Genomic DNA, 42,825 nt, shown 5'->3' with positions numbered 1-42,825 from the left:
GTGGGCTGGGGGTTGTCCGGGGGTGGGGGGCTCCGGGGGGGCCCCCCCCCCACCCGCGCCCGCCGCCGCCCGCCGCCCCCCGGGCCGCGGGGGGGGGGGGGGCCCCCCCCCCCCCGCCCCCGGCGGCCGTCGTCACGGGGCTGTAAGACCCTGGCCGGAGCGGGGAACCGGCTGAGGAAAGGCGAACGCCCGCCGGGCGGGCCGGCGGGCGTTCGGTGGAGCGGGTGGGTCAGCTCTGGATCTCGCTCATGGTCAGCTTCTTGATGACGACCTCCTTCTTCGGGTGGCCCCCACCGGCCTGCTGGCCGAAGGCGTTGTCGTGCCCAGCCGCGCCGACCTGCTTGACGATGTCCATGCCTGCGGTGATCGTGCCGAGCACGGTGTAGTCCGGGCTCAGCTGCGAGTCGCCGTACACGATGAAGAACTGGCTGCCCGTGCTTCCCGGCTCGGCGGACTTGGCCATCGCGATGACGCCCTCCGGGTACGGCGGACGCTCGTCGGTGGGCAGGTTCTCCTCGGCGAACCGGTAGTGCGGGCCGCCGGTGCCGTCGGTCTCCCGCCAGCCCTTGCCGGTGGCGCTCGGGTCACCGCACTGCAACACCTTGAGCCCCTCGGTCACCAGCCGGTGGCACTTGCTGTTGTCGAAGAAGTTCTTGCTGGCCAGGTGGGTGAAGCTGGCTGCCGTGCAGGGCGTCTCGGCAAGGTTGACCTTGGCGGTGATCGGCCCCAGGTTGGTGTCGATCGTCATGGTCTGGGTGCCGACGTTCGGCTGCTGCGTGCCGGGCAGGCCGACGTCCTTGGTCTGCGGCGACCGCTGCTCGGGCGGCGCCTCGTTCCAGACGCAGAGCGCGGTGCCGGAGGGCGTGGCGGTCGTGTCGGTCTCGTCGTCACCCAGGCTCGCCACGAGCCACACCGTGCCGGCGACCACGAGCAGCAGGGCCGCCCCCGCCCCGACGATCGCCTGCATCTGCCGGCGCTTACGGGCCTTGGCCGCGCGTTCGGCCATCTCCCGCTCGAGTCGGGCCCGCGCCGCCGCGCGCTGCCGCTCTCTGGTGGACGTCACGGTCACTCCTCGTCGTGTCTCGGCGGTCAGTTGCCGCAGATGTGGTGTGGGCCGGCGGTCAGCCGGCGCTCGGAGTCGCCGACGGCGCAGCGGCCGGGCTGCTCGGAGCGGGGGCCGGCGTCACCGCCGGCGTCGTTGCCGGCTCACCGACGGTCAGGCTCTGGATCACCACGTCGGTCTTCGGCTTGACCTTCGCCCCTGAACCATTGTCCACGGTCTCCAGGGCGCCGACCTTCTCCACCACGTCGAGCCCACCGGTGACCTTCCCGATGACCGAGTACGCCGGCTCCGCCGGGTCGAAGTCCTTGAAGAAGATCAGGAACTGGCTGCTGTTGGCGCCGGGCGGGCTGGCGAGCATCGCCACGGTGCCCTTCGGGTACGCCGGGGGCTGGTCCGCGGCCGGGCTCGGCGACGGTGCGGCGGGGACGTTCTCGTCGTAGAACGAGTAGGTCGGACCGCCGAGGCCGCTGCCACTCGGGTCGCCGCAGCGCAGCGCCCCCTCGGTGGTGATCTCGTGGCACGTGGTGTTGTCGTAGAACGAGCGGCCCGCCAGGTGGGCGATGCTCGCGGCGGCGCACGGCGCGCCGGCCAGGTCCAGCTCGACGGTGATCGGCGCACCCTGGTTGGTGGTGACCGTCATCGGGCGGACACCGGAGGTGGGCAGGCCCTTGGTGGGCGGGGTGCCGACGTCCTTGAGGTCGGCGTTGCCCTCGGCGTTCTGCGGCGTCCAGGCACAGACGTCCGGCTCGGCCCGGTTCTCCTCCGGATCCCGGTCGAAGCCGCCGAGCGCCCAGACCGAACCGACCACGACGAGGGCGAGCACCACCCCGGCGCCGACACCCGCCTGGATCTGACGGCGGCGCTTGACGCGGGCGGCTCGACGGGCCATCTGCCGGTCGAGCTTCTCCCGTGCGAGTTTGCGCTGCCGGTCCCTGCTGGAAGCCACCCGTGCTCCCCTTCCTCTACCCTGGTCGTCATGGCGGACGGGCATCGGGCACCGCCGGGCGCAAGTGCGCCACGCCACACGCCCGCCAGAGTGTACGGGTAGCGACTGGGAATGTGGTGTACCAGGTCGGGTAAGGGTTCTATCGTCAGCTTTCACTGGCCGTACGGCCATGCCCACCCGGGGTGGCCGCGGCGGCCCGTCCGGTTAGGCTGCTGACCGGGTACGCATCGACGCGAAAGGGGAGCGGACGTGCTCGTGGCCGGCTTTCCCGCGGACGCCTTCGGCACCAACTGCTACGTGGTCGCCACCGCTCCGGGGGAGCAGTGCGTGGTGGTCGACCCGGGCATCGGTGTGCTCGACCGCCTCGACGCGCTGCTCGCCGAGCACCGCCTGCACCCGGCCGCCGTGCTGCTGACCCATGGTCATCTCGATCACACCTTCTCGGTCGCCCCGGTCTGCGGTGCGCGCGGCATCACCGCGTACGTCCACCCCGACGACCGGGAACTGCTCGCCGATCCTGCCAAGGGCCTCTCGATGGACCTGCGCCAGCTCTTCGGCGGTCGCCTGCCGTACACCGAGCCGGAGGACGTCGCCGAGCTGACCGACGGCGCGACCCTCGCCCTCGCCGGGTTGGAGATCACCGTCGACCACGCCCCGGGCCATACCGGCGGGTCGGTGCTGTTCCGGATGCCCGGCGCCGGCTCGCCCTGGGAGGCCGAGCAGATCTGCCTCTCCGGTGACGTGCTCTTCGCCGGCTCGATCGGCCGCACCGACCTGCCGGGCGGCAGCATGCCCGCGATGGTGACCAGCCTCCGGGAGAAGATCCTCCCGCTGGCCGACGACACCGTCGTCCTGCCCGGCCACGGTCCCGCGACCACCATCGGTCGCGAGCGCACGAGCAACCCGTACCTCGTCGAGGCCGGCGGCGCGAGCCCGGCCGCCCCCACCCGGGGCTGGTAGTTCCCGCACCCGCGCGGCGCGCGGGCGATCCACGTCATCCCGCCCGACGCGCGGGAGTTCAAGGAGCATCCATGAGCAAGCCCACGCCCATCTCCGGCTTCCCGGAGTGGACGCCGTCGCAGCGCATGATCGAGCAGTACGTCCTCGACCGGCTCCGCGACACCTTCGAGCTGTACGGCTTCGCCCCGCTGGAGACCCGCGCGGTCGAGCCGCTGGACCAGTTGCTGCGCAAGGGGGAGACCTCCAAGGAGGTCTACGTGATCCGGCGGCTGCACGAGGACGAGGGTGCCGCCCCCGCCGCCGAGGACACCCTCGGCCTGCACTTCGACCTGACCGTGCCGTTCGCCCGCTACGTGCTGGAGAACGCCGGCAAGCTCCAGTTCCCCTTCCGCCGTTACCAGATCCAGAAGGTGTGGCGGGGCGAGCGCCCGCAGGAGGGGCGTTACCGGGAGTTCCTCCAGGCCGACATCGACATCGTCGACCGGGACACTCTCGCCGCGCACCACGAGGCGGAGATGCCGCTGGTGATCGGGGACGCGCTGCGCGGCCTGCCGATCCCGCCGGTGCGGATCCAGGTCAACAACCGTAAGGTCTGCGAGGGCTTCTACCGGGGGCTCGGCCTGACCGACCCGGAGGCGGCGTTGCGGGCGGTGGACAAGCTCGACAAGATCGGGCCGGACCGGGTGGCCGAACTGCTGGTCGCCAGCGCCGGGGCGAACGAGGCGCAGGCCAAGGCGTGCCTGGCCCTGGCGCAGATCTCCGCTCCGGACGCCGCGTTCGCGGCCGAGGTCCGCGCCCTCGGGGTGTCCCACCCGCTGCTCGACGAGGGAATCGAGGAGCTCACCCGGGTGGTGGAGACCGCAGCGGCGCACGCGCCCGGTCTCTGCGTGGCCGACCTGCGGATCGCCCGGGGGCTGGACTACTACACCGGCACCGTCTACGAGACCCAGTTGGAGGGCTTCGAGCGGTTCGGCTCGATCTGCTCCGGCGGCCGGTACGACAACCTGGCCGCCTCCGGCACGACCCGGTTCCCCGGGGTGGGCATCTCGATCGGGGTGAGCCGGCTGCTCGGCCTGCTCTTCGGCGCGGACCGGCTCACCGTCTCGCGGAGCGTGCCGACCTGCGTGCTGGTGGCCGTGCCGACCGAGGAACGGCGGACGGAGACCGACCGGATCGCCCAGGCGCTGCGCGGTCGCGGCATCCCGTGCGAGGTGTCGCCGACCGCCGCCAAGTTCGGCAAGCAGATCCGGTACGCCGAGCGGCGCGGCATCCCGTACGTCTGGTTCCCGGGGGTCGACGGGGCCCCGGACGAGGTCAAGGACATCCGCTCGGGCGAGCAGGCGACCGCCGACGCGGGGGAGTGGACCCCGCCACGGACCGACCTGAAGCCGCTGGTCAGCTAGGACGTTACTGGCGCGTACGCGATAAAGTCCCTACGGTGGCGTAGGTTACGCCATCGTAGGGAGAACTTGTGACTGCCAGCGCTGCTCTCAGCCAGACCGCCCTGCTCATGGAACTCGAGCCCGTCGTCGAGAAGAACCTGAACCGCCACCTCACCGTGGCGAAGGAGTGGTTCCCGCACGAGTACGTGCCGTGGAGCGAGGGGCGTACCTTCGACGGGCCGCTGGGTGGCGACGCCTGGTCGGAGACGGACTCGAAGCTGCCCGAGGTGGCGCGGACCGCGCTGATCGTCAACCTGCTCACCGAGGACAACCTCCCCTCGTACCACCACCAGATCGCCACCCTGTTCGGCCCGGACGGGGCCTGGGGCACCTGGGTGGGTCGCTGGACCGCCGAGGAGGGCCGGCACGGCACCGCCATCCGGGACTACCTGACGGTGACCCGGGCGGTCGACCCGGTGGCCCTGGAACGGGCCCGGATGACGCACATGACGGAGGGCTACTCCAACAACCACGACGACGAGGTGCTGCACACCCTGGCGTACGTGTCGTTCCAGGAGCTGGCGACCCGGATCTCGCACCGCAACACGGGGAAGGTGACCGGCGACCCGAGGTGCGAGGCGCTGCTGGCCAAGGTCGCCGCCGACGAGAACCTGCACATGGTCTTCTACCGCAACCTGCTCGCCGCGTCCTTCGAGCTGGCCCCGGGGCAGGCGATGCGCGCGGTGGCCGACGTGCTGGCCGACTTCCAGATGCCCGGCGCCGGCATCGACGGCTTCGCCCGCAAGTCGGTGGCGATCGCCCTGGCCGGCATCTACGACCTGCGTCAGCACCGCGACGACGTGGTGGTCCCGGTGCTGCGGCAGTGGGACGTGTTCAACCTCTCCGGGCTCGACGCCGACGGCGAGGTCGCCCGCGAGGAGATCGCCGCCCAACTGGACACGCTGGAGCGGCAGGCGTCCCGGTTCGAGGAGCGCCGCGCGGCCCGCGCCGCCCGGATCGCCGCCACCTCCTGACCCGCCGTCTCCCGCCCCGCCGCGTGCCGTTGCTCGCCACCGGTCGTCCCGGCGCCTCGGGTGGCCGGGAACGGGCAACGGCGCGGCGGTGGCCGGTCAGGCCGGCGGCGGGACGGCCGGCGCGCCGGGCAGGTCGAACAGGAGGCAGGTGGAGGTGGCGTGGGCGACCAGGCGTCCCCGCCTGTCGGTCAGGCGGGCCTCGGCCAGGGCGGTGCGGCGGCCGCGTTGCAGCACGGTGCCCTCACAGCGCAGCAGGCCGGAGTCGACCGTGGCCGGGCGGAGGAACCTCGCGTTCAGGTCGAGTGAGGTGTAGCCGACCCCGGCCGGCAGGGTGGTGTGCACGGCGCACGCGGCGGCGGTGTCGAGCAGCGTCGAGATGACCCCGCCGTGTACGGTGCCGAGCGGATTGTAGTGGAACTCCTGGGGGACCAGCTCGACGGCCACCCACCCCTCCTCGGCCTCCATCCGGGCCATGTCCATCAGCTGCATCACCGGCGGCGGGGCCAGCTCACCGCCGATCATCGCCCGGATCAGTTCCAGCCCGCCGCGTCGTCCGAGGTGGTCGACGCCGACGGTCGGGTCCGACCAGGAGAAGGTGCGGCTGCGTGTCGAGTCCTGGGTCTGTGTCACGGACCCAGCCTCGCAGCGCGTTGCTGCGTCTGTCAACGAGACCTAGCCTGGTCGGCATGAAACCCGAGGCACTGGACTGGTCGGTGGAGAACTGCACCATCGGCCGGGCGATGGCGATCCTGGGCGAACGGTGGACCCTGGTGGTCCTGCGCGAGGTGTTCAACGGCGTGCGCCGCTTCGACGACATGCGGGTGCGCACCGGCATCCCCCGGCAGGTGCTCACCAACCGGCTGGCGGTCCTGGTGGAGCGAGGGGTGCTGCGCCGTGAGCCGTACCGGGAGCCCGGCGCCCGGGTGCGGCACGAGTACCGCCTGACCCGGATGGGCCTCGACCTGTGGCCGGTGCTGGTGGCGGTGCTCGCCTGGGGGGACCGCTACCTGGCCGACCCGGAGGGCTCCCCGTTGAGCGTCCGGCACCGTGACTGCGACGAGCCCGTGCGGGTGGCGCTTCGGTGCGCGGCCGGCCACGAGGTGAGCGAGCCGCGCGATGTGGTGCCGAGGCCCGGCCCGGGAGCGCGCCGCCGTGCCGACTGAGGGCCAGGCCGGCGGCTGCGACCAGAGTGTATAGATCTTCTTCTCTGTCGACAATGTTGCCGTGTTATGACCCAGTCGATCGGTGGCAAGCGCTTGCAGATGAACTTAGATATGTGAATACTTCAGCTCATCCGATCGGCTCCCCCCAGGTCGGTCCGGTGCTCCCGGGCAGCGCCGAACGGCGTGCCCCCGCCTCTCTTTGGAGGATGTTCATGCGACCCACGAGGTCAACGCTCCGCCGCGCCGCCACCGTCGCCGTGGCCGGCACCATGGTCGCCGGCTCGCTCCTCGGCGCGCCCGCCCAGGCCGCCCCCGTCTCGCCTGCCTCCCCCGAGGCCGCCACCAGCCTGGCCGAGCGCCTCGGTGACCGTTCCGCCGGTGCCTACCTCGACGCTGCCGGCAAGATGGTCGTCACCGTCACCGACGCCTCGGCCGCCCGCCAGGTCACCGCCGCCGGTGCCACCCCGAAGATCGTCAAGCGCGGTGCCGCCGAACTCCGGCAGGCCACCGCCGTACTGGACCGCTCCATCAGCATCCCGGGCACCGCCTGGTGGACCGACCCGGTCAGCAACCAGGTCGTCGTCTCCGTCGACAGCACCGTCACCGGCGCGAAGCTGGCGAAGGTCGAGGCCGTCACCGCCAAGCTCGGCGGCACGGTGCGGGTCGAGGCCGAGGCCGGCGTCTACAGCACCCGGATCTCCGGCGGCCAGGCCATCTACGCCGGTGGCGGCGGTCGCTGCTCGCTGGGCTTCAACGTCCGCAGCGGCACCACCTACTACTTCCTGACCGCCGGTCACTGCACCAACATCTCGGCGAGCTGGTACAGCAACTCCGCGCAGACCAGCCTGCTCGGCTCGCGTACCGGCACCAGCTTCCCGGGCAACGACTACGGCATCGTCCGGCACAGCAACAGCGGCAACGCGGCCGGCGACGTCTCGCTCTACAACGGCACCTTCCGCGACATCACCGGCGCCGCCAACGCGACCGTCGGCCAGTCGGCGCAGCGTTCCGGCAGCACCACCGGTCTGCGCAGCGGCTCGGTGACCGCGCTCAACGCCACGGTCAACTACGCCGAGGGCCGGGTCACCGGCCTGATCCGTACCAACATCTGCGCCGAGCCGGGCGACAGTGGTGGCTCGCTGTTCAGCGGCGGCACCGCCCTGGGCCTGACCTCCGGCGGCAGCGGCAACTGCCGCCTCGGTGGCACCACCTTCTTCCAGCCGGTCACCGAGGCGCTGAGCGTCTACGGGGTCAGCATCATCTGATCCTCACCCGGACGATCCGGTAGTGCGGACCGCGAGCGGGCCGTCGGGCGACCGACGGCCCGCTCCCGCGTTCCGGGACACCGGGATTGCCTGGTCGCCGACGGGGTACCGTCCGGCCGGTGAGCGTCTCCGCACCGAGCACGTCGGCCTGGGCCCCGCTGCGGCTGGCCGCCTTCCGTAGCCTCTGGCTCGCCGTGCTGGCCAGCAACGTCGGCACCTGGATGCAGACCGTCGGGGCGCAGTGGCTCCTGGTCGACCAGCCCGGGGCGGCCACCCTGGTGGCCCTGGTGCAGACCGCGAGCATGCTGCCGGTGCTCCTGCTCGCACTGCCGGCCGGCGCGCTGGCCGACACCTTCGACCGCCGCCGACTGCTCATCGCCGTCCAGTGCTTCCTGGCCGCTACGGGCGTCCTGCTCACCGGGCTGACCGCCGCCGGCCGGATGCCACCGGCGCTGCTGCTCACCCTCACCTTCGCCATCGGCGTCGGACAGGCGCTGACCCTGCCCGCCTGGCAGGCGGTCATCCCCGAACTGGTGCCCCGGGAACAGCTCGTCTCGGCCTCCGCGCTCGGCTCGATCAGCGTCAACCTGGCCCGCGCCGTCGGACCCGCGGTCGCCGGGGTGCTGGTCGCGCAGGCCGGCGTCGCGGTGGTCTTCGGTCTGAACGCCCTCTCCTTCGCGGTCTTCGCGGTGGCCCTGCTGAGGTGGCGGCCGGAACACCCCGGGGGCGACCCGATGCCGGAGCGGTTCACCGCCGCGCTGCGCGCCGGTGGCCGCTACGTCCGGCACTCCCCGGTGGTCCGCCGGATCCTGCTACGCGCCGCCCTCTTCGTGGTGCCGGGCAGCGCGCTGTGGGCGCTGCTGCCGCTGGTCGCCAGCCGTCGGCTCGCCCTGGGCTCCAGCGGGTACGGCGTCCTGCTCGCCGCCCTCGGCCTGGGCGCGGTGGCCGGCGCGGTCGTCCTGCCCCGGCTGCGGCGCCTGCTCTCCGACAGCCAGCTCCTGCTCGCCGCCGGGCTGATCTTCGGCGGCACGCTGCTGGTGCTCGCCCTGGTGCCCCGGGCGCTGCCGGTCACCGTGGCGCTGGTCCCCGCCGGGCTGGCCTGGATGACCGTGATGTCCAGCGTCAACGCGGCGATGCAGCTCTTCCTGCCCGGTTGGGTGCGCGCCCGGGGGCTGTCCATCTACCAGATGGTCTTCGCCGGTGGGCAGGCGCTCGGCGCGCTCGCCTGGGGCGCCCTCGGCGCGCTGGCCGGACTGGAGGCCGCGCTGGTGACGGCCGGCGTGGCGATGGCGGTGTGCGCGTCGAGCGTGCTGCTCTGGCCGTTGCGGGACACGCGGGGCGTGAACCGTGAACCGGCGGTCTACTGGCCGGAGCCGCACCTGACGCTGGCCGCGCATCCGCGTACCGGCCCGGTGCTGGTGACGGTCGCGTACACCGTGCCGCCGGAGCGGCAGGAGGCGTTCGTCGAGGCGATGCGGGCGGTGGGGCGGTCGCGGCGGCGTACCGGGGCGATCCGCTGGGGACTGTTCCGGGCCGGTGAACGGGAGCACAGGTTCGTCGAGGTCTACCAGGTCCCGTCCTGGGAGGAGCACCTGCGCCAGCACACCGGACGACTCACCGGCGCCGACCGGGCGGCCGAGGAACGCGCGCGGGCCCTCGTCGACGGTGACCCAGAGGTCACCCACCTGCTCCCGGCCGTTCCGGACTGACCGGGGCGCCGCCGTACCGCAGCGTCAGCGCGACCAGCAGCGGAACGAGCGCCTCCGCGCCGGCGGCCACCCGTTCGGCCAGCCCGATGCGCGGGCCGCCGGTGACCAGCTCCACCACGAACCACCCGACGAGCACCAGCAGCACTCCGGCCGCGCCCGTTCCCCACCGTCGCGGGACGGCCAGGGCCGGCCAGAGGGCCAGCGCGCCGAAGGCGACCGCGGCGGCGATCCCGTGCGCGGCGGAGGAGCCGTGTTCGGCCGGTAGCGGGAAGGCGGCCACGGCGACCGTGGCGACCCCGCCGAGCGCGAGCAGCAGGCGGCCGGTGGCGCGCAGCGGGCGCAGCCCCGCCGCAGTCACGCAGTGGCAGGCTCCGAGCCCCAGCAGTGCGACGGTCATGATCCACCGGTCGGTGGCGTCGAGCGCCGCGAGAGCGCTGATCGTCCCGGCCACCTGGTCGAAACCGCCGGGCTGGCGGGCCGCGCCGAGGGTCCAGCCGCCGACCAGGAGAACCGGGGCGGCGGTGGCGGAGAACAGGACCCACCGGGGTACGACGCGCACCTGCCGGACCGTACCGGACCCGAGCGGCGGCTACCTCCGGGGGCCGATCCGTACCGCTGCTCCGCCGCGCTCGACCGGCCCCCGCTGCGGTGTGGTCAACGGCGCCTGCCGTGGCGGACCGTCACTCCGCGAGCCTCCAGGCGGGTCAGGACATCGGGGTCGTCGAGGTGCGCCAGGGAGACGTCCAGGTCGCGCAGCGCCGGCAGCGACTCCAACGCCTCCGCCCCGGTGCAGTCGCCGGTCAGGAACAGCTTCGACAGGTTCGGGTGGCCGGTCAGCGGGGTCAGGTCCAGCGGCGCCGGGTGGTAGCCGTGGCCGTCCAGATCCAACGACTGCAGGCCCGACAGCGCGTGGATGCCCTCCAGCGACGTCACGTTGTAATCGTCGGACTCGCCGCCCGTGTCGATGTCCAGGGTCTGCTCGACGAGCATGTAGATGTCGTTACCGCCGTCGAAGTCCAGGTTATCGATCGCCGCAGCCGCGGCGGGCGGCACCGCGACGGCGTGCAGGAGGTCCAGCGACGCCGCCAGGCGCGGGCCCGGGCCCGGATAGCCGTCGTCCGGGCCGTCCGGGCCGGTCGACTCGATGATCGCGCGAAGGTCGGCAGCGGCGATCACCTCGTCGGTCAGTAGGGCGTTCAGGACGCCGAGGTGCAGGCCGCGGTCGGCGAAGACGATGGTCATGATCTAGACCGTATCGCGCGACGAGGATGGCTTCCGGCCTGGAGCGGGTCGTCGTCGATCGGATCGCCCGTCTCCTTCCGGCCGGGAGCCGCCCGGTGCCGGTCCGCACCGGGTACCCCTGACACAATGCGAGGGGTAAAGCTGGACCGCAGATGAGGAGACGCAAGTCGTGATCCGTACCCATGACGCCGGCGGCCTGCGCGCGGCGGACGCCGGCACCACGGTGACGCTCGCCGGGTGGGTCGCCCGCCGGCGCGACCACGGCGGTGTCATCTTCGTCGACCTGCGCGACGGTTCCGGTGTGGTCCAGGTGGTCTTCCGCGAGGAGGACGCGCACGCGCTGCGCAACGAGTTCTGCGTGAAGGTCACCGGCGAGGTGACCCGCCGCCCCGAGGGCAACGAGAACCCGGAGCTGCCGACCGGCGAGATCGAGGTGACCGCCAGCGCGTTGGAGGTGCTCTCCGAGGCCGCGCCGCTGCCGCTGCCGGTGGACGACCAGGTCGAGGCGGGCGACGACGTCCGGCTCCGCTACCGCTACCTGGACCTGCGACGCAGCGGCCCGGCGTACGCGATGCGGCTGCGCTCCCGGGCCAACCAGCTGGCCCGGAAGGTGCTGCACGAGCGGGACTTCCTGGAGATCGAGACGCCGACGCTGACCCGGTCGACGCCCGAGGGCGCGCGGGACTTCCTGGTGCCGGTCCGGCTCCAGCCCGGTAGCTGGTACGCCCTGCCGCAGTCGCCGCAGCTGTTCAAGCAGCTGCTGATGGTCGGCGGCATGGAGCGGTACTACCAGATCGCCCGCTGCTACCGGGACGAGGACTTCCGCGCCGACCGGCAGCCCGAGTTCACCCAGCTCGACATCGAGATGTCCTTCGTCACCGAGGACGACGTGATCGACCTCGGCGAGGCGATCGTCACGGAGCTGTGGCGGGACCTCGCCGGCCACGAGATCACCCGGCCGATCCCGCGCATCACCTGGCACGACGCGATGGCCCGCTACGGCTCCGACAAGCCCGACCTGCGCTACGGCGTCGAGCTGACCGAGCTGACCGACTACCTGCGCGGCACCGCGTTCCGGGTCTTCGCGGGCGCGATCGACGCCGGCGGGTACGTCGGCGCGGTGGTCATGCCCGGTGGCGCGGCGCAGAGCCGCAAGGAGCTGGACGGCTGGCAGGACTGGGCCAAGGCGCGGGGCGCGAAGGGCCTGGCGTACGTGGTGCTCGACGCCGAGACCGGCGAGCCGCGCGGTCCGGTGGCGAAGAACCTGTCCGCCGAGCACCTGGCCGGACTGGCCGACGCGGTCGGCGCGAAGCCCGGTGACGCGGTCTTCTTCGCCGCCGGCACGAACACCCGCGAGGCGCAGGAACTGCTCGGCGCGGCCCGGGTGGAGATCGCCAAGCGGGCGAAACTGATCGACGAGAGCGCCTGGGCGTTCTGCTGGGTGGTCGACGCGCCGATGTTCGAGCGCACCGACGAGGGCGGCTGGACGGCGGTGCACCACCCGTTCACCTCGCCGAACTCCGAGTGGGTGGACCGGTTCGAGGAGGCCCCCGACCGGGCCCTGGCGTACGCCTACGACATCGTCTGCAACGGCAACGAGATCGGCGGCGGTTCGGTCCGTATCCACCGGGGCGACGTGCAGCGGCGGGTCTTCGACCTGCTCGGCATCACCCCGGAGGAGGCGCAGGACAAGTTCGGCTTCCTGCTGGAGGCGTTCAAGTACGGCCCGCCGCCGCACGGCGGCATCGCGTTCGGCTGGGACCGGGTCTGCATGCTGCTCGCCGGGGCGGACTCGATCCGCGAGGTGATCGCCTTCCCGAAGACCCGGGGCGGCTTCGACCCGCTGACCGGGGCGCCGACGCCGATCACCGCGCAGCAGCGCACCGAGGCCGGCATCGACGCCAAGCCGAAGGCTCCGGCCGTCGCGCACACCGGCACCGCCGGTCCGGCCGCCCCGGTGGCCGACCCGACCTGATCCGTCGCCGAGCCGGATCAGAAGAGCCGGGGTGGACCTCGTCCACCCCGGCTCTTCTGGCTGCGTCGGCGGTCAGCTCTCGGCGGACCGCTTCTGGGCCGCGATGACCTTGTTGAGCCGTTCCATCCGGGTGGCCAGGCTCATCATGCCCTCCAGCCGGAACGCCGGCGGGCGACGACCGTCGACGTCGGAGAAGCCGTACCGCGCGGCGAGGTCACCGCAGGCGAGGACCTGACCGGACTCCTCCCGCACCGACGGGTCGGCGAGCAGGTGGGCGATCGCCCGGCCCACGTACTCGGCGGAGTGGACCACCGCCGCCGGGCCGCTGCCCAGCGCCGACCAGGCCGCCTCGACCCGCTCGGTGCGGACGAACCCGGGGTGCAGCCCGACTGAAGTGATCTTGGTTTTGCGCAGGTCACCGGCCATCGCCCGGCTCAGCCGGTCGGAGGCGGCCTTGAACATGTCGTACGCCGCCTGCCCGAGGTAGGTGTCCCCGTCGGTGTAGCTGATCGTGACCAGCAGACCGGAGTCGCGGGGGAGCATCAGCCCGACGGCGTGCCGGCTGGCGGTGAACTGCGCCCGCACCGAGGCAGCGTACGCGTCGTACCGCCACATCGGCTGCTGCCAGAACGGGGCGTCGAAGCGGGCCTCGTCGGAGCGCTCGTAGCCGCTCCAGGCGTTGTTGACCAGCAGGTCGAGCCGGCCGTCCTGCTCGCTGGCGATCCGTTCGAACAGCGCGGCGACCTGCGCGTCGTCGTGGTGGTCGCAGCGCACCGCGATGCCCCGACCACCCCGCCTGGTCACCTCGTCGGCGGTGTCGTCGACGGTGCCGGGAAGCCCCTCGGTGCTTCCCTCGGACCGGGTGCTGCGTCCGGTGACGTACACCGTCGCACCGGTGTCACCCAGGGCCAGGGCGACGCCCCGGCCGACCCCCCGGCTGCCGCCGGTGACCACCGCGACGCTGCCGGCCAGGGCCGGCGGCGCCCACCGGCCGTCGTCGGTCGTCTGCTCGGTTGCTTCAGGCACCCTGCTCGCTCCAGTACTCGAGGCTTCGACGGTAGGCGTCCCGGTCGGAGACGTGCGGCAGGCCGTAGCGGCTGCGCAGCTCGTCCAGGGAGGACGGGAGGGCCCCGCCCGCGCACGCGGTCACCTCGCTGACGTCGGCGAGGACCTCCACGTACCGGCGGGACATCGGCGGCAGGGCGTCCAGCTCCGCCGCGGTCAGCTCGTCGGGGTGCACCACCCGGGGCGGGGTGACGGTCCGGCCCCGACGGGCGGCGTGCGCGACACAGATCTCCACCGCCTCGTCGACGGTCATCGCCTCCTTGCCGTAGGTCACCCAGTACTCCCGGCCGTGGTCGCCGGAGTCCATCGCGGCGATGGTGGCCTGGGAGAGGGTGTCCTGCGGGACGATGTCCACCAGGTTGCCCGGGTGCGCCGGGAAGAGCTTCGCCCGACCCCGGCAGATCCAGTCCGACATGAGCTGCACGATCTGCCCACGCGAGGTCACCCCAGTCGCCGCGTCACCGATGAGGTTCGTCGGCCGGAAGATGACGTACGGCACGCCGGAGGCCCGCAGCAGTTCCTCGGCGGCGAGCTTCGAGCGGACGTACGCGTTGACCACGTTCCTCTCGCTCAGCGGCAGCGGAGCGGACTCGGCCAGCGCGTGCACGAACGAGGTGCTCTGGTGGTAGATCGCCGCGTCGGCCCGGCGGGCCAGCTCGATCACCTCGCGGGTGCCGTCCACATTGGTCCGCTGATACCGCTCGGCCGGCTGCCCCCAGTCGGTCAGCCCGCCGGAGTGGATGATCGCTCCGGTCCGGGCGACCAGGTCGGCGTAGCCGTCGTCGTCGAGGCCGAGGCGCGGGCGGGACAGGTCGACCCGCAGCATCTCCACCCCGGGACCGGCCACGCTGCCGGAGTTGACCAGGCACAGGACCGGCCGACCGCCCAGCTCACGGATGATGGACTGGCCGACCACCCCGGAGGCCCCGGTGAGGACGATCATCTTCGGCCGGCTCATCCGCGCCGGTCCTTCCACTCGTAGACCCGCGACAACACCTGGTAACCGGCGAAACTGATCGGCTCCGGCGGGAAGGTCGGCCGGGGCGCGTCGACGAAGGCCAGCGTCGAGTAGTCGGTCTTCTCGCCGAGGACCAGGTCCCGCAGGATCCGCCCACCGGTGTGGGTGGCGGCGATGCCATTGCCGCAGTAGCCGTACCCGTAGTGCAGGCCGGGTCGCAGCGACCCGAAGTGCGGCATCATGTCCCGGGTGATGTCGATGACCCCGCCGTAGGCGAACTCGAACCGCACGTCGTCCTTCCAGGCCGGGAAGAACCGGACGAACGACTCGGTCAGCTCCTGGTAGATCGCCGCGTTGTCGTGGTGGCTGCGGTCGAACGGGCTGCGCGGGTAGTAGTACGCCCGCCCGCCGGCCCACATCAGCCGGTTGTCGGCGGTGAACCGGCTGCAGTGGAGGAACGTCTTGGCTTCGACCAGCCCCTCGCGTCCGGGCCAGTGCACCCGGCCGAGCTGTTCCTCGGTGAGCGGCTCGCTGATCAGCACGTAGCTCCACATCGGCAGGACCGAACGCCGGAACTCCGGGAAGGTGTACTGCGACGCGCTGGTGGCCAGCACCACCTGTGGCGCGCGGACCAGCCCGGTGTCGGTCACCACGGTGTGCGGCCCGCCCGGCGTCGCCGCCGGGTCGACCCGGCGCACGGGCGTGCGCTCGTGGATGGTCACGCCCGCCGCGCGCAGCGTCCGGGCCAGCCCCCGGGCCAGCTTGAACGGGTTGACCAGCGCCCCGCCGACCCGGACCGCGCCCTTGATCTCGGGGGAGTCGACGTAGGCGCGAGCCTCCGCCGCGTCCATGATCTTGGTGTCGCTGCCCAGTCGGAGGGCGAGCTTCCGGTCGTGCTCCAGGCGGGCGAGCTGTCCGTCGTTGAGCGCCACCATCAGGTAGTCGTTCGCCTCGTACTCGGCGTCGACCTTCTCCCGGCGGCAGAACCGGCCGATCTCCAGAATGGACCGGCCGACGATCGCCGACGCCTTGCCGGCCGCATCCTCCCCGTAGACCCGGATGAGCTGGTCCAGGTCCTTGCCGAGGGTGGGGGTGACGAAGCCGTCGGCGGTGCCGGAGGCCGCGCCCCCGGCGATGCCCGCGTCGAGCAGGTGGATGGAAAGCTCCGGTCGGGCCTTCTTCAGTGAGTACGCGGTCCACATGCCGGTGAATCCGGCACCGACGACGGCGACGTCGCAGTCGACGTCGCCGGTCAGGGCGTCCTGCGGTTCGGCCGCCTCGGTGGTCTGCCAGTAGACCTCATGTCGATAGTTCGGCACAGCACTCCAATCGCTGACCCGTCGCGCCGACGACGCCTCAGACTGCCTCGAGGACCAGCCGGGCCAGCCCGAGGTGACGGCGTTCGAAGTGTCCGACGGTGGCGGAGAGGTAGCGCTCGTACTCGGCGACCTGCTCCTCGCCCACCAGTTCCAGGGCCCGCTCCCGGTTGCGCCGGAGGCCGGCCAGCCATTCCGCGCAGGTCCGCGCGTAGTGGTCCGGGTCGTTGCGGACCGACACCACGTCGAAGATCCGTTCACCGGCCTGAAGGACCTCGGACAGCGCCGGGATCTCGGACTCGGTGAAGATCCGCTCGATGATGAAGAGCAGGTCGGCGACCGTTTGCCGGTCCATCCGGACGTTGTTGCCCTTGATGTTGGTCTGGATGGCGATCCGGCCACCCGGGGGCAGCCAGCCCCGGGCCCGGGCGAAGAACTCGCGGTACGCGGCGACGCGCGCTGTCCGGGTGAGTCCCTCCCGGGCGAAGTGCTCGAACGCGCCGATCGAGATGATCGCGTCGTACGGCTCGGTCGGGGTGTGCTCCAGCCAGTTCTGGACGTGCACCTCGATCCCGTCCGACGCGCGTGCCCGGACCCACTCGGCCTGCGAGTCGCTGAGGGTCAACCCGACGACCTGCTCCACCCGGTGCGCGCCCACCAGGCGCTCCATGAGGCCGCCCCAGCCGCATCCGACGTCGAGCACCCGGCGCGCGCCGATCGCCCGCGCCCCCTCGATGAGGTAGTCGAACTTGCGGAGCTGGGCTGCGTCGAGGTCGTCCTCCGGACCCGACCACATCGCGCAGCTGTAGGCCATCGACTGACCGAGCCAGAGCGCGTAGAAGTCGTTCGAGAGGTCGTAGTGCTGCTGGATGGCGTCCATGGACGCGCCGTCGTAGCGGCCGGTGCCGGTGTCGGCCGCGGCCGGCGGGGCGTCGGCCAGCGGTGCGTGGACGGACACGGCCTACGCCTGGAGCTGGGCCGTGGAGTTGGCCAGGTCGACCAGGTCACCGATGGTCTTCACGTCCGCCGCGCGGGACGGGTCGAACTCGATACCGAGCTGGTCCTCGATGCCGTAGACGATGTCGGCCACCTGGAGGCTGGACAAGCCCAGGTCGTCGAAGGCCGTCTGCGCGCCGAGCGTGGTCTCGTCGGCGTTCTTTCCACGCAGTTTCTTCTGCACCATTTCGCAGACCTGTTCAACAGTAATCACTGCGTAACTCCTCGTGCACGTGGTGTGATTGCGCTTTCGACAGCGAGGGGTGTCACTGACCGCCGCGTCGAGAATGCGTATCGCCGGCCCTCGGAAGGTCGGTCCGCTGGATCATGCCACAGTGGACGACATCGGGCGACCCTTCATTGCCGCCTTGTGTGTGGACGAATGCCCGTGCATGATGGGCAGCCTTGGGGGGACACAGGCTTCGAGGTACCGCGCGGGGGCCATCCATTATGGACAGACCGTACCGGGTAGTCGATTATCTGATCAGATCGTTGCACCAAGTCGGGGTGCGTCACATATTCGGCGTCGGTGGCGCCAACATTGAGGATCTGTACGACGCGGCGCACCATTGCGACGGGGCGGTCCGCGCGGTGGTGGCGAAGCACGAGTTCTCGGCCGCCGCCATGGCCGACGGGTACGCCCGCACCACCGGCCGGCTCGCGGTGGCCGTCTCCACCTCCGGCGCGGGTGCGATGAACCTGGTCCCCGGGGTGGCCGAGGCGTACGCCTCCCGGGTGCCGTTGCTGGCCGTGGTGGGGCAGCCGCCCCGTCCGCTGGAGGGTCGGGGGGCCTTCCAGGACACCAGCGGCCTGGCCGGCTCCTTCGACGCGTACCGGCTGTTCTCCTCGATCAGCCGGTACTGCGCGCGGGTCGACGACCCGGCGGACGTCGCCCCGGCGCTGGCCGACGCGCTGACCGCCACCCGGGCGCTGCCCGCTGGGCCGGCGGTGCTGCTGCTGCCGAAGGACGTGCAGCAGGCGCTCCTCGCCGACCCGCCCCCGATCGACGAGCTGCTGGCCGCCCGCCGGACGCCGGTCCCCGCCTCGGCGGCGCGGGAGCGCGCCGCCGACCGGCTGGCGGAACTGGCCGGTGAGCCGGTGCTGGTGATCGCCGGGGACGAGGTGGCCCGCCGGGGTGCCCGCGCCGAGCTCGCCGAGTTCGTCGCCGCGCTGGACGCCCGGGTCGCCGTGGTGCCGGACGGCAAGGACGTCTTCGGCAACCAGGACCCCCGCTTCGTCGGGGTCGCCGGGGTGATCGGGCACCCGAGCGTCACCGACGCCCTGCGCCGGGCCCGGCTCTGCGTTCTGGTCGGCACCCGGCTGCCCGTGATGGCCCGGGGCGGGCTGGACGCCCTGCTCGCCGGCACCGAGCTGGTCTCCTTCGGGGCTGAGCCGGCCTTCCCCGACCCGGACGCGCTGCACGTGGACGGCGACCTGCGCGCCGAACTGCGGGCGGTGACCGCGCACCTGCGTGCCGCCCGGCCGGCCCCACCGTCCCCGCCCCAGCCGGATCTGCGCTTCCTCACCGTGCCGCCGTTCGAGGGGGAGGGCATGCGGCTGCGCGACGCGGTCGAGGCGATCGGCGCGGCCGTGCCGGACGGCGCGACCGTCGTCGCCGACGCGGGCAACGCCGCCGCCGGCGTCATCCACTGGGTGGCCACGCCGCGCGACGGCCGGTTCGTCGTCGCGCTGGGCATGGGCGGCATGGGGCACAGCCTCGGCGCGGGCATCGGGGCGGCCATCGGCACCGGCGCGCGCAGCTACGTGGTGATCGGCGACGGCGGCTTCCTCATGCACGGCATGGAGATCCACACCGCGGTCGAACACGACCTGCCGGTGACGTTCGTGGTCGTCAACAACAACGCGCACGGCATGTGCGTCACCCGCGAGCAGCTCTACTACGACGACGCGTACACGTTCAACGAGTTCCGACCGACCGACCTGGCCGCCGGGATCCGGGGCATGTTCCCGACCCTGCCGGTCACCCACGCCCGCACGCCGGACGAGCTGCGGCAGGCCCTGGTCGCGCACGGGTCCACCCGGTCGCCGGCCGTGGTCTGCGTCGACGTGAGTCCGCGGGAGATCCCACCGTTCGTACCGTTCCTCAACCATCTCGACACCGCCAGTCCCCAAGGAGCACCCCATGACCAGCCCGTCGTCGCCGTTGGCTGACATCCCGAACCTGCTGCGCTGCGAGACCACCCCCCGCGAGGCGGCGCTGGCCAAGGCCGCGGAGATGACCCACGCGGTCTACCCGCACGACGCGGTGTACGGGCAGTTCTGCACCGTGCAGGACTACATCGACTGCCCGCCGGAGGACCTCTTCGACTACCTCTCGGACCTGCGCAACCTCGACGAGTGGACGTACAGCACCCGGCACTTCGAGCCGGTTCCCGGGGCCACCGACGGGCTGCACGCGGGCTGGGACACCCTGGCCGACGACACCCGCATCTACGCCAAGGTGGTCGCCAACCGGGAGGCGCTGACCGTCGACTACCACTGCGCCTGGGACCAGGGCGACGAGCTGTGGATGATCTACATCAACCGGATCATCCCCGCCGAGCTGGTGCTCTCCAGGCCCGGCTCGGTGCTGGTCTGGACCAACTGCCGCCACCCGTACTACGACGACAACCCCAACAAGCACCTGGTCGCCGACCCGAACCGGGTCTGGGTGGGGGACATGTGGCCGCTGTTCTACGCCGGGCACCGGGCCGAGCTGGACAACCTCAAGGCCATCGTCGAGTACCGGCACAGCCGGGGCATCCCGGTGACCGGCCACGTGGCGCGCGAGGGAGCCTCGGTATGACCGTCCCGGTCAGCCTGGTCGATCTCGACAGCGCCCTGCCGGAGAACCGGGTCGGCACCGAGTTCTACCGGGGCGCGGACGCCGCGCTCGACGACAGCGTCATGTTCAAGTCACCGAAGTACCGCCGGCACATCGGGCCGGAGGAGACCGCGGCCGACCTGATCGTCCGGGCCGCCCGGCCGGTGCTGGAGCGGGCGAGGGAACGCGGGGACGGGCCGGTGGACCTGCTCATCACCAACGTGCTCCTGCCCGACCTGCCGTTCACCGGGGCCGGGGCCGAGGTGGCCCACCGGCTCGGCGAACGCCCGGACTGGGTGCTCGACGTGCACAACGGCGGCTGCGTCTCCTTCGTCTACATGCTGAAGATCGCCAAGCAGATCATGCAGTCCGGCGGGGCGCGCACCGCGTTGCTGTGCAACGTGCAGAACAGCGCCGGCCAGGTCTTCACCCAGCCGACCATCCGCACCAAGTCGCACGCGCCCGTCCCGGGGGACGGGTGCGGCGTCGGCTACCTGCGGATCGGGGACGAGTCCCCGATCCTCGACGTGGAGATCCGCCAGTACGTCGAGTACGCCACCGACGTCGGCCTGGCCTTCGACGACGACCGGAAGTACTGGCAGCCGGGGCAGAGCGAGATGGACGTCAGCTTCACCGACTCCAAGGTCGCGAAGATCATCGGCCGGGGCAACCAGCTCGTCCCCGAGGTGGTCACCGCGCTCTGCGGCCGGATCGGCGTCCGTACCCCGGACATCGACGTGCTGGTCACCAACCAGCCGAACCGGATGTTCCTGCGCAACTGGCGGGAGGCGTTGCAGCTCAAGCCGGAGCGGCACCTGGACACCTTCGACGAGTACGGCAACCTGTTCGGCGCCGCCGTGCCGATCACGCTGACCGAGGCCGTCCGGGACGGTCGGGTACGCCCGGGAGACCTGCTGGTCCTCGCCGGCTTCGCGCACGCCGGCGACATGGCCGGCGCCGCCGCCGTCCGCTGGCGGGCCGGCGGGTAGAGCCACCGGGTCCGACGACGGAGCCGGGGTGGGGAGATGCTCCCCACCCCGGCTCCTCCCGTCTGCGGGCGACGGCCTCAGCGCACGGCGACCCGGGCCAACGGACGCCATGCGTCGGACGCCAGCAGCGCCCGGCACCGGAACCGCTGGATCTTGCCGCTGGGCGTCTTCGGCAGCGTGCCCTTCTCCAGGAAGACGCACTCGGCCAGCGGCACCCCGGCCTTGGTCATCGCGATCGCCGCCGCCTCGTCGGCGAAGGCCCGGTAGTCGTTGCTGCGGCTCTTCAGCTCCACGAGCAGCACCAACTCGCTCCGGCCGTCCTCGGCGACGTCGACGATCACCGCGCAGCCCTTGCGGACCGCCTCCAGCCCGTCGATCGTGCTCTCGATCTCCCGCGCGTAGACGTTGCGCCCGCCGACCTGGAGCAGGTCGTCGGAGCGACCCACCACGTACAGCTCACCGTCCTGCAGGAAGCCCAGGTCACCGGTGCGCAGCCGGCCGTCGACGAACCGCGCCGCGGTGCGCTCCGGGTCGCCGAAGTAGCCGCTGGCCAGGCTCGGCGAGGCGATCCGGATCTCGGAGAGGCCACCCGGTTCGGCGACCTCCACCTCGACCCCGTCGCACGGCCGGCCGGTGGAGACCACCCGGGTCGCCGCCGGGTCGTCCGGCGCGCAGGCCACCACCTCGCCGTCGGCCAGCCGGTTGCCGTCGACGTCGAGGAAGCGCGGCGCCTCGTCGTGCGGGCAGGCGGTCACCGCCAGGGTGGCCTCGGCCAGACCGTACGCCGGCATCAGCGCCTCCTCGCGGAGCCCGTGCGGCCCGAACGCGGCCACCGTGCGCCGCAGCGCCGTCCACTCCACCCGCTCGGCCCCGACCACGCAGACCCGCAGCCGCAGCGGCGCGGCCAACGCGCCGGTGCCCTGCCCCCGCGCGGCCAGGTGCAGCGCGGTGCTGGTGCCCGCGGTCATGGTCGCGCCATACTCGGCCATGTCCCGGAACCAGGTCCGAGGCGACATCATGAACCGCTCCGGAGTGGACAGCACCAGCCCGAAGTCGTGCGCCCAGGCGTAGAGCAGGCAGCCGAACATGCCCATGTCGTGGGAGAGCGGCAGCCAGGAGGCGACCGTCTCCTCGCCGGGCACCCCACCGGCCATCGCCAGGATCATCTCCAGCTGCCGGCCGATGGCCCGGGTGGTCAACGCGCACCCCTTGGGCACGCTGGTGCTGCCCGAGGAGTACTGCACGAACGCCAGCCCGTCGGCCTCCGGCGGGGTCTCGTCGATCCGGCTGTCGCCGGCCAGCGACTGCCAGGACCGCACCGCCAGCCGGCGGTGCAGCGACTCCGGCAGCAGCGGGGCCAGCTTCTCGTCGGCCAGCAGCACCGGCGCGTCGAGCTGGGCGACCAGGGTCGCCAGGTGTCCGGCGTACTCCTGCCGGTCCATGCCCCGGGTGGGCACCGGCAGCGACGCGACGGCCCCGCCGGCCAGCCAGACCCCGAGCAGGCCGCGCACCGCCTCCGGGGAGTTGTCCAGGATGGCGGCCACCTGCCGGCCCGGGCGGACCCCGGCCCGGCGCAGGGTGGCCGCCGCGCCCCGGGCGTCGGCGACCACCTCCGGCCACGGTGTCGCGGTGAACCCGTTGCCGGCCCAGGCGTGCAGCCGGCCCCGGTCCCCGGCTCCGGTCAGTCGCTCCCACAGCTGCATGGCGTCCCTTTCCGGGCCGGTACGGCGGTCGGTGTCCTCATTCGACGTCGGTGACCGAGACCAGCTCGGACGCGGACCGGCGTTCGGACAGCGGCGGGGCCACCGGCCCGGTCAGCAGCTCCTCGGCGGTGGTGGCCGGGGTCTGGTCCGGCTTGACGTTGCCGACCAGGCTCACCCCGCCCTCCCGCATGGCCAGCCGCTCCGGGTCGATCCGGATCACGTGGGTGGCCAGGCCGACCTTCTCCAGCGACCAGATGAAGATGGCGCTGAGGTCGACCTCCCACCACTTCATGCCGTGCCGCGCCGACCGGGGGAAGGCGTGGTGGTTGTTGTGCCACGCCTCGCCGAACGAGGGGATGGCCAGCCAGGCCACGTTGCGGGAGTGGTCCAGGGTGCCGAACCGGCGGCGGCCGAAGTAGTGCCCGACCGAGTTGACCGCGTAGGTCATGTGGTTGACCAGGAAGAGCCGCACCAGACCGCCCCAGAGCGCACCGGTCAGCGCGCCGGTGAGCGTCCCGGTGAGGGCGAGCCCGATCAGGCCGGGCAGCACGATGCCGGCGAGTACCACCAGCACGAACTTCTCACTGATCCAGCGCAGCGCCTTGTCGCGGACCAGGTCCGGGCAGTAGCGCATCGGCTCCGAACGCAGGCCGACGTCGAAGAGCCAGCCGAGGTGGGCGTGCCACAGCCCCCGGAGGATGCCCTTGACGCCGGGCTCGAAGCCCAGGTGCGGGCTGTGCGGGTCGCCCTCGCGGTCGGCGACCCGGTGGTGCCGGCGGTGGTGTGCGGCCCAGATGATCGGCGGGCCCTGTCCGGCCATCGCGCCGGCCGTGGCCAGGGCGAGGTAGATCGGGCGGGGCGTCCGGAAGGACCGGTGGGTCAGCAACCGGTGGTAGCCGGTGGAGATGCCGAAGGCGCAGATCGTGTACATGACCACCAGGGCCACGAGGTCCGACCAGCCGAACAGCTTGTTCCAGAGCAGGACCATCGCCACCACGACGCCGATCAGCGGCGCCACGGACGCGGTCAGGATGAACCAGCGGTGTTCTCTGCCGTCCATGTACCTACCTCTTGGTCTATGGGTTCGAGCGGTGCGATCGCGGCGCGCCCGGCGTTCCGCCGGCTCGGCCGGCGGGGGACGCGTACCGGTTCCGGCCTTCCGCCGACGGCCCGGTGGAACGGGCGGAACCGGGGCGGGAATGCGGTCGCCGGGCGCGACGAAAGCTGCCCCGAACAACCGACGGTATCGTCGGAGTGACGGAGTGTGGTGCGCGCTGTCATCCGACGGCCCCCCGTCCACGGCTCGCGCGGCAAACAGGTACCGCACTTTATCGAAAGTGGATCGTATAGACCATGGTTTGAGGAGCCGACTATCTACTCTGGACTTGTCAATTTACGTCTGATCCGTCCGATTGAATATGTGCTGTCAGAAACGTAGGGCCCCGGCGGGATCGCGTAGGCTCCGTCCACTCGCGACACCCGGGTCGGGACAAAGGGGATTGTGACGCCGGCATGGGTCAATAACTGATACGGTCGGCGTGCGTTCAGCGTCGTCGCAGCAAGGAGACGAACATGTCCAGTCAGCCAGCCGTCGGACTTCCCTCCGGTCACCTCACGATGCGGCTCGCGCACCGGGCGATGCTGCGCGACCTGGGTCGTATCTCGGCCACGGCCACGGGCCTGTCCGGCGCACCCGACGCGGCGCGCGCCGCGGCCCTGACCGACTACGCCGACCGGATCCTCCAGATCATCGAGCACCACCACGAGGGCGAGGACGAGTTCTTCTGGCCGATGCTGCGCGAGCGCGGCGCCGGCGAGGACGTGCTCACCCTGATGACCGAGGAGCACGCCGAACTGCTGGGCCACCTCAAGGACGTCCGGGGCCGGCTGGTCGCCCTCGACCGCGCCCCGGCCTCCGCCTGGGCCGAGTTCGGCGCGGCGGTGCAGCGGCTGCGCGACTCGCTCGCCGCGCACTGCGCCGACGAGGAGCGTGAGCTGACCGACCGGCTGGCCCCGGCCCTGGACGCGTCCGCGTGGAGCCGCTTCGAGCGCAACATGCTCAAGACTGCGCCGAAGTGGACGCTCGGTTTCATGCCGCCCTGGCTGGACTCGGTCGCCGAGCCGGACGAGCGGGCCGGTGTTCCGGCCCGCCCGGTGGCCAAGCTGATGGCCGGCTCGCTGCGCCGCCGTCAGCAGCGCGCCTTCGGCGACTGACCCGCGTCGGAGAAGCCCCACGGGCCGACGGGCCGCTCCGGCCACGGTCCGGCCCGAGACGACCGACCGGGTCCGACGACCATCCGCGCCCCCACCGCCCGGCCCCGGGCGGTGCCGTCCCGACCGCCCGGGCACCGGGCGGAACCCCCGCCACCCACTGAGCACTGCTGAGGAGTCGTGATGGTGCAAGCCGCCGTGCCCGAAGGGGACCAGATGTTGAGCCGGGGGCGGGTCGCGCTCCTGCTCGCCATCACCTGCGGCGCCCAACTGCTCGTCATCTTCGACGAGACGGTGGTCAACCTGGCCCTGCCGTCGATCCGTACCGACCTGGAGTTCTCCACCTCCTCGCTGGCCTGGGTGGTCGACGCGTACATGCTGCTCTTCGGCGGCTTCCTGCTGCTCGGCGGCCGGGGCGCGGACCTGTTCGGCCGGCAGCGGATGTTCCTCGTCGGCCTGGTCGTCTTCGTCGGCGCGTCGCTGGCCGGCGGGCTCGCTCAGTCGGACACCGCGCTGATCGTCGCCCGGGGCGTGCAGGGCTTCGGTGCGGCGCTGCTCAGCCCGGCCGCGCTGAGCATCCTGGTCAGCGCCTTCACCAACGCCGACCAGCGGGGCAAGGCGCTCGGCGTCTGGGGTGGCCTCTCCGGCATCGCCGGCACCACCGGCGTGCTCCTCGGCGGTCTGATCACCGACACCATCGGCTGGCGCTGGGTCTTCTTCATCAACGTGCCGGTCGGCGCGGTGCTGCTCGCGCTCGCCCTGACCGGCCTGCGTGGCGTTGCCGACCTGGAGGCCGCCACCGGTCCGCGCCGGTTGGACGGCTTCGGCGCGGCCACCATCACCGGTGGTCTGCTGCTGCTCGTCTACACCATGCTCAACACCTCGCACCGGGCGTGGAGCGACCCGCTCACCATCGGTGGACTGGCCGGCGCGGTCGTGCTGATCGCGATCTTCGTCTGGTGGGAGAAGCGCGCCCCGGAGCCGCTGCTGCGCCTCGGCATCCTGGCCAACCGGCAGATCGCGGTGGCCAACATCCTCACCGTGCTGGCCGCCTCCGCGCTCTACGGCACCTTCTTCTTCCTCAGCCTCTACATGCAGGTGATCAACGGCTGGTCGCCGATCCGGGCCGGCCTGTCGTGGGCCCCGCTCGGCCTCACCATGGCGGTCTTCGCCGGGGCGGCCATGCAGCTCACCCCGAAGCTGGGCACCCGAAACCTGATCATGGCAGGTCTGGCGCTGGTCGGGATCGGCCAGGTGCTGCTGCTGCGCAGCAGCGTCGACGGGTCGTACGTCAGCGAACTCCTGCCCACCCTGATCCTCTCCGGCGCGGGCTTCGGCCTGGCCCTGGTGCCCCTGGTGGTCGCGGCGGTCAGCGGCGTCGCCCGGGAGGAGAGCGGCATCGCCTCCGGCCTGATGAACACCGCCCAGCAGGTGGGTGGCGCGGTCGGCCTCGCGGTCCTGGTGACCGTCGCCAACGAGCGGCTCTCCGGTCGGATCAGCGGAGGTGTCCAGGACCCGTCCGTGCTGCTCGACGGCCTGCACGCGGCCTTCCTGGTGGCGGCGATCCTGACCGCCGTCGCCGTGCTGGCCACGTTCGCGCTGCCCAGCACCCGCGCCAAGGTCGACCTGGCGGCGATCCACGGCGGCTGACCCCCCAACGGACCCGACGCGGCGGGCCGGACCGGGAACCCCCGGTGCGGCCCGCCGCCGGTGTAGACAGGAGCACACGCAGATGGGCCACTACCGCAGCGACCTGCGGGACCTGGAGTTCGACCTCTTCGAGGTCTTCGGGATCGAGGAGTTCCTCGGCACCGACGGCTATCCCGACCTGGATGCCGACACCGTCCGGCAGATCCTCGCCGAGGTGGACCGCTCCGCTCGGGAGGAGTTGGCGGACGCCTTCACCGAGGGCGACCGGCACCCGCCGGTGTTCGATCCGGCCACGCACACCGCGCCGCTGCCCCCGGCGTTCGCCAAGGCGTACCGGGCGTTCCTGGACGCCGGGTTCTGGCGGCTCGGCGACCTGGCCCCGGAGCTGGGCGGCACGCCCGCGCCCCGGATGCTCTGGCGGGCGATCGGCGAGCTGGTGATGGGCGCCAACCCGGCGGTCTGGATCTACGCCTCCGGCCCGCCCCTGGCCAACGTGCTCTGGCACGAGGGCACGGCGGAGCAGAAGCGCTGGGCGCGGATCTTCGTGGACCGCCAGTGGGGCTCCACCATGGCGCTGACCGAGGCCGACGCCGGCTCGGACGTCGGCGCGGGACGCACCCGGGCGGTGCCGCAGCCGGACGGCTCGTGGCACCTGGAGGGCGTCAAGCGCTTCATCACCTCGGGCGAGCACGACCTCACCGAGAACATCGTCCACTACGTGCTGGCCCGCCCGGTGGGCGTCGAGGGCGTCGGTGGTCCGGGCACCAAGGGCCTCTCCCTCTTCGTGGTGCCCAGGTACCACTTCGACCCGGCCACCGGCGAGCTGGGCGCGCGCAACGGTGTCTTCGCCACCAACGTCGAGCAGAAGATGGGCCTGAAGGTCTCCAACACCTGCGAGCTGACCTTCGGTCAGCACGGCGTGCCGGCGGTCGGCTGGCTGGTGGGGGAGCGGCACGACGGCATCCGGCAGATGTTCCGGATCATCGAGTACGCCCGGACGATGGTCGGTACGAAGGCCATCGCCACCCTCTCCACCGGCTACCGCAACGCCCTGGAGTACGCCCGGGAGCGGGTGCAGGGCGCCGACCTGACCCGGATGGCCGACAAGACCGCCCCCCGGGTCCGGATCATCGCCCATCCCGACGTGCGCCGGTCGCTGATGCTGCAGAAGGCGTACGCCGAGGGGCTGCGCGCCCTGCTTGTCTACACCGGCCGCTGGCAGGACCGGATGGTCCTCGGGCCGGACGCCGAACTGGCCGCCCGGGTCAACGACCTGCTCCTGCCGCTGGTCAAGGGGGTCGGCTCGGAACGGGCGTACGAGATGCTCGGGCACGAGTCGTTGCAGACCCTCGGCGGATCCGGCTACCTGGCCGACTACCCCCTGGAGCAGTACCTCCGGGACGCCAAGATCGACACCCTGTACGAGGGGACCACCGCGATCCAGAGCCTCGACCTGGTGTTTCGCAAGATCGCCAAGGACCAGGGGGTGGCGCTGATGGCCCTGGCCGGCGAGATCGGCGCGTTCGTCGGCGCCGAGACCGACGACTCGTTCACCGCCGAGCGGGTCGCGCTGGGCCGGGCGGTCACCGACGTGCAGGGCTGCCTCGGCACCATGCTGGAGTGGCTGGGCGCCGCGCAGGGCGGTGAACCACGCCAGCTCTACCTGGTCGGGCTGCACAGCCGACGGCTGCTGCTGGCCCTCGGTGACCTGCTCGTCGGCTGGCTGCTGCTCACCCGGGCCGAGGTCGCCGCGCGGGCGCTGGGCCGGGCCGACCTCTCTGCCGCCGACCGGGCTTTCTACACCGGCAAGGTGGCGGTGGCCCGGTTCTTCGCCCGGGAGGTGCTGCCCCGGCTCACCGCCGACCGGAAGATCGTCCAGGCCGCGTGCCTCGACCTGATGGACGTCCCCGAGGAGGCGTTCTGATCCACCGCCGGACCACCCGGCCGGTGGTGGTGGGCACCGTCTGGTGGGCCGACCTGGGCATGCTGCGCCGGTGGCACCTCGGGCTGCTGGACGACACCGAGCGGCGTCGGCTCGCTGTCATCGTCCACCCCCGCCACCGGCGGCAGTCCACCCTGGGCGCGGTGCTGCTGCGACTGGCGGTCGCCCACCACGTCGGCGTGCCGGCGGACCGGATCCGGGTGGTGCGGGAGTGTCCGAGCTGCGCCGGGGCGCACGGGCGGCCCCGGCTGCCGGACCTCGCGCTGGCGGTCTCCGTGTCGCACTCCGGGCGGCGGGTGGTGGTGGCGGTCGGCGACCGGGACGGCCTCGGCGTGGACGTGGAACGGGTGGTGCCCGGGCACCACCCGGTCGACCTGGAACTCTGGTGCCGGCGCGAGGCGGTGGCCAAGGCCACCGGGGACGGCCTGCGGGTCCGCGTCCGCGACGTCCGCGTCAGCCCGACCCGGCTGCTCGCCTACCCCGGCCGGCCCGAGCTGCGCGGACGTCTGTGGGACCTGCGCCCCGGGCAGGGCTACCGGGCGGCGGCCGCCCTGGTCGGCCCGACACCCCCGCCGCCCCGGGCGCGGCTCGTGGAACGCCGGGCGACCGCCCTGCTCACCCGCCGCGTGTCCGGCCGGCACCGACCCGTTCCGAGCTGACCGATCCCCCGGCGCGGTCTCCGGGCGAGCGGGTGCGGCCGGGGGAGTGTCTGCGGGCTCCGTGAACCCCGTCGCCCGAATGCACAATAGTTGTGCACGGAACCTGTGCAGAACTATTGTGCAATCATGGCAGAGGAGCAGACCCGCACGACCAGCTCGGCCCGACTGGACCACCGGCAGATTCGCGTCCTCGCGCACCCGCTGCGGATGCGGCTGCTGGGCGCGCTGCGCGCCGACGGGCCGGCGACCGCCACGACGCTGGCCGGCGTGCTCGACACCAACACCGGGGCCACCAGCTACCACCTGCGGCAACTCGCCGAGGTCGGGCTGGTGGCCGAAGAGCCCGGCCGGGGCACCGGCCGACAGCGCTGGTGGCGGGCGGTGCACGACGCCAGCAGTTGGGACCCGAGCGAATACGACGACGACCCGGACACCCGGGCGGCCGTGGAGTGGATGCAGGTCGAGCACGTGCGCTGGGTAACCGAGCAGGCCGAGCGGTGGCTCGCCGAGCGGGCGACCTACTCGCCGCAGTGGCGGGACGCGGCCGGCATGAGCGACGCCTTCCTGGTCATCGGCGCGCAGCGGCTGCACGCGCTCAACCAGGAGATCTGGGAGCTGATCCTCCGCTACCGCGCCGAGACGCTCCCCGACGAGACGGACGTGAAGCCGATCCACCTGATCTACGCGGCCTTTCCCGGGACGGGGGAGGGCCGGTGAGCGCGCTCACCGCCCGTCAGGTGCGCCACCGGTTCCTACTGCTCTACGGGCTCCGGTGGCTGCCCACCGGCCTGATGTTCCCGGTCATGGTCCTGCTGATGCAGGAACGCGGACTCTCCCTGGCCCAGATCGGCCTGGCGGCCAGCGCCCAGGGGCTGGTCGTGCTCGCCCTTGAACTGCCCACCGGCGGGCTCGCCGACGCCCTCGGCCGCCGACCGGTGCTGGTCGCGGGCGGCGCGGTCAACCTCGCCTCGCTGGGCCTGGCCGCCGTCGCCGACTCGTTTGGCCTCTTCGTCCTGGTCTGGCTGTTGCAGGGCGTCTACCGGGCGCTGGACAGCGGCCCGCTCGAGTCGTGGTACGTCGACGCCAGCCTCGCCGCCGATCCCGACGTGGCGTACGAGCGGGGTCTCAGCCAGGGCGGGACGGTCACCGGCGTCGCTCTCGCCGCCGGCGCGCTGCTCAGCGGCGGCCTCATCGCGCTGGGCGCGGTCGGACCGGTCAGCGCCCTGACCGTGCCGGTGGTGGTCGCCGTGGTGCTGCAACTGGTCGGTCTGGTGGCACTCCAGACCCTCCTGGTCGAGCCTGGTCCCGCCCGGGGCTCCGGGGCGCTGCGGGCATCGGTCGCCGAGGCGCCGCGCATGATCGGACAGGCGGTCGGTCTGCTGCGCCGATCCCCGGTGCTGCTCGCCCTGGTCGCGGTGGAACTCTTCTGGGGCTTCGGCATGACGACCTTCGAGACCCTGCTCCCGGTGCGTCTCGCCGAGGTGACCGGCGACGCGGACCGGGCGGCGGTCCTGCTCGGCCCCGCCAGTTCGGCGGCCTGGCTCGCCTCGGCGGCCGGCGCGGCGGTCACCCCGCTGCTGGCGCGCTGGTGGGGCGCGGCACCCGCCGCCGCGCTGCTGCGGGTCGTGCAGGGGCTGACCGTGGTCGGGATGGGGCTGCTCGCCGGACCGGTCGGCGTGCTGGTGGCCTATCTGGCCTGCTACACGGTGCACGGCGCGTCCAACCCGCTGCACGCCGGGCTGCTGCATCGCCAGGTCGACGGCCCGCACCGGACCAGCGTGCTGTCGTTGAACTCGATGGTGGCCATGCCCGCCGGTGCGCTCGGTGGCGTCGTCCTCACCGCCCTGGCCGACGCCACCAGCGTGAGCACCGCGATGCTGGTCGGCGCGGTGGTGCTGGCCGTCGCCGCGCCGCTCTACCTGCCCGCGTGGCGGGCCGCCCGCCGGACCCCGGTCCCCCCGACACCCGCCTCCGCCACCACCAGCGGCTGACACCCCGCCGTCCGGTGCTCACGCGCCCGGCCCCGCCCCCTCGCCCCCCGCCGCCGCGTGGTTGCAGGGGACCCTTCCTCGACAGAAAGCGGTAACAGGGGACCCCTGCTACCACCAGAGCGCTACCACCTCAGCCGAGCTGCAGGGAGGTGCGCCCGAGGGTGCCGGTGAAGCCGAGCCGCCGGTACAACCGGATCGCGCCGACGTTGTGGGTGTAGACGCCGAGCGCCACGTGGTCGTACCGGGCGAAGAGGGCGCGGGCCATGCCGGCGGTCAGCGCCGCGCCGAGCCCCCGCCCCCGCTCAGCCGGCGCGACGGTCAGGCCGGCGAGGAAACCGAGCTCGCCCCGGCTGCGGTCCGCGCCGCAGGCCACCAACCGGTCACCGGCGCGGATGCCGTACCAGTCGACCACCCGGGGGTCGCCGGGGCGCGAGGTGGTGCTCGGGAAGGCCTCGTCGACCAGCGCGGTGAGCGCGGGCAGGTCGGCCTCGGTGAGGCGCACCACCTGCTCCTCTCCGGGCTGCCGGGGCGGCGCGGCGGTGCTCCAGAGGAAGTCCCAGTCGTCGTGCCGGGCGATCGGCAGCGCTCCGGTCAGCTCGGCCGTACCGAGCCGGGGCAGGTGCAGCCACTGTCCGGAACGGACGGCCCCCTGCGCCAGGAACTCCGCGAAGAGGCCGACCGCCGGCCCGGGAGCGCCGAACGCCCCGCCGGCCGGGCCACGCTCGGCCGGGAGCAGCCACGCCGTGGTGCCGTCGAGCAACCACGCCCGCGGCTCGTCGTCCCGGCCGAGGACGTGCCGGGCGTACGGGTGGTGACCGGTGGCCGCCAGGACCGCTGCCCGCCCGTGTACCACCCGCGCTGTCCCGATCATGCCGCCAGCCTAGTCAGGGCGCGGATGCCGTCCATCCTGGAGATTGACGATCGGACCGATCGGGTACATCACGGCCGACGTACCCGATCCCTTACCGGAGGACCGACATGCTCGCCATCGCCGCGGCCATCGTTTTCGGTTTCGCCCTGCTCATCGACCTGCTCAACAACAACTTCGGCGCGCCCGACCTGTTCAACTGGAACACGCTGGTCCTGATCGGCCTGCTCCTGCTCTCGCTCTACCTGGCCGGTGTCGGCCGTGGTCCGCGCGGCGCGGGCGGCGGGGGTGGCGGCCGGTGGTACCGGGGCCGCCGGCCGGGTCGCGGCTGACCGCTTCCGATCATCGCCGGCCCGTCCCGCGCCGCGATTCCGGCGTCGCGGGACCGGGCCGGTACTGTCTTCGTGATGGAGTCCGACGCCCTGTTCACTCTCGGTGACCCCGCCGCAGCGCCGCGCGCGCCAGCGGGGTTCGGTGGCGCGTCCGCCGGGGTCGACGGCTTCGACACGGTCGGGGCCGACGCGCCGTTGCCGGTGCGGATGCGTCCGGCGAACCTCGACGAACTGGTCGGTCAGGAGCATCTGCTCGCCCCCGGCTCGCCGCTGCGGCAGCTGGTCGGCGGCGCGACTCCGATGTCGGTGATCCTGTGGGGACCGCCCGGCTGCGGCAAGACCACCGTCGCCCACCTGGTGGCCCGGGCCACCGACCGCCGGTTCGTCGCGATGTCGGCGCTCACCGCTGGGGTCAAGGACGTCCGCGCGGTCATCGAGACCGCCCGCCGGCAACGCCGCTCCGGCGGCCCGCCCACCGTGCTCTTCATCGACGAGGTGCACCGGTTCAGCAAGACCCAGCAGGACTCCCTGCTCGCCGCGGTCGAGGACCGGACGGTCACCCTGCTCGCCGCGACCACCGAGAACCCGTACTTCTCGGTCATCTCGCCGCTGCTGTCCCGCTGCGTGCTGCTGACCCTGCAACCGCTCACCGAGGACGCGGTCCGGGGCCTGCTGCGCCGGGCGGTCACCGACGAGCGGGGCTTGGGCGGTGCGCCCACCCTCGCTCCCGAGGCCGAGGACCACCTGGTACGCCTCGCCGGAGGTGACGTCCGCAAGGCGCTCACCGCCCTGGAGGCGGCTGCGGCCTCCGCCACGGCACTCGGGGTCGACCGGATCGACCTGGCCACCGCCGAGCAGGCGGTCGACGTCGCGGCGGTCCGCTACGACCGGGCCGGTGACGCCCACTACGACGTGACCAGCGCCTTCATCAAGAGCATGCGCGGCTCCGACGTCGACGGGGCGCTGCACTGGCTGGCCCGGATGCTGGTCGCCGGGGAGGACGCCCGGTTCGTCGCGCGCCGGCTGGTCATCTTCGCCAGCGAGGACGTCGGCATGGCCGATCCACTCGCGCTGAGCGTGGCGACCGCCGCCGCCCACGCCGTGGAGTACGTGGGGCTTCCCGAGGCCCAGCTCAACCTCGCCCAGGCGGTCATCCACCTGGCCACCGCGCCGAAATCCAACTCGGCGACCACCGCGATCGGGGCGGCGATCCGGGACGTCCGGGCCGGCCGGGGCGGGCCGGTGCCCCGCGCCCTGCGCGACGCCCACTACTCCGGTGCCCGGGGGCTGGGGCACGGCACCGGCTACCGCTACCCGCACGACGACCAGCGGGGTGTGGTCACCCAGCAGTACGTCCCGGACGACCTCGTCGGCACCGACTACTACCGGCCCACCGAACACGGCGCGGAGCGTGCGGTGGCCGCCCGGCTGCCCCTGCTGCGCCGCATCGTCCGGGGCCGGGCCACCCCGGTCGCCGACACGTCGGTGGGAGCCGGACGGGGCACGACGGACGCGACCGGCGTCCCGACGGATGAGGGCGGCGCGGACGCCGCCAGGAAGGGTCACCAGTGAGACCTCGTGGTGCGGAGCGGCCGGAGGACGGCCCCGACGAGCGGCGGGACCCCAAGGCCAGGGGACGCCGCTGGGGACGCAGCCGGTCCGACGCGGAGCCGGAGGAACCGGTCGGCGGCGAGGAACTGGGCTGGATCGACGACCTGCGCACCGCCAAGCGGCAGCGCACCGAACTCGGCCCGGAGGGTGGTGCCCGGGAGGCAACCGACCCGGCATTCACCGGCCCCCGGCCACCTGTCGCGCCGCCCCCGCCCGAGGGTTCTGTCCCCGGACCGGTCGGTCCGGCCGCGTCCCCGCGTCCCGGGGGTCCGGCGGCGGTCCCACCGTCCGCCGTCCCGCCCGGCGCTCCCACCCGACGGCCCGGGCGTCCGGACGGCCCGTGGCCCGGTGCCGCCGGCCCCGCCTCCGAGATGGCACCGCCGGTGCGTCCCGGCCCCGAGGCCCAGCCGCCGGTCCGCCCGGGTCACGGTGCCCCGCCGGCCGCCGACCGGACGCGGCGCCCGGCGGGTGCGCCCGAAACGACTCCGGGGATGGTGCCCGGGATCGCACCGCGTCCCGCCGGTCGGGTTCCCGTCGAGGGTGCGGCCGGTGTGGCGCGTCCCCCCGTCCCGGACGAGCGTCCGGTGGCCCGGCGACGGGTACCGGAGCAGGACGTCCCGCCGGTCCCGGCGTCGGGCAACGCTCCGCCGGTCCCGCTGTCGGGCAACGCTCCGCCGGTCCCGCTCTCGGGTAACGCTCCGGCCGTTCCGCTCTCGGGTAACGCCCCGCCGGTCCCGGCGTCGGCCACGTTCGGCCCGGTGGCCCCCGGCCCGGTGGCCCCCGGCCCGGTGGCCCCCGGACCCCTGGCCGCCGGGCCGGGTGAGCGGCACGATCCGCCGGTAGCCCCCGGCCGCCGCCGTGCCGCCGAGCACGACGACGAGCGCCCGGTCGGACGTCGTCACCCCGCCGGTCCGGACGACGACCGGCCGGCGGGACGACGTCGGGCCGCCGAGCCGGTCGAGCCCGGCCGACCGGCGACCGGGTCGGCCCGCCCACCGGTGCCCGGTCCGGCCGGACCGGCCCCGGATCCGCGTACCGCCCCGCCGGCCCGAGGTGCCGCCCGTTCCGGTCCGGTGGCCCCCTCACCCCGCTCCGGTCCGGAACCGGCTGCCCCGGCACGCGGCGCGGCCCGTCCGGGGCCGGTTCCCCCCGCGCCCGGTCCGGTTCGGCCGGGCGGGCCCGGTGTCGCGCCGCATGGTCCGGGTGCCGTGCCACCGTCCGGACCGGGTGCCGCGCCGCACGGGCCGGCTGTCATACCGCCGGCCGGCCCGGGTGTCGCACCACCGCACGGGTCGGCTGTCGTGCCGCCACAAGGGCCGGCTGTCGTGCCGCCGCACGGGCCGGGCGCCTCCGTCCGGCCGGTGCCGGGCGCCCCGGTACCCGGACCACGGGTGACGCCCGGCGAACCTCCCGCCGCCGGCCCGGCCCGGGGGGCGGCGCGCCCCCCGGCCCCGGTCGACCCGGGCGCGCGGGGAACGGCCCGTCCCGGGGCCGGCCCGGCTGGCCCCGCCGTGCCGGGACCGTCCGGTGACCCGTCCGGTGCGCCGACCGTCGATCCGCCTGCCGGTCCGGTCCGTCCGTCCGCCGCTCCGGTCGGCCCGTCCGCCGGTCCGGTCCGCGCCTCGGCCGCGCCGCCTCCCGGCCCGCCGACCGTGGCCCGGGCCGCCGCGTCGGTCGCCCGACCCGTACCGGGCCGGGCGACCCCGCCCGGCGGCGATCCGGAACGCCCCGGCGGTGCCGTCCCGCCCGTCCGTGACCCGGAGCGTCCCGGGGCCGGCGCCGCCCCACCCGTCCGCGACCGGGCCGGCGAGCCGGACGACCGGACGGTCGGGCACCCGACGGCCCGGGCCGTCGTGGTGCCGCCGGACGGCCCGCCGCCGCTGCGCAGTGCCGTCCGGGACGAACCGTCCGACGACGACGGTGGACGGACCGGCGGACCGCTCCGCGTCGCCCGCTCCGAACTGCGGCGGCAGATGCGGGAGCGCCGTCGGCTCCGACTCGGTGTACTGGTCGCGGTGAGCGTGCTCCTGCTCGGCGCGGTGCCGGCCTTCTTCGCCGTCCGGACGCTGAGCCGTGACCCGGTCTTCGGCTCCCTCGACGAGTTGGCGGTGCCGGCCTGGGCCGCGGCGGACACCGTCGACAACGTCAGCGGCAGCCGCTGGTGCCTCCAGGACTGCCGGCTGCGGGAACGCACCGCGTCGTCGGACCGCTCGCCGGAGGAGACCGCACCTGAGTACGAGCGGGCGCTGTCGGCCGCCGGCTGGCAGCGGTGGCAGATCACCCGCTGCCCGGAGCAGCCCGCCCCGGGGGCGTACACCTGCTGGCGGCGGGACGAGCTGACCCTCGACCTCTGGGTCCGTCCGCCGACGTGTGTCCCACCGCCGGTCGACGGCCAGCCAGCGATTCCGCCGTCACCGCTGGCATCGCCCACCGCTGCCGGCGACTGCACCGGATCGTTGGTGTCGTTGAAGGTCCGCAACGCCGTCGACGACGACCGCACTCGGCCGCAGCCGAGCACGGACCCGTCGCTCACCGGCGAGGATCCGTTCCCCACCTTCACGGACGACCCGCTCGACGATCTGACACCGTCACCGTCCTGAGCCGCCGTCCATCACTGACGGTAGGGTCTGGGGCTGGCGGACCGGCTGCCCGGTCACCGACCAGGGCGGTGTCCGGCACACCGGTGACGGGTACGACGGTCGCACGTTCCGCCGACGACGGGTCGGCGGAACACTGCTTGAGGAGGACACGCGTGGAGCTTGGAGAGGTCGCGGCGCTGGTGGCGGCGATCGCGTTCGCGATGCTGGTGCTGATTCTGACGCTGCCCATCCTGCGCCTGCGGCACACCGTGGACGCCACGACCCGCATGATCAACGACCTCAACGAGCAGACCAGGCCGTTGCTCGGCAACGTCAACACCACGGTGGAGAATGTCAACACCGCCCTGACCCAGGTGCAGACCTCGCTCGACGGGGTGAACCTCCAGCTCGCCAAGGTCGACACCATGACCAGCCACGCGCAGAACGTCACCGCCAACGTGGCGAACCTCGCCACCGTGGTGTCCGCCGCCGCGGCCAACCCGCTGGTCAAGGTCGCCGCCTTCGGGTACGGCGTGCGCAAGGCCGCCTCCGCGCGCCGGCACGCCGAGACCGAGCGCGAGGTCCGCGACACGATCAAGCAGCAGCGTCGGGCCGCCAAGCGCGGCGACCGCTGAGCCGGTAGCGGGAGGAAGAGGCATGAGGCGTCTGTTCTGGCTCGGCATCGGGCTCGCCGTCGGCGTGGTGGTGGTCCGCAAGGCCACCCAGACCGCGCACGCGTACACCCCGCAGGGCATCGCCGGTTCGCTGACCGAATCCGCTGGCGGACTGCTCGAGTCGCTGCGTAGCTTCGTGGAGGACGTCCGGATCGGGATGGCCGAACGCGAGCAGGAGATCCACGAGGCGTTCGCCCGGGGCGAGGCGTTCGACGACCAGTTCGCCGAGCTGCGGGAGGACCCGCGTATCGGCGACCGAGAGATCTTTCCGGAGGAACCCCAGCGATGAAGACGGCGGAGATCAAGCGGCGGTATCTCGCCCACTTCGAGGCGAACGGCCATGCCGTGGTGCCGTCCGCTCCGCTGCCCGCCATCAGCGATCCGAACCTGCTGTTCGTCAACGCCGGCATGGTGCAGTTCGTCCCTTACTTCCTGGGGCAGCAGACCCCGCCGTACCCGCGCGCGGTCAGCGTCCAGAAGTGCATCCGGACGCCGGACATCGACGAGGTCGGCAAGACCAGCCGGCACGGCACGTTCTTCCAGATGAACGGCAACTTCTCCTTCGGTGACTACTTCAAGGCCGGGGCGATTCCACTTGCCTGGGAGCTGTCCACCAAGTCGGTCGCCGAGGGCGGCTTCGGCCTCGACGCGGACCGGATCTGGCCCACCGTCTACCTGGACGACGACGAGGCGTACGACATCTGGCGGTCGGTCGGCGTGCCGGCCGAGCGCATCGTCCGGCGGGGCAAGAAGGACAACTACTGGTCGATGGGTATCCCCGGCCCGGCCGGACCCTGCTCCGAGCTGTTCTACGACCGGGGCCCCGCCTACGGGCGGGAGGGCGGTCCGGAGGTCGACGAGGACCGCTACCTGGAGTACTGGAACCTCGTCTTCATGCAGTACGAGATCGCCGACGTGACCAGCAAGGAGCACTTCCGGATCGTCGGTGAGCTCCCGAAGAAGAACATCGACACCGGCATGGGGCTGGAGCGGATCGCCTCCATCCTCCAGGGCGTCGACAACCTCTACGAGATCGACGAGGTCCGCCCGATCCTCGACCGGGCCAGCGAGCTGACCGGCAAGCGGTACGGTGCCCGGTCCGGGCAGGTGGCCGCCGAGTCGCACCCGGACGACGTCCGGCTGCGGGTGGTCGCCGACCACGTGCGGACCGCGCTGATGCTCATCGGTGACGGGGTGACCCCGAGCAACGAGGGGCGCGGGTACGTGCTGCGCCGGATCATGCGCCGGGCGATCCGGGCGATGCGGCTGCTGGGCTACCAGGACCGGGCGCTGCCGGAACTGCTGCCGGTGGCCCGGGACTGCATGTCCCCGTCGTACCCGGAGCTGACCACCGAGTTCGACCGGATCTCGCAGTACGCGTACGCGGAGGAGGACGCCTTCCTCTCCACCCTGCGCGCCGGCACCACGATCCTCGACACGGCGATCAGCGAGACGAAGCAGGCCGGCAAGCCGGCGCTCTCCGGGGACAAGGCGTTCCAGCTGCACGACACGTACGGCTTCCCGATCGACCTGACCCTGGAGATCGCCGCCGAGCAGGGGCTGACCGTCGACGCCGAGGGCTTCCGCCGGCTGATGGCCGACCAGCGCTCCCGTGCCAAGGCCGACGCGAAGGCCCGCAAGACCGGGCACACCGACCTGTCGGCGTACCGGTCGGTGCTGGACAGCGGCGGCCCGGTGACCTTCACCGGCTACACCGAGACCTCGCGTGAGGCGAGGGTCCGGGCGCTGCTCTCCGGCGGTGCCCCGGTCGCCGCGGCCGTCGAGGGGGACACCATCGAGCTGGTGCTCGACGCGACCCCGTTCTACGCCGAGGGCGGTGGGCAGCAGCCCGACCAGGGGCTGATCACCGTCGGCGGCGGCGAGGTCGAGATCTTCGACGTCCAGCAGCCGGTGCCCGGCCTGGTGGTGCACCGGGCGCGGGTGCGCCGGGGTGAGGTGCGGTCCGGCGAGACCGGCTTCGCCGAGATCGACGTGACCCGGCGGCGGGCGATCTCCCGGTCGCACACCGCCACCCACCTGGTGCACCAGACCATGCGCAACTTCCTCGGCGAGTCGGCCACTCAGGCCGGTTCGCTGAATGCCCCGGGCCGGCTGCGGTTCGACTTCAACACCCCGACCGGGGTCGCGCCGAGCGTGCTGCACGACGTCGAGCAGCAGGTCAACGAGGTGCTCCTGGCCGACCTGGAGGTGCACGCCTTCGTCACCTCGCTGGAGGAGGCCCGCCGGATCGGTGCGATGGCGCTCTTCGGCGAGAAGTACGGCGACGAGGTGCGGGTCGTCGAGGTCGGCGACTACGCCCGTGAGCTGTGCGGCGGCACCCACGTCGACCGGTCCGGACAGCTCGGCCTGGTGAAGATCCTCTCCGAGGCGTCGATCGGGTCCGGGGTGCGCCGGGTCGAGGCGCTGGTCGGCATGGACGCGTTCCGCTTCCTGGCCAAGGAGCACCTGCTCGTCTCCCGTCTGGCGGAGCTGTACCGGGTGCCCAACGACCAGGTGGCCGAGCGGGTGGAGCAGACCGTCAGCCAGCTCCGCGACGCCGAGCGGGAGCTGGAGAAGCTCCGTGCCCAGCTGGTGCTCGGCGGGGCGGCGGCGCTCGCCGCGCAGGCGAAGGACGTGCGCGGCGTCGCGTACGTCGGCACCGAGGCGCCGGAGGGCGCGGCCGGCAACGACGTACGGACCCTCGCCCAGGAGATCCGGGGCCGGATCGACGCGGCGCGGCCGGCGGTGGTCGCGGTGGCGGCCCGCGCCAACGGCAAGGCGTCCCTGGTGGTGGCGGTGAACGGCGCGGCGCGCAGCCGGGGCCTGGCCGCGAACGACCTGGTCAAGGCGGCCTTCTCCGGCCGGGGCGGGGGCAGTCCCGACCTGGCCCAGGGCGGCGGCCTGCCGGCAACCGAGGCGCCGAACCTGCTGCTCACCGTGGAAAAGGCGATCAGCGAGGCGTAACGTCCCCGACGAGGTGCACCAGGGCGGGCCACATGGTCCGCCCTGGTGCGTGCTGCCGCCGGGAACCCGGGGTACGTTCTCCGGCGGTGTGCATCCAGCCGGTGCGGGCAGTCGCAGGGAGTGAACCCGATTGAGTGAATACGTGCGGGGCGTCCGCCTCGGGGTGGACGTCGGTCAGGTCCGGGTCGGCGTGTCGATCTGCGACCCGGACGGCATCCTGGCCACCCCGCTGGTCACCCTCGCCCGCGACCTGACCAGCGCGGACGACATGGTTCCCACCGACGTGGCCGAGCTGCGCCGGCTGGTCGCAGAACACGGTGCGGTCGAGGTGGTGGTCGGGCTTCCGGTCAACCTGGCCGGGAAGCACGGACCGGCCGCCCTACACGCCAGGTCGTACGCGAACCGTTTGGCTGATGTAATAGCGCCTGTTCCGGTGACGCTGACCGACGAGAGGATGTCGACCGTGGTGGCTAGTCGTAGGCTGGCCGAGCGGGGCGTCCGGGGTAAACGGCAACGGGCGGTGGTCGACCAGGCCGCCGCGGTGGAGATTCTGCAGAGCTGGCTAGAGGCGCAGCGGAGGCGGACGTAATGATCGACGACCTGGACCTCGGTTTCGACGAACGTGACCGGGGCGAGAAGGGCAAGCACCGGCGCAGTGCCGTGCGCAAGCGCAAGGGCAAGTCCGGTGGTGGGGGCCGCACGGTCCTCGCCCTCCTGCTGGCCTTCGTCCTGCTCGGCGCGATCGGCGGCGGCGCCTTCTACGGCTTCGACCGGGTGCAGAGCTACTTCGTCACCCCCGACTACGACGGCGCCGGCGCGGGTGAGGTGACCATCGAGGTCAAGCAGGGCGCGCTGATCGCCGACATTGCCAACGTGCTCTACAGCGCGGGCGTGGTCAAGAGCGCCCAGGCGTTCATCGACGCCGCCGAGGAGAACTCGCGCAGCAAGAACATCCAGCCCGGCACCTACAAGGTGCGCAAGGAGATGAGCGGCGAGAGCGCCCTCGGCATGCTCCTCGACCTGAAGAACAAGATCGTCAACGGGATCACCATCCCCGAGGGGACCACCGCCAAGCGGACGTACAAGCTGCTCTCCGAGAAGACCAAGATCCCGGTGGAGGACTTCGAGGCGGCGGCGAAGGACCCGGAGGCGCTCGGTGTCCCGGACTGGTGGTTCAAGCGCAACGACGGCAAGAAGGTCGTCAAGTCGATCGAGGGCTTCCTCTACCCGGACACCTACGAGATCCCGCCGAAGGCCACCGCCGAGGTCATCCTCAAGGAGATGGTGTCGAACTTCCTCACCATCACCGGCAAGATGCAGTTCGCCGAGCGGGTGGAGAAGGAGCGCGGCGGGATCAGTCCGTACGAAGCCCTGATCGTCGCCTCCCTCGCCCAGGCCGAGGCGGGCACCAAGGCGGACCTCGGCAAGGTCGCCCGGGTCGCCTACAACCGCGTCTACGGTGAGTTCCCCTGCAACTGCCTGGAGATGGACGTCACGGTCAACTACCACCTGGAGCTGACCGGCCAGAAGACCAAGACGTCCGCCGAGATGAGCCAGTCCGAACTCGTCGACACCAGGAGCCCGTACAGCCGCAAGCTGCGCGGCCTGGTGCCGACCCCGATCAACAATCCGGGCAAGGACGCGCTGGAAGGGGCGATGGACCCGCCGGAGGGGAAGTGGCTCTTCTTCGTGGCGGTCGACAAGGAGGGCAACTCCGAGTTCGCCGAGACGGTGGAACAGCACGAGCGCAACAAGGACAAGGCGCGAGAGGCCGGCATCATCTGATGACGCACGTCCGCCGGGCGGCGGTGGTCGGTACGCCGATCGCGCACTCCCTCTCCCCGGCGATCCACAACGCGGGGTACGCGGCGGCCGGGCTGACCGGGTGGTCGTACACCCGGATCGAGTGCGACGCGGCCGGGCTGCCCGGCCTGGTCGCCGGGCTCGGCCCCGAGTGGGCCGGACTGTCGGTGACCATGCCCGGCAAGGAGGCGGCGCTCACGGTGGCCGCCGAGGTGTCGCCGGTCGCCGCCGCCGTCGGGGCCGCCAACACGCTGGTCCACCGCCCGGACGGCACCTGGTACGCGGACAACACCGACGTGGTGGGCATGGTCGAGGTGCTGACCGTCGCCGGGGTGGCCCCGGGGGCCACGGTCACCGTGCTCGGTGCCGGGGGCACCGCCCGGGCGGCGGTCGCAGCGGCGGCGCGGTTGGCCGCGAAGTCGGTGACCGTGCTGGCCCGCCGTCCGGAGGCGGTCGCGGAGCTGCGTCCGGTGGCCGGGGCGCTCGGCGTGCCGATGGCCGCCGCCCCGTGGGCCGAGGCCGCCGCGCACCTCGACGCCGACGTGGTGGTCTCCACCCTGCCGAAGGGGGCCGCCGACCCGTTCGCCGAGGTGGCCGCCTGGCGGCCCGGGACGGTCTGCTTCGACGCGCTCTACGATCCGTGGCCGACCCCGCTCGCCGCGTCCGCGCAGGCGGCCGGCTGCCCGGTGGTCTCCGGTCTGGACCTGCTGCTGGCCCAGGCGGTCGGCCAGTTCGAGCACTTCACCGGCGTCACCGCCCCGGTCGAGGCGATGCGCGCGGCCCTCACCGCCGCCCGCTGACCCGCCCCGGGCTCGGTGCGCGCACGGGGCGGGGCGCGGTGCCGGTCCCGTCCGGCGGTCAGGCTCCTGCGGCCGACTTGAGGTCGGCGGCGCGGTCGGTGTTCTCCCAGGTCAGTTCGGGTAGGTCCCGGCCGAAGTGGCCGTACGCGGC

Annotated in this window: 37 protein-coding genes and 1 pseudogene; 25 read left to right on the top strand and 13 right to left on the bottom strand. The window is 72.9% G+C overall.

Annotated elements, in window-relative coordinates; translation table 11 throughout:
• Positions 1 to 229 precede the first annotated feature (229 nt).
• Together ACIBJE_RS30880 and ACIBJE_RS30875 are read right to left on the bottom strand one after the other, a co-directional pair.
• Positions 230 to 1,063 carry a peptidylprolyl isomerase gene (locus tag ACIBJE_RS30880; protein WP_396753802.1) on the bottom strand — a complete coding sequence of 278 codons (834 nt, stop codon included), beginning with the start codon at positions 1,061 to 1,063 and terminating at the stop codon, positions 230 to 232.
• Between the two features lie 58 nt (positions 1,064 to 1,121).
• Positions 1,122 to 2,009 (bottom strand): peptidylprolyl isomerase, encoded by an 888-nt coding sequence (locus ACIBJE_RS30875; protein WP_396753801.1) that lies wholly within the window; start codon positions 2,007 to 2,009, stop codon positions 1,122 to 1,124.
• 249 nt (positions 2,010 to 2,258) lie between these two features.
• Between ACIBJE_RS30875 and ACIBJE_RS30870 the strand changes: the two genes are divergently transcribed.
• The 3 genes from ACIBJE_RS30870 (at position 2,259) to ACIBJE_RS30860 (ending at position 5,385) form a co-directional block, all read left to right on the top strand.
• Positions 2,259 to 2,969: an MBL fold metallo-hydrolase gene (locus ACIBJE_RS30870; RefSeq protein ID WP_396753800.1), complete on the top strand. Its 711-nt coding sequence runs from the start codon at positions 2,259 to 2,261 to the stop codon at positions 2,967 to 2,969.
• A gap of 71 nt (positions 2,970 to 3,040) precedes the next feature.
• On the top strand, positions 3,041 to 4,372 hold the full coding sequence (gene hisS, locus ACIBJE_RS30865) for a histidine--tRNA ligase (RefSeq protein ID WP_396753799.1): 1,332 nt from the start codon (positions 3,041 to 3,043) through the stop codon (positions 4,370 to 4,372).
• Between the two features lie 107 nt (positions 4,373 to 4,479).
• The gene (locus ACIBJE_RS30860) at positions 4,480 to 5,385 is read left to right on the top strand and encodes an acyl-ACP desaturase (protein ID WP_396753804.1); all 906 of its coding nucleotides are present in this window, start codon (positions 4,480 to 4,482) and stop codon (positions 5,383 to 5,385) included.
• A 96-nt stretch (positions 5,386 to 5,481) separates the two neighbouring features.
• Here the strand turns inward: ACIBJE_RS30860 and ACIBJE_RS30855 are convergent, their stop codons facing one another.
• Positions 5,482 to 6,015 (bottom strand): PaaI family thioesterase, encoded by a 534-nt coding sequence (locus ACIBJE_RS30855; RefSeq protein ID WP_396753798.1) that lies wholly within the window; start codon positions 6,013 to 6,015, stop codon positions 5,482 to 5,484.
• A 56-nt stretch (positions 6,016 to 6,071) separates the two neighbouring features.
• On the opposite strand from ACIBJE_RS30855, the gene ACIBJE_RS30850 reads away from it, so the two are divergent.
• The 3 genes from ACIBJE_RS30850 (at position 6,072) to ACIBJE_RS30840 (ending at position 9,522) form a co-directional block, all read left to right on the top strand.
• Complete coding sequence (locus ACIBJE_RS30850; RefSeq protein ID WP_396753797.1) at positions 6,072 to 6,548, top strand: winged helix-turn-helix transcriptional regulator; 477 nt, start codon at positions 6,072 to 6,074, stop codon at positions 6,546 to 6,548.
• 212 nt (positions 6,549 to 6,760) lie between these two features.
• The gene (locus ACIBJE_RS30845; protein WP_358037551.1) at positions 6,761 to 7,813 is read left to right on the top strand and encodes a S1 family peptidase; all 1,053 of its coding nucleotides are present in this window, start codon (positions 6,761 to 6,763) and stop codon (positions 7,811 to 7,813) included.
• A gap of 119 nt (positions 7,814 to 7,932) precedes the next feature.
• On the top strand, positions 7,933 to 9,522 hold the full coding sequence (locus ACIBJE_RS30840) for an MFS transporter (RefSeq protein WP_396753796.1): 1,590 nt from the start codon (positions 7,933 to 7,935) through the stop codon (positions 9,520 to 9,522).
• Here ACIBJE_RS30840 and ACIBJE_RS30835 read toward each other — a convergent pair.
• Positions 9,491 to 10,081 (bottom strand): DUF998 domain-containing protein, encoded by a 591-nt coding sequence (locus tag ACIBJE_RS30835; RefSeq protein ID WP_396753795.1) that lies wholly within the window; start codon positions 10,079 to 10,081, stop codon positions 9,491 to 9,493. The genes ACIBJE_RS30840 and ACIBJE_RS30835 overlap by 32 nt on opposite strands.
• 95 nt (positions 10,082 to 10,176) lie before the next feature.
• The gene (locus ACIBJE_RS30830; protein WP_396753794.1) at positions 10,177 to 10,764 is read right to left on the bottom strand and encodes a DUF6892 domain-containing protein; all 588 of its coding nucleotides are present in this window, start codon (positions 10,762 to 10,764) and stop codon (positions 10,177 to 10,179) included.
• 169 nt (positions 10,765 to 10,933) lie between these two features.
• Here ACIBJE_RS30830 and aspS point away from each other — a divergent pair, with 169 nt between their 5' ends.
• A complete protein-coding gene (aspS, locus tag ACIBJE_RS30825) occupies positions 10,934 to 12,739 on the top strand; it encodes an aspartate--tRNA ligase (RefSeq protein ID WP_396753793.1) in 1,806 nt (601 codons plus the stop codon).
• Between the two features lie 72 nt (positions 12,740 to 12,811).
• Here aspS and ACIBJE_RS30820 read toward each other — a convergent pair whose 3' ends face one another.
• The 5 genes from ACIBJE_RS30820 to ACIBJE_RS30800 are packed head-to-tail and all read right to left on the bottom strand — an operon-like array spanning position 12,812 to position 17,288.
• On the bottom strand, positions 12,812 to 13,765 hold the full coding sequence (locus ACIBJE_RS30820) for an SDR family NAD(P)-dependent oxidoreductase (RefSeq protein WP_396753792.1): 954 nt from the start codon (positions 13,763 to 13,765) through the stop codon (positions 12,812 to 12,814).
• Entirely contained in the window at positions 13,758 to 14,762 is a 1,005-nt protein-coding gene (locus ACIBJE_RS30815) for an SDR family oxidoreductase (protein ID WP_396753791.1), read from the bottom strand. Before ACIBJE_RS30815 ends, ACIBJE_RS30820 begins: the two co-directional genes overlap by 8 nt.
• Positions 14,759 to 16,081: an NAD(P)/FAD-dependent oxidoreductase gene (locus tag ACIBJE_RS30810; RefSeq protein ID WP_396753790.1), complete on the bottom strand. Its 1,323-nt coding sequence runs from the start codon at positions 16,079 to 16,081 to the stop codon at positions 14,759 to 14,761. Before ACIBJE_RS30810 ends, ACIBJE_RS30815 begins: the two co-directional genes overlap by 4 nt.
• Positions 16,082 to 16,118: 37 nt before the next feature.
• The gene (locus ACIBJE_RS30805; protein WP_396753789.1) at positions 16,119 to 17,036 is read right to left on the bottom strand and encodes a class I SAM-dependent methyltransferase; all 918 of its coding nucleotides are present in this window, start codon (positions 17,034 to 17,036) and stop codon (positions 16,119 to 16,121) included.
• 3 nt (positions 17,037 to 17,039) lie between these two features.
• Positions 17,040 to 17,288, bottom strand: a complete 249-nt coding sequence (locus tag ACIBJE_RS30800; RefSeq protein WP_357144454.1) for an acyl carrier protein — start codon at positions 17,286 to 17,288, stop codon at positions 17,040 to 17,042.
• Positions 17,289 to 17,524: 236 nt separating this feature from the next.
• On the opposite strand from ACIBJE_RS30800, the gene ACIBJE_RS30795 reads away from it, so the two are divergent.
• The 3 genes from ACIBJE_RS30795 to ACIBJE_RS30785 are packed head-to-tail and all read left to right on the top strand — an operon-like array spanning position 17,525 to position 20,887.
• On the top strand, positions 17,525 to 19,246 hold the full coding sequence (locus ACIBJE_RS30795) for a thiamine pyrophosphate-binding protein (RefSeq protein WP_396753788.1): 1,722 nt from the start codon (positions 17,525 to 17,527) through the stop codon (positions 19,244 to 19,246).
• Positions 19,218 to 19,880, top strand: coding sequence for an SRPBCC family protein (locus tag ACIBJE_RS30790; protein WP_396753787.1), 663 nt, complete (start codon positions 19,218 to 19,220; stop codon positions 19,878 to 19,880). Before ACIBJE_RS30795 ends, ACIBJE_RS30790 begins: the two co-directional genes overlap by 29 nt.
• A complete protein-coding gene (locus ACIBJE_RS30785) occupies positions 19,877 to 20,887 on the top strand; it encodes a 3-oxoacyl-ACP synthase III family protein (protein ID WP_396753786.1) in 1,011 nt (336 codons plus the stop codon). Before ACIBJE_RS30790 ends, ACIBJE_RS30785 begins: the two co-directional genes overlap by 4 nt.
• 77 nt (positions 20,888 to 20,964) lie before the next feature.
• Here ACIBJE_RS30785 and ACIBJE_RS30780 read toward each other — a convergent pair whose 3' ends face one another.
• Positions 20,965 to 22,590: an AMP-binding protein gene (locus ACIBJE_RS30780; protein WP_396753785.1), complete on the bottom strand. Its 1,626-nt coding sequence runs from the start codon at positions 22,588 to 22,590 to the stop codon at positions 20,965 to 20,967.
• A gap of 37 nt (positions 22,591 to 22,627) precedes the next feature.
• Positions 22,628 to 23,650, bottom strand: a complete 1,023-nt coding sequence (locus ACIBJE_RS30775) for an acyl-CoA desaturase (RefSeq protein ID WP_396753784.1) — start codon at positions 23,648 to 23,650, stop codon at positions 22,628 to 22,630.
• 512 nt (positions 23,651 to 24,162) lie between these two features.
• On the opposite strand from ACIBJE_RS30775, the gene ACIBJE_RS30770 reads away from it, so the two are divergent.
• From ACIBJE_RS30770 to ACIBJE_RS30745, 6 genes and pseudogenes are all read left to right on the top strand, one after another.
• Positions 24,163 to 24,804: a hemerythrin domain-containing protein gene (locus tag ACIBJE_RS30770; protein WP_396753783.1), complete on the top strand. Its 642-nt coding sequence runs from the start codon at positions 24,163 to 24,165 to the stop codon at positions 24,802 to 24,804.
• 180 nt (positions 24,805 to 24,984) lie between these two features.
• On the top strand, positions 24,985 to 26,451 hold the full coding sequence (locus tag ACIBJE_RS30765; protein ID WP_396753782.1) for an MFS transporter: 1,467 nt from the start codon (positions 24,985 to 24,987) through the stop codon (positions 26,449 to 26,451).
• Positions 26,452 to 26,533: 82 nt separating this feature from the next.
• Positions 26,534 to 28,375 carry an acyl-CoA dehydrogenase gene (locus ACIBJE_RS30760; protein ID WP_396753781.1) on the top strand — a complete coding sequence of 614 codons (1,842 nt, stop codon included), beginning with the start codon at positions 26,534 to 26,536 and terminating at the stop codon, positions 28,373 to 28,375.
• A 23-nt stretch (positions 28,376 to 28,398) separates the two neighbouring features.
• Positions 28,399 to 29,052: a 4'-phosphopantetheinyl transferase family protein gene (locus ACIBJE_RS30755; RefSeq protein WP_396753780.1), complete on the top strand. Its 654-nt coding sequence runs from the start codon at positions 28,399 to 28,401 to the stop codon at positions 29,050 to 29,052.
• A 126-nt stretch (positions 29,053 to 29,178) separates the two neighbouring features.
• The gene (locus ACIBJE_RS30750) at positions 29,179 to 29,769 is read left to right on the top strand and encodes a helix-turn-helix domain-containing protein (protein ID WP_396753779.1); all 591 of its coding nucleotides are present in this window, start codon (positions 29,179 to 29,181) and stop codon (positions 29,767 to 29,769) included.
• Positions 29,766 to 31,101: pseudogene (locus ACIBJE_RS30745) on the top strand (MFS transporter); the annotation flags it as partial. The gene ACIBJE_RS30750 and the pseudogene ACIBJE_RS30745, both read left to right, overlap by 4 nt.
• Before the next feature lie 72 nt (positions 31,102 to 31,173).
• Here the strand turns inward: ACIBJE_RS30745 and ACIBJE_RS30740 are convergent.
• Complete coding sequence (locus ACIBJE_RS30740) at positions 31,174 to 31,914, bottom strand: GNAT family N-acetyltransferase (protein WP_396753778.1); 741 nt, start codon at positions 31,912 to 31,914, stop codon at positions 31,174 to 31,176.
• Positions 31,915 to 32,021: 107 nt separating this feature from the next.
• Between ACIBJE_RS30740 and ACIBJE_RS30735 the strand changes: the two genes are divergently transcribed.
• The 9 genes from ACIBJE_RS30735 to ACIBJE_RS30695 all read left to right on the top strand — a co-directional run bounded on the left by ACIBJE_RS30735 (position 32,022) and on the right by ACIBJE_RS30695 (position 42,674).
• Complete coding sequence (locus ACIBJE_RS30735; RefSeq protein WP_088984969.1) at positions 32,022 to 32,243, top strand: hypothetical protein; 222 nt, start codon at positions 32,022 to 32,024, stop codon at positions 32,241 to 32,243.
• A gap of 75 nt (positions 32,244 to 32,318) precedes the next feature.
• A complete protein-coding gene (locus ACIBJE_RS30730; protein WP_396753777.1) occupies positions 32,319 to 33,815 on the top strand; it encodes a replication-associated recombination protein A in 1,497 nt (498 codons plus the stop codon).
• A 2,012-nt stretch (positions 33,816 to 35,827) separates the two neighbouring features.
• A complete protein-coding gene (locus tag ACIBJE_RS30725) occupies positions 35,828 to 36,454 on the top strand; it encodes a hypothetical protein (RefSeq protein ID WP_396753803.1) in 627 nt (208 codons plus the stop codon).
• A 152-nt stretch (positions 36,455 to 36,606) separates the two neighbouring features.
• Complete coding sequence (locus tag ACIBJE_RS30720) at positions 36,607 to 37,068, top strand: DUF948 domain-containing protein (protein ID WP_088984965.1); 462 nt, start codon at positions 36,607 to 36,609, stop codon at positions 37,066 to 37,068.
• A gap of 22 nt (positions 37,069 to 37,090) precedes the next feature.
• On the top strand, positions 37,091 to 37,396 hold the full coding sequence (locus ACIBJE_RS30715; RefSeq protein WP_396753776.1) for a hypothetical protein: 306 nt from the start codon (positions 37,091 to 37,093) through the stop codon (positions 37,394 to 37,396).
• A complete protein-coding gene (gene alaS, locus ACIBJE_RS30710) occupies positions 37,393 to 40,071 on the top strand; it encodes an alanine--tRNA ligase (RefSeq protein WP_396753775.1) in 2,679 nt (892 codons plus the stop codon). Before ACIBJE_RS30715 ends, alaS begins: the two co-directional genes overlap by 4 nt.
• 130 nt (positions 40,072 to 40,201) lie before the next feature.
• Complete coding sequence (ruvX, locus tag ACIBJE_RS30705; RefSeq protein WP_396753774.1) at positions 40,202 to 40,660, top strand: Holliday junction resolvase RuvX; 459 nt, start codon at positions 40,202 to 40,204, stop codon at positions 40,658 to 40,660.
• Positions 40,660 to 41,856, top strand: a complete 1,197-nt coding sequence (mltG, locus tag ACIBJE_RS30700) for an endolytic transglycosylase MltG (protein ID WP_396753773.1) — start codon at positions 40,660 to 40,662, stop codon at positions 41,854 to 41,856. Before ruvX ends, mltG begins: the two co-directional genes overlap by 1 nt.
• Complete coding sequence (locus ACIBJE_RS30695; protein WP_396753772.1) at positions 41,856 to 42,674, top strand: shikimate dehydrogenase; 819 nt, start codon at positions 41,856 to 41,858, stop codon at positions 42,672 to 42,674. The genes mltG and ACIBJE_RS30695 overlap by 1 nt, the downstream gene beginning before the upstream one ends.
• Positions 42,675 to 42,825: the final 151 nt, after the last annotated feature.

It is taken from the genome of Micromonospora sp. NPDC050187 (genome assembly GCF_044459745.1).
Lineage (GTDB): Bacteria > Actinomycetota > Actinomycetes > Mycobacteriales > Micromonosporaceae > Micromonospora.
The sequence above is the reverse complement of the archived record's forward strand: the minus strand, read 5'-3'. Positions and strand labels throughout refer to the sequence as shown.

Excerpts from the sequence above, each read along its gene's own strand:
- hisS (WP_396753799.1), top strand. The coding sequence starts at position 3,041 with ATGAGCAAGCCCACGCCCATCTCCGGCTTCCCGGAGTGGACGCCGTCG.
- ACIBJE_RS30860 (WP_396753804.1), top strand. The coding sequence starts at position 4,480 with ATGGAACTCGAGCCCGTCGTCGAGAAGAACCTGAACCGCCACCTCACC.
- ACIBJE_RS30850 (WP_396753797.1), top strand. The coding sequence starts at position 6,072 with ATGAAACCCGAGGCACTGGACTGGTCGGTGGAGAACTGCACCATCGGC.
- ACIBJE_RS30845 (WP_358037551.1), top strand. The coding sequence starts at position 6,761 with ATGCGACCCACGAGGTCAACGCTCCGCCGCGCCGCCACCGTCGCCGTG.
- ACIBJE_RS30830 (WP_396753794.1), bottom strand. The coding sequence starts at position 10,764 with ATGACCATCGTCTTCGCCGACCGCGGCCTGCACCTCGGCGTCCTGAAC.
- ACIBJE_RS30815 (WP_396753791.1), bottom strand. The coding sequence starts at position 14,762 with ATGAGCCGGCCGAAGATGATCGTCCTCACCGGGGCCTCCGGGGTGGTC.
- ACIBJE_RS30795 (WP_396753788.1), top strand. The coding sequence starts at position 17,525 with ATGGACAGACCGTACCGGGTAGTCGATTATCTGATCAGATCGTTGCAC.
- ACIBJE_RS30790 (WP_396753787.1), top strand. The coding sequence starts at position 19,218 with ATGACCAGCCCGTCGTCGCCGTTGGCTGACATCCCGAACCTGCTGCGC.
- ACIBJE_RS30785 (WP_396753786.1), top strand. The coding sequence starts at position 19,877 with ATGACCGTCCCGGTCAGCCTGGTCGATCTCGACAGCGCCCTGCCGGAG.
- ACIBJE_RS30780 (WP_396753785.1), bottom strand. The coding sequence starts at position 22,590 with ATGCAGCTGTGGGAGCGACTGACCGGAGCCGGGGACCGGGGCCGGCTG.
- ACIBJE_RS30775 (WP_396753784.1), bottom strand. The coding sequence starts at position 23,650 with ATGGACGGCAGAGAACACCGCTGGTTCATCCTGACCGCGTCCGTGGCG.
- ACIBJE_RS30770 (WP_396753783.1), top strand. The coding sequence starts at position 24,163 with ATGTCCAGTCAGCCAGCCGTCGGACTTCCCTCCGGTCACCTCACGATG.
- ACIBJE_RS30765 (WP_396753782.1), top strand. The coding sequence starts at position 24,985 with ATGGTGCAAGCCGCCGTGCCCGAAGGGGACCAGATGTTGAGCCGGGGG.
- ACIBJE_RS30760 (WP_396753781.1), top strand. The coding sequence starts at position 26,534 with ATGGGCCACTACCGCAGCGACCTGCGGGACCTGGAGTTCGACCTCTTC.
- ACIBJE_RS30750 (WP_396753779.1), top strand. The coding sequence starts at position 29,179 with ATGGCAGAGGAGCAGACCCGCACGACCAGCTCGGCCCGACTGGACCAC.
- ACIBJE_RS30740 (WP_396753778.1), bottom strand. The coding sequence starts at position 31,914 with ATGATCGGGACAGCGCGGGTGGTACACGGGCGGGCAGCGGTCCTGGCG.
- ACIBJE_RS30735 (WP_088984969.1), top strand. The coding sequence starts at position 32,022 with ATGCTCGCCATCGCCGCGGCCATCGTTTTCGGTTTCGCCCTGCTCATC.
- ACIBJE_RS30730 (WP_396753777.1), top strand. The coding sequence starts at position 32,319 with ATGGAGTCCGACGCCCTGTTCACTCTCGGTGACCCCGCCGCAGCGCCG.
- ACIBJE_RS30725 (WP_396753803.1), top strand. The coding sequence starts at position 35,828 with ATGCGGGAGCGCCGTCGGCTCCGACTCGGTGTACTGGTCGCGGTGAGC.
- ACIBJE_RS30715 (WP_396753776.1), top strand. The coding sequence starts at position 37,091 with ATGAGGCGTCTGTTCTGGCTCGGCATCGGGCTCGCCGTCGGCGTGGTG.
- alaS (WP_396753775.1), top strand. The coding sequence starts at position 37,393 with ATGAAGACGGCGGAGATCAAGCGGCGGTATCTCGCCCACTTCGAGGCG.
- mltG (WP_396753773.1), top strand. The coding sequence starts at position 40,660 with ATGATCGACGACCTGGACCTCGGTTTCGACGAACGTGACCGGGGCGAG.
- ACIBJE_RS30695 (WP_396753772.1), top strand. The coding sequence starts at position 41,856 with ATGACGCACGTCCGCCGGGCGGCGGTGGTCGGTACGCCGATCGCGCAC.